Raw genomic sequence first — 57671 nt, 5'->3', positions numbered from 1 at the left:
CGCGAGCACCTCGGTCGCACGCCCGAGGTCGCGGGCGGCCTCGGCCACGCCGCCGACGCCCACGACGGCGACGTCGAACCCGTCGACGTCGCCCACGGGGAGGCCGGGGTCGGCGTCGACGACGACGACCTCGGCTCCGAGCACGGCGGCCCGGTCGCCCAGGGGGCGGAGCAGGTCGGAGGAGCCGGTGAGGACGAGCTTGGGCGCGTGGGCGAAGTACATGGTGAGGGACCTCTCGGGAGGGCGGCCGCTGGTGGGGCGGATGCGGGTCAGGGGGACCGGCGCGGAGCGGGTGCCGGCGGGGACGGGCCGTGTCGACCTCTCGGCCGGGCCTGTGAACTTCTTCATCACTGACTCTACGTATGATATTCCGATTCCACAAGGTGCGCCGCACCTGCTCGACGATCGGATCCGACGTGCCCCGCGCCTCCTCGACCTCCCGTTCCTCCCCCTCCGCCTCCCGCTCCGCGCGCGGCCGGAACGACGACCGGTCGACGGTCGACCGTCGAGCCGGCGGCCGACGACGACGCCGGCTGCCCCTGGCCGTGGGCGCCGGGCTGGCGGTCGCGGCCCTGGCGGGCTGTTCGCTGCCCGGCGGCGGGGCCGAGGCCCCGTTCGACCCCGTGCGCGTGCCGCCCGCGAGCGCGACCTGGAGCTACGGCGGCGAGACCGGGCCCGACCGGTGGGGCTCGCTGTCGAGCGCCTGGAGCACCTGCTCGACCGGCCTGCGCCAGTCGCCGGTCGACCTCGCCGGGGCCGTGCCGGGGGCGGGCCCGGCGACCGACGCGGCCGCCCCCTCCTTCTCGCTCGCCTGGGGCCCGGTCGAGCTCGACGTCGACGACGACGGCCACGGGGCGCACCTCGAGACGGAGGGGGTCGCCACGGCGACCCTCGACGGCCGGGCCCACGAGCTCGTGCAGCTCCACGCACACGCGCCGTCGGAGCACGTCGTCGACGGCCGCCCGGCGTCCGGCGAGGTCCACTTCGTGCACCGGGCGGCCGACGGGTCGCTCGCCGTGGTCGGGCTGCTCGTGCAGGTCGGCGACCACTCCCCCGCCTGGGAGCCGGTCGTCGCGGCGGTGGTCGCCGAGGCGCCGCGGCCACGGGCGGCCGGACCCTCCGACGACCTCGCCTCGCGCGCCTCGGCGACCACGGAGACCGGGGCCCGCATCGACCCCCGCGGCGGCGCGCCCCGCCCCGGCGACGACCTCGACGACGATCGGGACGACGACCTCCGCACGGACGACCTCGACGCCCCCCGCGTCGACCTGGCGACCCTGCTGCCCGGCACGCTCGACCACGTGCGCTACGACGGCAGCCTCACGACGCCGCCGTGCACGGAGGGCGTGAGCTGGGCGGTGCTCAGCTCACCCGTCACGATGAGCGCCGAGCAGCTGGCCGTGCTGGCCGGCGGGGGCGACACGGCCCGCCCCGTGCAGGAGCTCGGCGACCGCCTGCTGACCGGCACGGCGCCCGTGCTCTGACACCGCGCCTCCCGCGAGGCGGCAGGATGGACGGGTGACGCGACTCCACGACCCCGCAGCCCACACGTTCGCCTCCGACAACTACGCCGGCGCGCACCCCGAGGTGCTGCAGGCGATCGTCGACGCCGCGGGCGGGCACGTCGGCTCGTACGGGGCCGACCCGTACACGCGCCGGCTCGGCGAGGTCGTCGTCGAGCAGTTCGGCGAGGGCGCGACCATCGACCCCGTGCTCACGGGCACCGGGGCGAACGTCGCGGCGCTGCAGGCGCTCGTGCCGCGCTGGGGCGCCGTCGTCTGCGCCGCCTCCGCGCACGTGTACACCGACGAGGGCGGCGCGCCCGAGCGCCTGGGCGGCCTCAAGCTGCTGACCGTGCCGACGCCCGACGGCAAGCTCACGCCCGAGCTCGTCGACCGGCAGGCCCACGGCTGGGGCGACCAGCAGCGCTCGCAGCCCCTGGCCGTCACGATCACGCAGAGCACCGAGCTCGGCACCGTCTACACGCCTGACGAGCTCCGGGCCCTCACCGACCACGCGCACTCCCTCGGCATGCGCGTGCACCTCGACGGGGCGCGCCTCGCGAACGCCGCCGCCTCGCTCGGCGTGCCGTTGCGGGCGGTCACCCGTGACGTCGGCGTCGACTCCGTCTCGCTCGGCGGCACGAAGAACGGCCTCGTGCTGGGCGAGTCGATCGTCACCTTCGCCGAGGAGTCGCGGGTCGGCCTGGCCTACCTGCGCAAGACGGACGCGCAGCTGCTGTCGAAGATGCGCTTCGTCTCGGCGCAGTTCCTCGCGATGTTCGAGGACGACCTCTGGCTGCGGTCGGCGAGCGGGGCCAACGCGCGCGCAGCGCAGCTCGCGGCCGGCCTCGCCGACGTGCCGGGCGTCACCGTGACGCAGAGCGTCGACGCCAACGCCGTCTTCGCCGTCCTGCCGGCGGCCGTCGTCGAGCCGCTGCGCGAGGCGCACCACTTCTACGACTGGGACCGCACGACGGGCGAGGTGCGGCTGATGTGCTCGTTCGACACGACCGAGGAGCACGTCGAGGCGTTCCTCGCCGACGCCCGGCGCCTGACGGCCTAGCGAGCCGGTGCACGCTCGGCACGAAATACTGGGGCGGCGCACGACGTTGTGGGGCGCGGGGCCCGACGACGCGCCTCCTCCCCTCAGCCCCTCCGAGAAAGCCGGCGCCATGTCGATCACCGAGTCCGCCCTGCCCACCACCACCCGCTCCGCCGACACGAGCGTGCCGATCGTCGCCGAGCTCGACGCGCGCTGGAGCCCCCGCTCGTTCGACCCCGAGGCGACCGTCACCGACGCGCAGCTCGACGCCCTGCTCGAGGCCGCCCGCTGGTCGCCGTCGGCGAACAACTTCCAGCCCCGCCGCTTCATCGTCGCCCGCCGCGGCAGCCACCACTTCGACACGATCGTGCACGCGCTCGTCGGCTTCAACGCCGCCTGGGCCGTCAACGCGTCGGCCCTGATCGTCGGCATCGCCGAGACGTCCACCGTCGAGGGCGACCTGCGCTCGTACGCCGAGTACGACCTGGGCGCGGCCGTCGCGCACCTCGTCGTGCAGGCGCAGGCCGAGGGCCTGCACACCCACCAGATGGCCGGCGTCGAGTGGGAACAGATCGTCGCCGCGTTCGACCTGGCCGAGAACCTCAAGCCGATGACCATCACCGCCGTCGGCGTCGTCGACACGGCCGACAAGCTGGCCGAGGCCCTCGCCGAGCGCGAGACCGCGCCCCGCACGCGCCTGCCGCTCAGCGAGCTGGTCATCGCCCGCAGCTAGCCGCCCGGTCGAGGTCGCCATCGAGCGGTCATGATCTGCTCCCCCGTCGCGGCGGGAGCAGCAGGTCGTGACCACTCGGGGCCGTCGGCGGGGTCAGCCCACCGTGACCCGCAGGCCGCCCTCGGCCCGGGGCTCGACGGCCAGCGTCCAGCCGTGCGCCGCCGCGACCGACGCCACGATCGCGAGCCCGAGGCCGCTGTGCCGCTCGTCGCCCGCGCCCGCGCCTGCGCCCTGGCCGCCGCCGCCGACCCGGCCGCCGACCCGGGCCGGCCCCGCACCGCGCACGAAGGCGCGCGTGAGCGTCGCCGCCTCCGCCTCGCCCACCACCGGCCCCGTGTTCTCGACGACGAGCACGGCCCCCGGCCCGCCGTGCACGCGCACCCAGCCGCCGGGCTCGTTGTACTCGACCGCGTTCGTGACCAGGTTGCGCACGAGCTGCCCGACGAGCACCTCGTCGCCCCGCACCCGTCCGAACGTGCCGCGGGCCACGATCACCTCCACCGAGGAGGCGCGGGCCCGGTCGAGCAGGCCGGTCACCACCTCGTCGACCACGTCGCCCACCGCGACCTCGCGCCCGGCGTCGGCGAGCCCGCGATCGGCCGTCGCGAGCGCGAGCAGGCTCTCGAGCAGCGCCTCGCTGCGGCGGTTCGCGTCGAGCAGCTGCCGCTTCGTCCGCTCGAGCTCGGCGGGCGTCGGGTCGTCGAGGCCGATCTGGATCGCGGCCCGCTGCACGGCGAGGGGCGTGCGCAGCTCGTGCGAGGCGTCGGCGACGAAGCGCCGCTGGGCCTCGAACGACGCCTCGAGGCGGTCGAGCAGGCCGTCGATGGTGTCGGCGACCCGGGCGACCTCGTCGCGCGGGCCGGCGAGCGCCACCCGCTCGTGGAGCGTGCTCGCCGTGATGCGCCGGGTCGTCTCGACGACCGCGTCGAGCGGCCGGAGCAGGCGGCGGCTGACGAACCAGCCGACGACCCCGGCCACCACGGCGGCGAGCGCGACGCCGAGGGCGGCGGCCGGCCACTGCTGGGTGACGACGACGTCACGGATCGTCGCCGCGACCGGTCGCCCATCGGCGCCCTGGACGAGCTGCGTCGCCGCGCAGCGTCCTTCGTCGCAGGCCGCGTCGCCGAGGGCGAGCGGCGTGGCCGGCGGCCCGAACGACTCCGCGACCGCCGTCAGGCCGACCGTGATGCCGGCCGTGGTCGTCGCCGACACCAGCACCACGACGAGGGCGGCGAGCAGCGCCGACACCACGCCGAACGTGACGGCGGTGCGCAGGCCGATGCCCCAGTGACGGGGAGCGAGGGCGGCGAGCCGACCCGCGACTCCTGACCGGCCCGTCACAGGACGTAGCCCCGGCCGGGCAGCGTGCGGACGGGGTCGGGGTCGCCGAGCTTCTTCCGCAGCTTGCTCATCGTGACGCGGACGGCGTTGGTGAAGGGGTCGACGTGGGCGTCCCACGCCTTCTCGAGCAGCTCTTCTGCGCTGACGACGCGGCCGTCGGCGCGGAGCAGCACCTCGAGCACCATGAGCTCCTTCGTCGAGAGGCCGAGGTCGAGGCCGCCCCGGGTGGCGTGGTGCCGCGACGTGTCGAGCACGATGTCGCCCGACCGGAGCACGGGCGGCGCAGCCGGGGCGGATCGGCGGCCGAGCGCGCGGACCCGGGCGACGAGCTCGGGGTACTCGAAGGGCTTCGCGAGGTAGTCGTCGGCGCCGAGCTCGAGCCCGCGCACGCGGTCGTCGAGGCCGCCGGAGGCGGTGAGCATGAGGATGCGCGTGGGGCTGCCGCGCTCGGCGACGCCCCGCGCGACGGCGTCGCCGTGCATGCCGGGCAGGTCGCGGTCGAGCACGACGACGTCGTAGTCGTTGACGGCGAGCAGCTCGTCGGCGTCGTCGCCCCGGTAGGCCACGTCGACCGCCATCATCTGGCGGGCGAGGCCCGCAGCCACGAGGTCGGCCAGGGCCACCTCGTCGTCGACGACCAGCACGCGCACGGCATCGCCCTCTCTCTCGGTCGAGCCGCCCTCCCCGCGGGTCGGGCAGATCATGACGACATGTCACATGCATCCTACACATAGTGGTGTTTCGCGGACGTAACTCCGGACGGCACGCTCCGGAGACGGCCCGGCAGGTGGAGTGGTCACCGTTCGTTCACCCCCGACGAGAGGACCTCGCCATGACCACCTCCCCCACCACCTCGACCACGACGACGGCCGACCGCCGGTCGACGGCGACCCCGACGAGCCGGCGCGACCGGAGCGGCCGCCGACGCCGCGCCTCCTCGGCGGCCCTCCTCGGAGCGGCCCTGCTGCTGGTCGCTCCCGTGCTCGCGGCGTGCAGCACGGCGGCCGACGACCCGACGGCCGGCGCCTCGTCCGGAGCGCAGGGCAGCACGAGCAGCGCCAGCGCTCAGCTCGGGTCGTGCCTCCGCGACGCGGGCTTCGACGTCGACGACCCCGACCTCAGCCGCGGCATGGTGATCGCCCCGCCGGCGGGGGTCGACATCGACGCGTACGTGACCGCCTTCACCGACTGCCGCGCCGAGCTGCCGGCCGACCAGGGCGGCCAGCCCGCCCCCTCGGCCGACGACCTCGCCGCGCTGCAGGAGGCCAACCTCGAGGTGGCCCGCTGCGTGCGGGAGAAGGGCTTCACCGACTTCGCCGACCCCGTCGACGGGGTCTTCCCGTCGGGCACGTCGATGAGCACCGACCCCTCGGCGCGCGGGGCCCAGGACGAGGCCTTCCTCGCCTGCTCGGAGGAGCACGGCCCCAACAGCGCCGGGGCCGGCCGATGACCGGGGGGAGTCGCGGGGCAGGGCACCCGGGGCGCGCCGGCCGACGCCGGGTCGGCGGCCCGGGCGCGGGCACGCGACGCCCTCCCCTCGCCGCGACGGCCCTCGTGGCCGGGGCGGTCGCCGGGGCCCTCCTGCTCAGCGGGTGCGGCCTCACCGGCTCGGCCGACGGAGCCGGCGACGACGCGGCGGGCAGCAGCGCCTCCCCGACCGCCGGGCTGCCCACCGCGCCCGTCGTGCGCGGCGACCTCGTGGACTCCCGCACGATCGCCGGCACGCTGGGGCACGGCTCGCCGACACCCCTCGTGGCGCCGGGCGAGGGGACGATCACGCGGCTGCCCTCCTACGGCGAGGTGATCGGGCTCGACGGCGTGCTCTGGGCGGTCGACGAGTCGCCCGTGCAGTCGATGCACGGCACCGTGCCGCTCTGGCGCACGCTCGAGCAGGGCACGGAGGGCGCCGACGTCGCCCAGCTCAACGACGCCCTGCTCGCGCTCGGCTACGACGTGGCCGACGACGACGTGTTCGGGCGGCGCACGGCCCGAGCCGTCCGCGCCTGGCAGGAGGACCGCGACCGCGAGGTCACCGGCGCCCTCGGCCCGGCGGACATCGCGTTCGTGCCGGGCGACGTCCGGGTCGCCGAGGTCGTCGGCCGCGTCGGCGACCCGGCCGGCGAGGTCGCCTGGAGCTGGACCTCCACGACCCTCGTCGTCACGGCCGAGGTCTCGCCGGTCGACGAGGGCCGATTCGCCGTCGGCGCACCGGTCGAGGTGGGGCTGCCGGGCGGCGCGCGCGTGCCCGGCACCGTGCGCTCGGTGGAGGGGCCGGGGGGAGGCGCGGGCTCCGGCGGCGGGGCCGGCGGCGGCTCCGGGGCCGGCGGGTCGGGTGCCGGCTCCGGGTCGGGCTCGGGCTCCGGCGCCGGCGCCGGTGCCGACCGCGTGACCGTCGTCGTCGGGCTCGACGCCGAGCTGCCCGAGGGGGCCGCGACCGCCGGCTCGGTCGACCTCGTGGTCGAGGGCGAGCGGCGGGTCGACGTCCTCTCGGTGCCCGTGACCTCGCTGCTGGCGGCGGGCGACGGCGGCTACGTCGTCGAGGTGCGGTCGGCCGACGGCTCGGTCGATCGCGTGGCCGTGACCGTGGGCGCCTTCGCCCAGGGGCGCGTCGAGGTCTCGGGCGAGGGGCTCGCCGAGGGCGACGAGGTCGTGGTGCCCTCGTGAGCGGGGCGACCGTGAGCGGGGCGCCCGAGAGCGCGTCGAGCGAGAGCGGGGCGCCCGTGCTCGAGCTGCGCGCCGTGACGCGCACCTACGGCGACACGACCGCGCTCGGCGGGGTCGACCTCGTCGTGCGGCGCGGCGAGCTCCTCGCCGTCGTCGGCCCGAGCGGCTCGGGCAAGTCGACGATGCTCAACGTGATGGGCACGCTCGACCGGCCGAGCTCCGGCTCGGTGCGGATCGCGGGCCACGAGGTGGCCGAGATGACCGACGACGCCGTGTCGCGCCTCCGGGCCGAGCACGTGGGCTTCGTCTTCCAGCACTTCCACCTCGCGGCCGGGGCCACGGCGACGGAGAACGTCGCGGACGGCCTGCTCTACGCGGGCGTGCCGCGACGGCAGCGTCGCGAGCGCGCCCGGGAGGCCCTGGCCCGCGTCGGGCTCGGGCACCGCCTCGACCACCGGCCGCACGAGCTCTCGGGCGGCGAGAAGCAGCGCGTGGCCATCGCCCGCGCGGTCGTCGGCGACCCGACGCTGCTGCTGGCCGACGAGCCGACCGGCGCGCTCGACTCCGTCTCCGGCGCCGCGGTCGTCACGCTGCTCCGCGAGCTCAACGCGGCGGGGACGACCGTGGTCGTCATCACCCACGACCGCGAGCTGGCGGCGGCGCTGCCGCGCCGGGTCGCGATGCGCGACGGCCTCGTCGACGCCGAGGTCGCCTCGTGAGGGGGGCGGCGGCCCCGGGAGCGGGGCCGGAGCGCGACTCCCGCACGGCCCCCGGTCCGCGACCGGGCCGCAGCGCGCGCCCGGCCCGGGCCCCTCGCCCGGCCCGCGCCCGGCCCGGGCACGTCTCGGCCCGCGACCTGCTGGGCCTCGGCGTCTTCGGGCTGCGCACCCGGCCCACGCGAGTCGTGCTGTCGGCCCTCGGCATCGCGATCGGCATCGCCGCGATGATCGCCGTCGTCGGCATCTCGTCGTCGAGCCAGGCGGCCCTCGACCGGGTGCTCGACGGCCTCGGCACGAACCTGCTCGTCGCCGCACCGGGCACGGACGCCCGCGGCGAGACGGCTCCGCTGCCCGAGACGGCCCTCTCGGCGCTCGACCGACGGGGCGACGTCGAGGGCGTCGCCGGCGTCGGGCGCGTCGACGACCAGAAGGTGTACCGGACCGACCGGGTGCCGGCCGCCGCCTCCGGCGGGATCTCGCTCGACGTCGCCCTCGGCGACCTCCGCGGGGTGCTGCACGCCGACCTCGCGTCGGGCCGGTGGTTCGGCGACGCGGCGAGCGAGCTGCCGCAGGTCGTGCTCGGCGCCACCGCCGCCGCGACCCTCGGGGTGACCGACGTCGCGCCCGAGACCCGGGTCTGGATCGGCGGCCGCTGGGTCGCCGTCGTCGGCGTGCTCGACCCGCTGCCGCTCGCGCCCCAGCTCGACGCGTCGGCCTTCGTGCCGAGCGGCTCGGCCGCGGCGGAGTTCGGCTTCGACGGGCACCCGACGCAGGTGTTCGCCCGGGCCGACCCGGCCCGCGTCGGTGCCGTCCGCGACCTGCTCGCCGCGTCGATCTCGCCCGAGGACCCGGCGTCCGTCGACGTGGGCCGCCCCTCGGACGCCCTCGCGGCGCAGCAGGCGACGGAGGAGTCGTTCACCGGCCTGCTGCTCGGCATCGGCGGCGTCGCGCTGCTCGTCGGCGGCATCGGGGTCGCGAACACGATGGTCATCACCGTGCTCGAGCGGCGCGCCGAGATCGGCGTGCGCCGCGCCCTGGGGGCCCGGCGGCGGCACGTGCGCGACCAGTTCCTGGTCGAGTCGCTGCTGCTGTCGGGCCTGGGAGGCGCGGTCGGGGTCGCCCTCGGGGTCGCCGTCACGGCCGGGTTCGGCCTCGTGCAGGGCTGGCCGGTCGTCGTGCCGGCCTGGGCCGTGGCCGGCGGGCTCGTCGCGACCGTCGCGATCGGGGGCGTGAGCGGGTGGTGGCCCGCGTCGCGCGCGGCGCGCATCCCGCCGACGTCGGCGCTCGCCGCCGCCTGAGGCCAGGCAGATCAGATGGGTCAGGGGAATGTCACATGTGACGTGTACCCTCGCGGGGCGGGTCGCCGTGACGGCGGCCCGCCCCGCCACGAACGACCCCAGACCGGAGACCCCCATGGCCGTCAAGACCCTTCCCGCCGCCCTCGCCACCGCCGCCGCCCTCCTGCTGGCCGTCACGGCGTGCACCACGACCAACGCGTCGACCGACGACCCCAGCGGCGCGGCCACGACCCCCGAGGCGCCGCCCACCGCCGTCGGCCAGCCCGACAACGAGTGCGTCGACGGCATCGCCTACATGCAGTTCACGGAGGAGACCACCGAGCTGAGCCTGCCCGACGGCTGCGGCACGGTGTTCGTGCTCGGCGACGGCGGCACCGCCGACCTCGGCCCCGTCGGTGACCTGGGGGTGATGGGCGACGGCTCGACGATCCGCGTCGAGAGCGTCGGGCGCCTCGACCTGACCGGGAACGACAACACGATCGAGCACGGCGGCGAGGCGCCGGAGATCCTCGGCGAAGAGGCGGAGAACGGCACGGGCAACTCGGTCGTCGCCCGCTAGCGGCACCTCGAGCGTTCTGCTCACAGGCGTTGTCAGAACGGTCCGTATCAATGTTACATTTCGTGTCGTCGCTCCCGACCCGGGGGCGCGAGACGAGAGGCACCACGGCATGATCACGACCCTCCGACGCGCCGCCACGGCGATGCTCGCGGCCCTCACGCTGGCGGCCGGCGCACTCGCCGTCCCGGCCGCCGCCCCGGCGTCCGCGGCCGAGCCCGCGGCGGCCGACCCGACCCTGTCCATCACGATCGCGGAGCTGACGCGCATCGACCTCGGGCGGCCGCGCATCCCCGTGCAGCAGCCGACGCCGGTCGAGGTCGGCGTCCGCTTCGGGCACGCGGGCGGCGGCGACGCGGCCGGCGCCCTGACCTTCACCGCGCCGGCGGGCACGACCTTCGCGCCCGGCCAGGCCCGGCTGCCCGCCCAGCAGCGCCTCGAGGGCCGGGCGGGCTGGGAGCCCGTGCCCACCGGGTGGGACCTCGTCGAGGGGGCGCGCTCGGCCGACGGCCGGAGCTACGCCTACCGCTTCCCGGGCGACGCGGGCGCGATCCCCGTCGGGCTCGCGCTCAAGTGGGCGCCGGTGCTCGTGGCCGAGGGCTCGGCGCTGGGCGACCGCGAGATCGGCTTCTCGTTCCGCAGCACGGGCGTGAGCTACGCGTACGCGCTCGACGCCGCCGCCCCGATCACCGTCGTCGACGACGGGCCCGACTTCGGCACCGTCACCCCCGTCACCGTGGCGAGCACCGACCTCGTCCGGGGCCGGAGCACCGACGTGTCGTTCGTCGTCGCCAACTCCGAGCCGCGCACCAGCTACGAGGTGAGCGTGCGCCTCACGGCCCCCGCGGGCACCACCTTCCCCGTCGACGCGACGGTCGAGACGACCTGGCGGCCGGGCAGCTCGGGCGACTGGCGGCCGGCCCCGCAGATGAGCCTGCAGGCCGTGGCGATCAGCGACGCGGGCCGCACGCTCGTCGGCACCCGCGCCTCCGGCCCGCACGGGGGCGGCGAGCAGTACCGCTACACCGTGCCGGTGGCGACGCCGGCCGACGCGGCCGACGGCGCCGACCTCGCGCTCGGCTACCGCTACCGGGGCACCTCGGGCCAGGGGGCGTTCCAGGCGACGGGCACGGCACCGGTGCGCATCGTCGACGACGCCTCCTCGGCGCCGATCACGCTCACCACGCCCGACGCCGTCGGCATCGCGGCCGGCTACGAGCTCGGCCGCCCCTTCACCTTCCGCGGCACCGGGCGACCCGGCGCCCCGGTGACCATCGAGAACAGCAAGGGCCTGCGCCTGGGCACCGCCGAGGTCGGGCCGGGCGGCTCCTGGGAGTGGACGCGGACCCTGATGGGCAGCTACGTCTGGAGCATGGTCTTCTACCAGGACCTCGGCGAGCCCCGGCAGTCGGAGTGGCGGCTGACGGGCTTCGGTCCGGCGGTGCCGCCCCCCGCGCCCGTCGTGCCCGTCGTCGTGACGCAGCCCGCCGACCCCCGGGTCGGGTACGTCGTCGGGGCGCCCTACACGTTCACGGGCACGAGCCGTCCACGGGCGACGGTCGAGGTGCGGAACCTCCGGGGGCTGCGACTCGGCAGCGTGCAGGCGACGGCGGGCGGCACCTGGAGCTGGACCCGCACGAACATGGGCACGACCGTCTGGGCGCTCCGGTTCGTCGCCGACGCGGGACTGCCCGCCGAGCAGTCGGCCGAGGTGCGCGACTTCGGGCCGCAGACGGGCACCGTCACCGTGACGAACCCCACGCAGGCCGAGCTCCTGCAGGGGTACGTGCCGGCGCAGCCGTTCACGTTCCGCGGCACGGCGACGCCGCTGTCGACGATCACGGTGCGCAACCGCAACGGCCTCCGGCTCGGCGAGGCGGAGGCCACCTCGGCCGGCACCTGGTCGTGGACGAGGACGAACATGGGCTACACCGTCTGGTACCTGACGTTCATCCGCGACGAGGGTCGCCCCGGGTCGGAGTCGGCGACCGTGGACGCGTTCGCTCCGCGCGCCTGACCGGGCGAGCGGCAGGGCGGCGCGGCGTCGGCGCGGCGGCGGCGGCGGCGGGACCAGCTGACAGGTGACCACGGAGTCTCCGCCGAGCGGAGGGCAGACTGGGGGCATGCGCACCTGGGTCAAGATCTGCGGTCTCTCCACCCCCGAGACGGTCGACGCCGCCGTCGAGGCGAGGGCCGACGCGGTCGGCTTCGTGCTGGCCGAGGGCAGCCCCCGCACCGTCGACGCCGCGACCGTCCGCGAGCTGGCGGCCCGGGTGCCGGAGCACGTCGAGGCGGTCGGGGTGTTCCGGGGCCAGGGCGTCGAGCGGGTGATCGAGCTGGCCCGCGCCTCCGGCCTCTCCACCGTCCAGCTGCACGGCGACGAGTCGCCGGCCGACGTCGCGGCCGCGCACGCCGCCGGGCTCCGGGTGGTGCGGGCGGTCGACGTCGCGACCTACGCGGCCGAGCCCGAGGAGGCGCGGGTCGCCTTCCGAGAAGACCTGCTGCTGATCGACGCGGTCACCCCCGGTGCCGGCGCCGTCTTCGACGGCCAGCCGCTGCTCGACGCCCCGCCCCACCGCGAGTGGCTGCTCGCCGGAGGGCTCGATCCCGAGAACGTCGCAGCCCGGGTGGCCGAGCTGCGGCCCGCGGGCGTGGACGTCAGCTCGGGGGTGGAGTCGTCGAGCGGGGTGAAGAGCGTCGCGCTGATCCGGCAGTTCGTGGCGGCGGCACGCTCCGCTGACACTGCGTAGCGGGCCGCCCGCGCACACCGCGAGCGGCCCCGTGCGCGGCTCGACGGGCGAGTTCGCCGCGGCCGGGCGGCCACGCCCGCCCGAGAAGGTCGCACTCGCCCGCCCACCAGCGGCGGCTGCCCGCTAGGGCAGGTCGTCGAGCGACTCGGCGGTCGGTTCGCCGACCTCCGAGCGCGACACGCTGAGCGACTCGGCGCCCGGCTCGACGTCGACGAGCACGGTGTCGCCGTCGACGATCCGTCCGCCGATCAGGGCCATCGCGAGCTGGTCGTCGATCTGACGCTGCATCAGGCGGCGGAGCGGCCGGGCGCCGTAGATCGGATCGAAGCCGCGCTCGGCGAGCCAGGCCCGCGCGTCGGGCGTGACGGCGAGCTGCAGCCGACGATCGGTCAGGCGTCGACCGAGGCGGTCGACGTACAGCGACACGATCTGCCCCAGGTCGCCCGCGGTCAGCGTCGAGAACACGACGATGTCGTCGAGCCGGTTGACGAACTCGGGCTTGAAGGCCTGCCGCACGAGGCCCTGCACGAGCTCCTCCTTCTCGGGGTCGCTGAGGCGAGGGTCGGTGATCACCTGCGAGCCGAGGTTCGACGTGAGCACGAGGATCGTGTTGCGGAAGTCCACGGTGCGGCCCTGGCCGTCGGTGAGGCGCCCGTCGTCGAGCACCTGCAGCAGCACGTCGAACACCTCGGGGTGGGCCTTCTCGACCTCGTCCATGAGCACGACGCTGTACGGCCGACGTCGCACCGCCTCCGTCAGCTGGCCGCCCGCCTCGTACCCGACGTAGCCGGGAGGGGCGCCGACGAGCCGCGAGACGCTGTGCTTCTCGCCGTACTCGCTCATGTCGATGCGCACGAGGGCCTTCTCGTCGTCGAAGAGGAAGTCGGCGAGCGCCTTCGCGAGCTCGGTCTTGCCGACGCCGGTCGGGCCGAGGAAGAGGAAGGAGCCGGTCGGCCGGTCGGGGTCGCTGATGCCGGCACGCGTGCGGCGCACCGCCTCGGAGACGGCCTGGACAGCCGCGCGCTGGCCGATGATGCGGCGACCGAGCTCGCTCTCGAGGTGCAGCAGCTTCTCGGTCTCGCCGCTGAGGAGGCGCCCCACCGGGATGCCGGTCCACGCTGCGACGACCTCGGCGATGTCGGCGTCGGTGACGCTGTCGTTGACGAGCCGCTCGCCCGACTCCTCGAACGACTCGGCGTCGGCGAGGCGCTTCTCGATGTCGGGGATGGTCTCGTAGTTGATCTTGGACGCGTCGGCGTAGCGCCCCTCGCGCATGGCTCGGTCGAGGTCGATGCGGGCCTCGTTGAGGTCGCTGCGGAGCGTGCCGACGCCCTGCAGCGCGGCCTTCTCGGCCTGCCAGCGGGCGTTCAGCGCGTCGTAGCGGGCCTTCTGCTCGGTGATCTGCTCGCGCAGGGCGGCGAGGCGGGCGCGCGAGGCGTCGTCCTTCTCCTTCGCGAGCGCGAGCTCCTCGACCTGGAGGCGCACGAGGCCGCGGTAGAGCTGGTCGAGCTCGACGGGTGACGAGTCGATCTCCATCTTGAGGCGCGAGCCAGCCTCGTCGACCAGGTCGATCGCCTTGTCGGGCAGCTGACGGGAGGGGATGTAGCGAGCCGAGAGGGAGGCGGCCGCCACGAGGGCACCGTCGGTGATCGTGACGCCGTGGTGCGCCTCGTAGCGCTCCTTGAGGCCGCGGAGGATGGCGACCGTGTCCTCGACGCTGGGCTCGCCGACGTAGACCTGCTGGAAGCGGCGCTCGAGCGCGGCGTCCTTCTCGATGTACTGGCGGTACTCGTCCAGGGTCGTCGCGCCGATCATGCGCAGCTCACCACGGGCGAGCATCGGCTTGAGCATGTTCGCCGCCGCGACGCTGCCGTCGCCGCCGCCCGCGCCCATCAGGGTGTGCAGCTCGTCGATGAAGGTGATCACCTGGCCGTCGCTCTCGGCGATCTCCTTCAGCACGGCCTTGAGCCGCTCCTCGAACTCGCCGCGGTACTTCGCGCCGGCGACGAGGGCGGCGAGGTCGAGGCTGACCAGCCGCTTGTCCTTCAGGCTGTCGGAGACGTCGCCCGCGACGATGCGCTGGGCGAGCCCCTCGACGACGGCGGTCTTGCCGACGCCGGGCTCGCCGATCAAGACGGGGTTGTTCTTGGTACGCCGCGTCAGCACCTGGCTGACGCGGCGGATCTCGCTGTCGCGACCGATGACCGGGTCCAGCTTGCCGCTCCGGGCGATCGCGGTCAGGTCGACGCCGTACTGGTCGAGCGCCGACTTCTGCTTCTCGTCGGAAGCCGGAGCGCCCTGCATGTTCGCCATGGGTGGTGCCTCTCTCAGAACGTCTCGGTCGGGCGCGCTGCCCGAACTTGAGTTGAACCGACTCAAGTCTACGCACGGACGGTGGGTGCGCAAGCTCCCTGCACAAGCTCGAGGGCACCAGGCGACTCTCGACATGTCACATCTCTCATTGACTCGGGTCGGCATCTGCGCCAGGGTCGTCTCGTCCCCCACAGCCCCACTCCGAGGAACGACGTCGATGACCAGACTCCCCCGCCCCCTCCGCTCCGCCGCCCTCGGCGGAGCCCTCGCCCTCGGCCTCGTCGCGGCCCCGCTGACGTCCGCCGGCGCGTCGCCGACACCCGACCCGTCGGCGACGCCGAGCGTGACCCCGACACCGTCGGCCGTCGCGCCGACGACGGCCCCGTCGACCGCCCCCACTCCGACGGTCGTCCCCGACGCGACGATCGCCGAGGGCGGGCTGTCGCCGGTGCTGCTCGACCCCGTCCAGCTCGACGCGGGCACGACCGCCGCCGTCCCGATCGCCCTCCGCGTCGACGCGGCGCGACCCTCCCTCGTGGGGACGGTGACCCTCGAGGCCCCGGCCGGCTCGACCTTCGTGGCCGCCGGCACGGCGGCGGGGTGGTGGCGGCCGGGCGGCGACGAGACGTGGCGGCGCGACGCGAGCCTCGACCTGCGGGGCGGGAGCGTCGGCGACGGCGCGACCCGCGCCTCCTTCGCGCTCGACACGAGCGGCTTCGCGGCGGGCCACGCCGACGGCGACGAGCTGCGCTTCGACCTGGCGGTGGCGACCCCTCTCGACGCCGAGCCCGACGACTCGGAGCTGACCTGGTCGGCCGTCGGGGCGGGAGGCACCGGAGGCGTGTTCGAGGTGCAGGGAGCGACCTACACCGTGACGGAACCCGCTCCCTCGGCCGCTCCCGTGCTGACCGCCCCGGCCCGCGTCGCCGACGGCTACACCGCGGACGCGCCGTACACGTTCCGGGGCACCGGCCGGCCACTGGCCCCCCTGACCGTCCTCAACACGAAGGGACTGCCGCTGGGCAGCACGTCGGTGCTGCCCGACGGCACCTGGTCGTGGACGCGACCGAACATGGGCACGTACGAGTGGAGCCTCGTCTTCGTGCAGGACGCGGGCACGCCCCGCGAGCGCGAGACGCGGCTGCTCGGCTTCGTGCCGGCGCAGGGCCCACAGATCGCCGTGACGACGCCCGACGCGACGCAGCTGGCCCGGGGCTACGTGCCCCACGCCCCGTTCACCTTCCGCGGCACCGGTCGCCCTGGGGCGCTCGTCGGCGTGACGAACCTCAGCGGCTTCCGCCTGGGGGAGGCGCGGGTCGGCCCCGAGGGCACCTGGTCGTGGACGCGCCCCGACATGGGCTCGTACCTCTGGTCGATGGCGTTCGTGCAGGACGAGGGCACCTACCGCCCGTCGTCGACTGTGATGCGCGGCTTCGCCCCCGCCGTCGACGCTCCGCGACTGACGACGCCGTCGGCGTCGGAGGTCGCCGCGGGCTACCCCGTGTACACGGCGTACACGTTCGGCGGCACCGGCAAGCCCGGCGCGCTCATCGACGTGCTCAACACGAAGGGCCTGCAGCTCGGTCGAGCACGGGTGACCCCGGACGGCAGCTGGTCGTGGCGGATCGGCACCCTGCAGGCGTTCACCTGGTCGATCGACTTCGTGCAGGAGCGCGGCACGAGCGACGAACTCGTCGCTCCGCTGAGGGGGTTCGCGCCGCGCGGGTGAGGCCCTCCGGCGACACCTAGCCTTCACCCTCGGCCCTCACCTGGTCGCGTCTCCCGCTTCGCCCGCCACTTTGGACATGTCGAGTGAGGTGCGTAACATATCAGGATCGCGGCCAGCTCTGTCGGTGCCGCCCGACCAGGAAGAACTCACTACATGAAGAAGAAACTGATAGCCGCCGGGGCGGCCGGGCTCACCGTGGCCACGGTCGTCACCGGCCTGAGCTTCGGGGCGACGGCGTTCTCGGCGTCACCGGCGACGACCCCCTCGTTCCCGACCCAGGCGTCGGGCCCGTCCGCCAGCACGGAGGACGTCAGCGATCCCCGTGTGACCGATGAAGAGCTCGGGTCCGGGAGGGCGTCGGGACAGCCTTCCACCGCCACGCGGCTCTCCCCGGCGTCGACGACCTACAAGCTCATCCTCCGCAGCTCTGCGACGCGGTTCTACGCCTTCGTCCTTGACAGGAGCCTCCGGATGAACTTCGGGCAGTACTCGTCCCTGACAGCAGCCCAGGCCGCGGCGTCCGACCTGTCTGCGTCACAGAACAGCAACGGCACGTTCAGGCTCAGTTCCGCCGCGGGGTGCTTGTTCTTCGCCATCTCCTCGGATGATCCGGACGGAGAAGGCCCCGCGGGCGACACGCCCAACGGAACGCGCTTCCTCGCCCCCACGACCGGATCGTCGAATTGTGCCCAGTTCACGCTTCGCTCTGACGGCACCCTGCACGCCTCTGGCTTCGGCGCGAACGGCCCCCTGGGTCGGATCGGCGGGGGCACCTCCTACGGCATCAACCAAGCGGGCATCGGGCTCGGATCTCCCGGCTGGCAGGCCGTCGGCGACCTGACCCCCGTCACTCCCGTCACGCAGATCGCCGCGACCGTCACGTCCGTCGACCACCTCGACCGGACTGCCGTGATCTCCGGCACGGCCACGCCGGGAGCTCGCGTGGAGATCGGCGACTCGTGGGTCGACGCTGACGCCACGACAGGGGCGTTCGCGGTGACCGTCATCGGTCTGACGAACGGCACCAACCCCCTCACCGTCATCCAGAAGATCGGCGGCGTCCAGGCCGGGGACTCGTTCCCGATAACGGTGACCATCGTCGAGGGCGGCACGATCGTGCCGGTGCCTCAGCCCGGCGTCGAGCTGGTGCGCGGTGAGACCACCTCCGTGCCGTTCGTCGTGCAGCTGAACGAGGCGCGCAGCGCTGTCACGGGCACGACCACCGTGACCGCTCCTGCGGGCACCACCTTCGCCCCCGGTCAGACCACCATCGCCGCGTCGTGGCGCCCCGGCAGCACCGGAGCCTGGAACCCGGCAGCCAACGTCAACCTCACGGGTGGCGTCCTCAACGCGGACCGCACCCAGATGACCTTCGACCTCGGGCCGACTTCAGGGAGCCACTCCTCCGGTCAGCAGTGGCGTTACCTGTTCGACGTCGAGACGCCCCTGGTCGCGGCCGCCGGCTCGTCGTCGATGGGCTACGTCTTCGCCGGCTCTACGCCGGGCAACCCCTTCCGCGCCGTCGGCAGCACTCCCACCACCATCGAGGTCAACGAGCAGCCCACGGTCGCGAGCGTCGTCTCGGTCGACCCGATCGCCAAGACCGCCGTCGTCTCGGGCACCGCCACCCCCGGCGCCACCATCACCATCGGTGACCAGGAAGCCGTCGTCCAGGACGACGGCAACTGGAGCATGACCGTCGAGGGCCTGCAGGTCGGCTCGAACCAGCTCGTCGTGCAGCAGAGCATCGCCGGTGAGGACTACGGCGGCCCCGTCACGCTCGACGCGGTCGTCGCCGCCCTCACCACCAGCCTCGGCGCGAACGACGTCACCGTGACGTCGGAGGCCGACGGCTGGTTCACCGAGGGCACCGAGGGCACCGTCACGATCACCACCCAGACGGGCACCAGCCCCACCGGTGCCACCGTCCGCCCGGGCGAGTCGCTCTCCTGGACCACCACGCTGCCCGAGGGCTTCGAGGCGGGCGACCTGCCCGCCACCGAGACCGTCGACGGCTGGACCACCGAGCACGTCGTCGCCACCGACTCCGAGGGTCGCCAGACCGTCGAGGTCAAGGTCACCAACGCCTCGACCGAGAACCGCGAGTACGCCGCCGCCGGCGACATCACCTTCCCGGTCGTCTCGACGGGCAAGCCCGCCGCCGACGGCACGATCACCACGGTGTTCACGCCGCCGACCAGCTACACCTCGTCGGCTCCCGAAGCGTCGACGGTCGCCAAGGCGCCCCGGCCCCTGACGGCCACGGTCGCGCAGCGCAACGACATCGCCCAGACCGTCGTCGTCACCGGCAGCGGCACGCCCGGCCAGCAGGTCACTATCGGTGACGTCACCGAGACGATCCGGCCCGACGGCAGCTACGAGATCACCGCGCCCTTCACGGGCACCGGCGACCTCGAGGTCACCGTCAGCCAGGAGATCGGCGGCACCGTCCACGACGAGGCCACGGTCGAGTTCACCTCGGTCGAGGGCGGCACGCTCGTCGGCGTGCAGCAGACCCGCGTCAACCTGCCGCGCAACACGACCTCGATCATCCCGATCGTCGTCCAGAACAACGAGGCCCGCGAGGCCGCGACCGGCACCGTGACCTTCACCGCCCCGAAGGACACGATCTTCCAGGACGGCCTCACCGTCCTCGGCGAGCGCCGCACCGGCACCGCCGGCGGCTGGGAGAGCGACGCGTCGCTCGACCTGACCGGCGGCGTCATCAGCGAGAACGGCACGAAGATCACCTACCAGCTGCCCGCCCGAGCCATCCCGGCCGAGCAGCAGCTGCGCTACCTCGTCGAGGTGTTCACCTCGCGCACCGCGTCGGCCGGCAACCGCCAGCTCGACTACACCTACGAGGGCACCAGCTCCATCGGTGACTTCCGCGCCACCGGCAGCACCATCGGCCGCGTCGCCTCCATCGACCCCTCCGCCATCCGCGAGTAGTCGACCGGCGACATCAGCACCACAGCACCACAGCACCACAGCACCACCGATCCACCGATCCACCAGCACCAGGCGACCGCCCTGGTCACCGCCCCGCCTGCGCGGGTGCGGCGGGCGGGGCGGTTCGTCGCTCGCTGCCAGACGGGCGGGGCAGGATGAGCGCATGATCGACGTCGACCTCGCCCGCCGCCTCCGAGACGCCGGGCTCCGCTGGCGCCCCTCCCCCGGCGACCGCTTCGTCGTCGAGCGGCTCGTCGACAGCGACGAGGGTGACGGAGTCGGTGACGTCTTCACCCTCAGCGACATGACCATCGAGGCCCACGAGCACCCCACCGGCACCGTGCTCGGGTTCAACGGCACGACCGAGTGGGCCCTCGACTCCGTCGCCGCCGACGACGCCCTCTGGCTGCCCCGCGAAGACCAGCTCCGCGAGCTGCTCGGCAGCACCTTCGTCTCGCTCACGCGCGTGCTCGTCGACGGCGAGCCCCTCGCCTACCGCGTCACCGTCGCCCTCGACGGCGCTGCGGCCACCGGGCCCGACTCCGTGCACGTCGCCGCCGACCCCGAGACGGCCTACGCCCACGCGCTCCTCGCCTACGTCGACGCGTCGCTCCGCCTCGACGACTCTGAGGAGGCCGATGAGCCCAGCACCGACGGCCTCCGCGGCCCCGACGCCGAGCTCGACGGCGACGGCGACGCGGCGAACTGATCGCAGCACGGATCACCTCGGTGCCATCGAGGTGACTCTTCCTGGGCCCTCCGCCCCGAGCAGGGCCCAGGAAGAGTCACTTCAATCACTGCCGCCTCGCGTCAGTTGCCACTTCGGGGGGCTCACGGGCGTTCAGAGGCCACCCAAGACGGCAACTGACGAGAGAAGCAGGACGAGAAGAAGCAGGCTCAGCGGCGGGTGGACACCGTCACGGTGAACTTCGGCCCGCGCGAGACCTGACGCGTCGGCCCGACGGTGCGCTCGAGCGCGCTGCGGTAGCCGAGGTGCGAGTTCCAGACGCACCAGAGCTCCCCGCCCGGCTCGAGCAGACGCGCGGCCGCGGCGAAGAGCTTGTGCGCGAGGCCGGCGTGCACGGTGGCGCCGACGTGGAACGGCGGGTTGAGCAGCACCAGGCCGGCGGAGCCTGCGGGCAGGGAGGCTCCTGCGTCGTCACGCCGCGACTCCACCCGGTCACCGACGCCGGTCGCGTCGGCCGTCGCGCGCGCCGACGCCACGGCGGCCGCCGACTGGTCGGTCGCGACGACGTGTGCCTCGGGGTGCGCGAGCGCCCAGGAGGCGGCGAGCACGCCCGTTCCGCACCCGAGATCGACCACGTGCGACGCCTCGGGCGCCCCGACGGCCAGCGCCTCCAGCAGCCCTCGGGTGCCGACGTCGATCGACGCCCCCGCGAAGGCGGCGCCGTGCGCGACGACGACGAGGTCGCCCTCGCGGGAGGAGCGCGGCCAGCTCGGCGACGCGGCCGGCCGCGGGGCCGAGGCCGTCAGCACCCGCGACTTCTGCCGTGCGAGCCCCGCCCTGACCTCGCCGAAGTGGCGACGCAGCACGTCGTTCATCGCGGTCGTCATGTGCTTGACGCGACCGCCCGCGAAGACCTGCACCTCGGGGTGCGCGTGCGCGGCGACCAGCTCGGCGATCTCGTCGAGCGCGTCGAGGCCGCGGGGCAGCTGGAGCACGACGACCCGCGCCCCCTCGACGAGCGAGGCGTCGAGGGGCAGCGACCGCCAAGCGGCGTCGCTGCCGAGCGCGGCGGCGTTCGCGGCGAGGGCCAGCTCGCCCGAGAGGGCGTCCTGGTGCACGCGGAGCTCGTGCGGGCCGATCAGGGCGGCGGCTCCGAGGGTGAGGGCTCCGTAGCGGTCGCCGATGATCGTGACGTGCTCCGGGTGGGCGACCAGCGCCTCCTGCGCGGTGTCGAGGAGGAGGCGGTCGGTCGCGTCGTGCGCGACCAGCTCGGGGGCCTCGACGTCGGGCCACCGGCGGAGCTGCTCGAAGTCGATCACCGGACGAGGCTACCGGCCACGCCGAGTGGTCACGAACGGCTGCTCAGCGATGCGGGACGAGCAGTTCGTGACCACTCGCCACGCCGACGGGGGACTAGCGGGTGCGGCGGGTTCCCGTCCTCGTGGGCGGGTGAGCGCTGACCCGCCCAGAGGGACGGGGACCCGCCGCACCGCGCCCACCTCACGGGCACGGGCACGGGGCTACTGCAGGGGCCGCCAGACGACGACCGAGGTCTGCCGCGTGGGGCGCGTGCCGTGGCGGAGCGGCACGACGCCGCTCTCGCCCGCCGCGAACACGCGCGCCCCCGGCCGGGTGACCAGCTCGTCGGCCAGCGCCCGCTCGAGCTCACGGACCCGCGATTGCAGCGCCGTCACCTGGTTCTCGAGCTCGAGGATGCGCTTGACGCCCTCGAGCGAGACTCCCTCGCCGCCGAGCCTCGCGATCTCGCGCAGCTGCACGACGTCGCGCATCGAGTAGCGCCGCGACTTGCCGGCCGTGCGCTGCGGCACCACGAGCCCGAGACGGTCGTACTGCCGCAGCGTCTGGGCGTGCATGCCCGCGAGCTCGGCCGCCATCGCGATCGCGAAGACGGGCGAGTGCTCGTCGAGGGGCCACTGCCCCGCGTCCTGTCTCGCCATCGTCGTCCCCTCCTGCTCGTGGTGCTGGTGCCGGGCCTGCTGGTGCCGGGCCTGCTGCTGGTGCCGGTGCTGCTGGCCCTGCTGGTGCCGGGCCTGGTGCTGCCGAGGCTAGCCCCGGGCCCGCGCGATCAGGTCGTCGCGCGGGTTCTCGGCCGGCAGCGCCGCCGCCAGCGCCTCGACGGCCTCGCGGGCCGCGTCGCTGAGGTGGCTCGGCACGGCCACCTGCACGGTGGCTAGCAGGTCGCCGGTGCCGGTCTTCGTCGAGACGCCGCGCCCCTTGACGCGCAGCACGCGACCGGACGGCGTGCCGGGCGCGACGCGCAGCCGCACGGGCTCGCCGCCGAGCGTCGGCACCTCGATGGTCGCGCCGAGCGCGGCCTCCGTGAAGGTGACGGGCACGTCGAGGCGCAGGTTCGCACCGTCGAGCTCGAACACCGGGTGCGGGCGCACGGCGATGGTGAGCACCATGTCGCCGGGCTCGCCGCCGTCGGGGCTGGACTCCCCGCGACCGCGGAGCCGGATCTTCTGGCCGTCGTGCACGCCGGCGGGGATGCGCACCTTCATCGGCTTGCCGTTCGACGCCTGCAGCGAGATGGTCTCGCCGACGACGGCGGTCTGGAAGTCGAGCGTCGTCGTGGCCGTCATGTCGCGGCCCTTCTGCGGGCCGCCGAAGCCGCGGTAGCCGCCGCTCGTCTGGCCGAACCCGCCGCCGCTGCCGCCGAACATGCCGCCGAAGATGTCCTCGAAGCCGCCGCCACCGCCGCCGCCCTGACGGAACTGCGGGCGCTGGCCACCGCCTCCGGACATGCCGCCGAAGACGTCCTCGAAGCCGCCGCCACCGCCTCCGGGGCCGCCGCTGCCCGCGGTGAAGCGCGCGCCCGAGCCCATGGCCCTGACCTGGTCGTACTCCTTGCGCTGCTCCGGGTCGGAGAGCACCGAGTTCGCCTCGCTGATCTCCTTGAACTTCGCCTCGGCCGCGGCGTCGCCCGGGTTGCTGTCGGGGTGGTACTTCCGCGCCAGCTTCCGGTAGACCTTCTTGAGCTCGGCCGGGGTGACGTCCTTGGAGACGCCGAGGATCGCGTAGAAGTCCTTGTCGAACCAGTCCTGACTCGCCATCGGGCACCTCCTCTCTTGCGTGTGTCCGGTGGCACGGCCACCGGAGGAAAGAACGGGGGAGGCGGTGGGCCCCTCGTCGAGGAGCCCACCGCCCGTCGCGACTCGCGTCGCGGTCACGGCTCGCGCCGTGGAGGTGCAGGGCTACTGCGGGGTGTGGACGGCCACCTTGGCGGCCCGGATGACCCGGTCGCCGATCTTGTAGCCCGGCTCGATCACGTCGGCGACGGTGTTGACCGTCACGTCGGGGTTCGGCAGCTGCACGAGCGCGTCGTGCATCGTCGGGTCGAAGACCTCGCCCGCCGCGCCGACCTGCGTGAGGCCGAACTTGTCGAGCCCCCCGCGGATCTTCTGCGCGATGACCGTCATCGGGCCCTCGGCGAGGTCGCCGTGCTTCTCGGCGCGGACGAGGTCGTCGAGCGCGGGCAGCAGCGAGCGGATGACCTCGGCGACGACGGCCTCGCGGTTCGCCTCACGGTCGCGCTCGACGCGCTTGCGGAAGTTGACCAGCTCGGCCTGGGCCCGCAGCATGTCCTGCCGCATGTCGGCGACGAGGTCGGTGCTGGCCTGGTCGAGGATGGCCTCGTCGTCGGCGCTGAGGGGCTCGGCCCCGGCGGCGCCCTCGGCGGCCATCTGCTCGGCCGCGGCGGCCGCGCCCTCCGGCGCCTCGGCGCCCGCGGGCACCTCGACGTCGGGGGCCTCGGCCTCGACCAGGTCGTCGGCGCCGTCGACCGCGGCGGTGCCGCCGTCCTCCGACGGCACCCCCGCGCTGGCCTCGGGGCGGACGGGCTCCTCGTCGGGAGCGCGGTTCTGCTCGTCAGTCATCGGTCGACCTACTTCTTGTCGTTCTCGTCGTCGTCCACGACCTCGGCGTCGACGATGTCCTCGTCGTCACCGGAGGCCTGGCCGTCGGCGGGTGCGCCCTCGGCGCCGGCGGCGCCGGCGGCGGCCTCGTCGGCCTGGCCCTGCGAGTAGATCGCCTGGCCGAGCTTCGACTGGCTCTCGTTCAGCTTGTCGAACGCGGGCTTGATCGCCGAGTCGTCGTCGCCGGCGAGGGCGGTCTTCAGCGCGTCGACGTCGGCCTGGACCTCGGACTTGACGTCGGCGGGCAGCTTCTCGTCGTTCTCCTTGATCAGCTTCTCGATCGAGTAGACGAGCTGCTCGGCGTTGTTGCGGACCTCGTTGGCCTCGCGACGCGCCTTGTCTTCTGCAGCGTGCTCCTCCGCCTCGCGGACCATGCGCTCGATGTCGTCCTTCGACAGCGACGAGCCGCCGGAGATGACCATCGACTGCTCCTTGCCCGTCCCCTTGTCCTTCGCGGAGACGTGGACGATGCCGTTGGCGTCGATGTCGAAGGTGACCTCGATCTGCGGGACGCCGCGGGGGGCCGGCGCGATGCCGGTCAGCTCGAAGGTGCCGAGGTTCTTGTTGTCGCGGGTGAACTCACGCTCGCCCTGGAAGACCTGGATCGCGACGGACGGCTGATTGTCGTCGGCCGTGGTGAAGGTCTCGCTGCGCTTGGTCGGGATGGCCGTGTTGCGCTCGATGAGCTTGGTCATCGCGCCGCCCTTGGTCTCGATGCCGAGGCTCAGCGGGGTGACGTCGATCAGCAGGACGTCCTTGCGCTCGCCCTTCAGCACGCCGGCCTGGAGGGCCGCGCCGACGGCGACGACCTCGTCCGGGTTGACGCCCTTGTTGGGCTCCTGGCCGCCGGTCAGCTGCTTGACGACCTCGCTGACGGCGGGCATGCGGGTGGAGCCGCCGACGAGCACGACGTGCGCGATGTCGGAGACCGCGACCCCCGCCTCCTTGATGACGTCGTTGAAGGGCTTCTTGGTGCGCTCGAGGAGGTCGCTCGTCCACTGCTCGAACTGCGAGCGGGAGATGGTCTCGTCGAGGTTGAGGGGGCCGTCGGCGGTGAGCGTCAGGTAGGGCAGCTGGATGCTGGTCGAGGTGCTCGACGAGAGCTCCTTCTTGGCCTGCTCCGCCGCCTCCTTCAGGCGCTGCTTCGCGATCTTGTCGGTCGAGAGGTCGACGCCGTTCTGGCTCTTGAACTTCTCGATCAGGTGCTCGACGATCCGGTTGTCCCAGTCGTCGCCGCCTAGGCGGTTGTCGCCCGAGGTGCTGCGCACCTGGATGGTGGAGAAGTCGTCGTCCTTGCCCACCTCGAGGAGGGAGACGTCGAAGGTGCCGCCGCCGAGGTCGAAGACGAGGATGAGCTCGTCCTCCTTGCCCTTGTCGAGGCCGTAGGCGAGGGCCGCGGCGGTGGGCTCGTTGATGATGCGGAGCACGTTGAGGCCCGCGATCTCGCCGGCCTCCTTCGTCGCCTGGCGCTCGGAGTCGTTGAAGTACGCGGGCACGGTGATGACCGCGTCGGTGACGTCCTCACCGAGGTACTGCTCGGCGTCGCGCTTCAGCTTGCCGAGGATGCGAGCCGAGATCTCTTGAGGGGTGTACTTCTTGTCGTCGATCTCGACCGTCCAGTCGGTGCCGACGTGGCGCTTGACCGACGCGATGGTGCGGTCGACGTTGGTGACGTTCTGGCGCTTCGCGGTCTCGCCGACGAGCACTTCTCCGTCTTTCGTGAAGGCGACGACCGAGGGGGTCGTGCGGAGGCCCTCGGCGTTCGCGATGACGGTGGGCTCGCCGCCCTCGAGGACGCTGACGACCGAGTTGGTGGTTCCGAGGTCGATTCCTACTGCACGGGCCATGTGCTGTTCTCCTTCGTGGTGCGGGTCTTGCGGGGAAGTCAGGGGGCCGACCCTTGAGTCGGCCAGGCTCAACTTTACTCACGCTCGTCGCGAGGTCAAGCCAGCCAGCTGAGAGTTGAGCGTGCATGACTCAAGATGACGCCGGGACGGGGGACGAGGAGGCGCGGTGCCGGTCACGAGATCGCCGGACACCCGTGCCCACTAGGTTGACCCCCATGACCGCCGCGCCGCCGCTCGCCGCCACCCCCGCGATCCCCCGTCGCCGGGTCGTCTCGTGGGCCCTCTGGGACTGGGGCTCGGCCGCGTTCAACGCGGTCGTCACCTCGTTCGTCTTCAGCACCTACCTCGCGAGCGGCGCCTTCGTCGACCCGTCGATCGTGGCCGCCGCGGGCGACGACGCCCGGAACCCCGGCCTCGTGCTCGCGAAGGCCGACAACGCGACGGTGATCTCGACGGCGCTGACGATCGCGGGCGTGCTGATCGCGCTGCTCGCGCCGGTGCTCGGGCAGCGCAGCGACGGCTCGGGCAAGCGGAAGCTCTGGCTCGGCGTCAACACCGCGCTCGTGGTGGTCGCCATGGCGGCGATGGTCTTCGTGGCCCCGGCCCCCGCCTACCTCGTCGCCGGCGCCGCCCTGCTGGCCGCGGGCAACATCTTCTTCGAGTTCGCGAGCGTCAGCTACAACGCGATGCTCGTGCAGGTCTCCACGCGCGAGACGATCGGCAAGGTCTCCGGCTTCGGCTGGGGGCTCGGCTACGTCGGCGGCATCGTGCTGCTCGTCCTCCTGCTCGTCGCCTTCCTGCAGAGCTTCGGCGTGGACGGCCGCGGCGGGCTGTTCGGCGTCCCGACCGGCACCGAGGGAGGCGCGTGGGACGTCCGTCTCTCGATCGTCGTCGCCGCCTTCTGGTTCGCGGTCTTCGCGGTGCCCGTGCTGGTGGCCGTGCCCGAGCCCCCGGTCTCGACCCGCGACTCCGGCCCGCGCGTGGGGCTGATCGGCTCGTACCGGGTGCTCGGCGCGACGATCGCGAAGCTCTGGCGCACGAACCGGCAGGTGCTGATGTTCCTGGTCGCCAGCGCCGTGTTCCGCGACGGGCTCGCGGCGGTGTTCACCTTCGGTGCGATCATCGCGGCGCAGGTGTTCGGCTTCTCGCCGAGCGAGGTCATCTACTTCGCCGTGGGGGCGAACCTCGTCGCGGGCATCGGCACCTTCGTCGGCGGCTGGCTCGACGACCGGCTGGGAGCCAAGGCGATCATCGTCGGGTCGCTCGCTGGCCTCGTGCTCGCGGCGTTCGGGGTGCTCGCGATCGGGACGACCGCCCCCCTCTTCTGGGTGCTCGGGCTGGCGCTCGCGCTCTTCGTCGGGCCCATCCAGTCGTCGAGCCGCTCCTTCCTCGCGCGGGTCACGCCGCCCGGGCGCGAGGGCGAGATCTTCGGGCTGTACGCGACGACGGGGCGGGCCGTGAGCTTCCTCGCGCCGGGGCTCTTCACGCTGTTCGTGTCGGCCACGGGCGACACCCGGTACGGGATCATCGGCATCGCGCTCGTGCTGCTCGCCGGGCTGCTGCTGATGCTGCCGGTGAAGGCGGTGCAGCGCTCGATCGACTGACGCTGCGCATGCGCCTCGCGCTCACGACCTCGGATGTAAGATATCGGACGGCCGCCCCGATCGGTCTTCCCTTTCCCTCCATCCGGAAGAAGACATGAGCACGATCAGAACCGGCCTCACCACGGTGGGCCTCGCGGCCCTCGCGGTCGGCGCCTTCAACCCCGCCGGGGCACTCGCGGCCCCCGCCGCCGCGACCGACCCCGACCGGGCCTCGGCCGTGTCGCAGCCGGCGGCCTCCGCCTCCCCCACCGCCCCTCGCATCGCCTTCGTCGAACCAGGCGACGACGGTGAGCTCGCGGTCGCCGGCCTGGCGCCGGGCGCCCGGCTCGCCGGGATCGTCGTCGAGGGAGGTGGCCGCTACAGCGCCGCCGTCTGGGACGACCGCTTCGCCACGTCGGTCGAACTCGCCGACCTGGGCAAGCCGGCCACGCTGATCTCGTCCACGCCACAGGGCCGGGTCGAGGTCGAGTTCGTCCTCGACCTGCAGCACGCGGAGGGCGAGGACCGAGCCCCCGGCACGCCCGTCGTCCACGCGGTGAGCCAGTACGACGACGACCACCTCGTGATCGAGGGCACCGTGGCGCACGGGGCCGGCCTCTTCTCCAAGACCGAGGTGTGGGCCAGCAGATCGGGTATGTCGTGGGACTTCCCGTCCGAGAACGGCGCCTTCTCGCTCCTGGTGCCCGTCTCGCGTGCTGGCGAGACCCTCGACGTGACGGCCTACTACCGAGGCCACGCCAGCGAGTCGACGCCGGTCGAGCTCGTCCCCACGGAGCGCAACACGGCGTCTGACGCCCACCCGCTCGAGCTCGCCTCCCCCGCGCAGGGCGCGGTCGTCGCGGACCCGGCGCCGACCTTCACCGGCACGGGCATCCCCAACTCGCAGATCGTCGTGACCCGCGACGGCGAGACCGCCCGCAGCACGGCGACCCTCTGCGAGACGCGCGTCGCCGTCACCGGCGACTGGAACTGCACCTCGGCCGCGCTGCCCGCCGGCAGCTACGAGACGACCGTCACCGAGACTCCCACCTGGAAGTCGGCTCCGACGCAGCGTGCCGGGGCGGCGTTCTCCGTCGTCGCGGACCTGCTGCCCGGCGAGATGGCCGCCACTCCACAGCTGAGCTCCGTCCAGCTCGACAACACGGGCGAACTCGCCGTCCGGGTGATCGCCCACAACGCCAGTCGACTGAGCATGACCATCGACGGCGAGGAGGTCGAGACACTGGAGCGAAACACCCACGGCCGCTTCATCTTCCACGTCGACCCCGCACTGCTGGGGGAGACCGCCGTCTTCACCGGCCTCCGCCGCGGCGTGGAGAGCCCTCCGCTCGAGACGCCGCTGACGCTGCTCGAGGCACCGGCAGGCGCACCCCTCCAGGCCCCCCTCGTGCACGAGGTGGCGGAGCGCGACGACGACACGTTCACGATCTACGCCACGACGAGCTATTTCCCTGACGAGTTCCTCGTCCCGGGCATCATCGCGAAGGTGGACGACACGTTCGTCAGCTCGTCTGCGAACTCCTTGAACGGTGCCATGTTCATCCACCTGGACTCCGAGCACGCGGGCGAGGTGGTCGACCTCTACACGGTCCGCGGAGACGGCCTGCTGTCCCCCGTCACGACCGTCACGCTCGTTGAGACGGAGGGCAACACCGCCCCCGAGGTCTTCCCGCTCGACGTCGTGTCACCGAAGGAGGGCGAGACCGTCGGGGCCGACACCCGGACGTTCAGCGGTGAGGGCATCCCCGGCTCGCGCATCCTCCTCGCGGGAGACGACCTGACGAGGTCCGCGTCCCTGGGGAGCACCTCCGTCCTCGCCGATGGCACGTGGACGGCCGAGATCGCGGCGCCGCTGGCCACGGGAGAACAGACCGTGACCGTGACGGAGACCCCGTACTGGGAGAACCTCGACCCGATCGTGTCGACCCGATCGTTCGTGGTCGCGGAGGACGGCGGCGAGGAGACCCCCGCACCGGCCGCACCCGTGACGATCAGCACCCCGGCCGACGTCACCACCGGCTACACCGCGAACGAGGCCTTCACCTTCACCGGCACCGCCGAGCCCGGCAGCACCCTCACCGTCACCAACGCCAAGGGCCTCAGCCTCGGCACCGCCGTCGAGGTCAACTCCGACGGCGACTGGACCTGGACCCGCAGCAACATGGGCTCCTACACCTGGACCATGGACTTCACCACCGACGCCGGGACCGACCGCGCCCAGTCGACCCGCCTGACCGGGTTCGCACCCCGCCAGGCCCAGACCGCGCCCGTCACGATCGACACCCCCGCCGACGTCGCCACCGGCTACACCCCCGACACCGCGTTCACCTTCGGCGGCACCGCCGAGCCCGGCGCCGAGATCACCGTCACCAACGCCAAGGGCCTCAGCCTCGGCACCGCCGTCGAGACCAACTCCGACGGCGACTGGACCTGGACCCGCAGCAACATGGGCTCCTACACCTGGACCATGATCTTCACCGCCGACGCCGGGACCGACCGACAGCAGGCCGCGACCCTCGCCGGGTTCGCACCCCGCGCCTCCACCATCGCACCCGTCGTCGTCACCGGCCCCGCCGACACCACCACCGGCTACACCCCGAACGAGGCCTTCACGTTCACCGGCACCGCCGAGCCCGGCAGCACCCTCACCGTCACCAACGCCAGGGGCCTCAGCCTCGGCACCGCCGTCGAGGTCAACGACGACGGCGACTGGACCTGGACCCGCAGCAACATGGGCTCCTACACCTGGACCATCCTCTTCACCACCCACGCCGACACCGACGACCAGCAGCAGACCCGCCTCACCGGCTTCGCACCCCGAAGCTGACCCACCGGCACCACAACACAAAGCACCGACACCGCACCACCCGCACCACCACGAGGCCCCCCGCAGCACCAGCTGCAGGGGGCCTCGCCCGTCCTCCCGCACCGGTCGGGCCCCGGACGTCAGGGCGCCGACACAGCCCGCCCGTCGAGCCACGCACCGACCTCGTCGGCCCGGAGGGCGTCGCCGAGCGACCGCACCCCCTCCGGGTCGAGCGAGACGTAGGACTGGCCGTCGTCGGAGACTCCTCCGCCCGCGGTCGGCACCGTCGCGGTGCGGATGCCGGACGGCGACAGGTCGCGGAGCCCCCAGCCGATCTCGACGAGCCGCCGCGGCGTCAGGCCCGGGTCGACGGCGAGGTGCTCGGTGGCCACGCCGACGAAGCCGCTCACCGCCACCGGGTCGCTGAGCGTGCCCCGGTCGAGCAGCCCGCTCACGAGCCCGCGGACGAAGGCCTGCTGGTTGCGCGCCCGCTGGTGGTCGGCGTCGGCGAAGGGCGCCCGGGCCCGCACGAAGTCGAGCGCCCGGTCGCCGGCGAGGTGGTTCACGCCCGCGTCGAAGTCGTGGCCGCCGGCCGAGAACGAGCGCTCGGAGACGACGTCGACCCCGCCGAGCGCCTCGCTCATGCCGGCGAAGCCCTCGAAGCCGACCGTCGCGACGTGGTCGACCCGCACTCCGAGCAGGGCCTCGACCGTCTCGACGACCAGCGGCACCCCGCCCCAGGCGTGGGCGGCGTTGATCTTGGCGGAGCCGTGGCCGGGCACGTCGACCCACGAGTCGCGCAGCACGGAGAGCACCACCACCTCGCTGCGGTCGGCCGGGACGCGCACGAGCATCACGGTGTCGGTGCGGGAGGCGGGGGTCGCGACGCCCGGAGCGGCGTCGGTCGGCGACGTGCCGGCCGAGTCGGTGCCGAGCAGCAGGACGGTGAGGGCGCCGCTCTCGTCGACCGGCGGCCGTCCGAGCTCGGAGGGGAACGCCCGGTCGATGGTCGTCGCCCGGTCGTCGAAGGTCGATACCAGGTGCGCGGCGAACCCCGCGACCACGAGGGCGACGACGGTCGGCACGCCGACCAGCACGGCCGCGGCCGCGGCGAGCGCGGTGGCCCAGGGGCGGCGCGGCGGACGCGGAGCCCGACCGGTGCGCGGCACCCGGGGCGCGCGGGCTGCCCGGGGCGCGCGGGGTGCACGGGCGGCGCGGGGTGCACGGGGTGCGCGGGCGACGCGGGGCGCGCGGGGTGCACGGGCGGCGCCGGCGGCGCGGGCGGCGCGGGCAGCCCGCGCCGCCCGGCGCGACCCGCTCACCGGGTCACCTGCTCGGCCGCGTAGGCGTCGCCCAGCACGGTGGTGACGAACTCGGGGAAGGTCTGCTGCGACGCGTCGAACAGCTCGCCGTTGACGAGCACGGTCGGCGTGCCGCGGAGCGACTCGAGGTCGTCGGTCGGCAGCGGCCCCGCGAAGGCCCGGGCCGTGGCGGCGCCGACCCAGGGCACGAAGCGCCGCTCGTCGACGCACTCGGCGAGCGCGGCGGCGTCGCCGACCCCGTCGAGGCCCGTGACGAGGGCGGCGAGCTGCTCGTCGGTCAGGCCGCGGTCGCCGGGGGCCGGCTGGGCGAGGAAGAGCGTGTCGGAGGCGCGCCAGAACTGGTCGGGCGACAGGTCGGCCACGCACAGGGCCGCCCCCGCCGCGCGCGACGCGTAGCGGGCCCCGCGCGACGAGCCGTCGGTGATCGCGACGGGGTGCACGCGGACGGTCGCGGCCCCGGTCGTGACGAGCTGCTCGAGGTAGGCGGCGTTCTCGAGCTCGAACTCCTTGCAGGCGGGGCAGTGGTAGTCGACCCAGACCACGACGTCGGCGACGTCGCGGGCCGCCGGGGCCGGCTCGACCGAGGGCGCCTCCCCCGCGGGGCGCGGGGTGCTGCGCTCGACGAGCATGCCCGTGCCCACGCGCACCCCGTCGTCGGCGACGTTCGCCGGCACGGCCGTCGCGGGGGCCGGGCCGACCGCGGTCACGAGGGCCAGGGCCGCGGCGGTGACGAGCGCGACCCCGCCGGCGAGGACGCCGGTGCGCACGAGCAGCGTCCCGCCCCGCTCACGACGCTGCTCGCGGAGGCGCACCTCGCGCGCCTTGGCCCGGAGCGCCTCGCGCCGGGCGGCGTGGCTGCCTCGTCGGGCGCTCGGGCCCCGGGGAGTCGCGGTGCCGGCAGCGCGGTCGGGCTGCGGGCCCTTCCGAGGGTCGGGTCGGACGTCGGGAAGAGGGTCGGGGTGCGGGTTCTCGCCGGGCATGAGGGCCTTCCAGGAGCGGATCGATCCTCACATCGTATTTCACATGGTTCACGTCAGCAACCACCACGGCAGCACCTCGCACGGCAGCACCCCGCACGGCAGCACCCCGCAGGCGACCAGCGGCACGGCAGCGCCGCGGGCCCCGACGACGACGCGGGAGGCACGGGCCAGCCGACCCGCGCCTCCCGCGCTCCGTGCCGCTCCGTGCCGCACGGCGACGCCCCGGCACGAGGCGCCGCCGCGGTCTCAGTCGGCCGAGCTCCGCTCGAGGCCGTTGGCCCGTGCGATGCCGCCGTACCAGCGGGCGCTGGGCTTGGGGGTGCGCTCGAACGTGTCGCGGTCCCACGCGATCAGGCCGAAGGTGGGGCGGAAGCCGCTGGCCCACTCGTAGTTGTCGAGCGCGCTCCAGTGCTGGTAGCCCAGCACCTCGACGCCCTCCTCGATGGTGTCGTGGACGCCCTCGAGGGCACCCTGCGTGTACGCGATGCGCCGGGCGTCGTCGGCGGTCGCGATGCCGTTCTCCGTCACCATGACGGGCACGTGGCCGCTGAGCTCCCACGCGCTGCGGATGCCCTCGGCGGCGGCGGGCGGCCAGAACTCCCAGCCGGTGAGCGTCGTCTCGAGCCCCTCGGCGACCGGGCGCGGCCCCTCGGGCCCGACGAAGGTCTGCGTGTAGGCCTGCACGCCGACGAAGTCGTCGCCCGCCGCCATCTCGCTGTACCAGTCGTCGCGCACGTAGCCGTACTCGCGGGTCGCCTCGGCCGCGCCGGGCTCGTCGACCGCCTTGAACGCCTGGGTGGCGACCGTCCAGCCCGACTTCAGGCCGGAGACCTGCGAGAGCACCTCCCGCGAGCGCTTGTGCGACGCCAGCAGCGCGTCGGCCACCTGCAGGTCGGGGTTCGGCAGCCCGTAGGCGACGAGGTTCGAGGCGTCCTCGCCGCCGGCCAGCATGGCCGCGATGTTCGGCTCGTTGATCGTGCAGACGTACCGCACGCCCTCGCTCACCACGGGCAGCGCGAGCTCGGTGTAGCGGGCGAAGAGGTCGGCCGCGTCGGGAGCCCGCCAGAAGCCGTCGCGCTCGAACCAGCGCGGCACCGTGAAGTGCATCAGCGTGACGATCGGCTCGACGCCGAACTCGTGGCACGTCTCGACCATGCGGCGGTAGTGCGCGATCTGGGCCTTGCTGACGAACCCGCGCTCGGGCTCGATGCGCGCCCACTCGATGCTGAACCGGTAGCTGTTCAGCCCCAGCTCGGCGAGCAGCCGGATGTCGTCGCGGAACCGGTGGTAGCTGTCGGCCGCGTCGCCGCTCGGCTCGACGATCGTCGTGCCGGGCGTGTGCTCGTGCTGCCACCAGTTCGAGGCGACGTTGCCGCCCTCGATCTGGTGGGCGGCGGTCGCGGCGCCCCAGAGGAAGCCGTCGGGGAAGGTCAGCACAGGGTGGTTCCTTTCGAGGGGAGGTCAGGAGGCGCGGGTCAGCGACCCGAGGACGCGCGGCCCGAGGACGCGTGACCCGAGGACGCGCGCGCCGCCGCGGCCGCCGCGTGGGTCCGCCGCGGGTTCGGCACCGCGTCGAGCAGCTGGATCGTGTACGGGTCGGTCGGCCGCTGCAGCACCTCGGCGGTGTTCCCGCGCTCGACCACGGCGCCGTCGTGCAGCACCATGACGTCGTCGGTGATCAGCCGCGCGCTGAGCAGGTCGTGGGTGATGTAGAGCAACGAGACGCCCCACTGCTCGCGGAGGTCCTCGAGCAGCGCGAGCACGCCGGCCCGCAGCGACACGTCGAGCATCGAGACCGGCTCGTCGGCGATGATCACCTGCGGGTCGCTCGCGAGCGCCCGGGCGATGACGACGCGCTGCCGCTGCCCGCCGGAGAGCTGGTGCGGCAGCTTCGCCGCGAACTGCTCGACCGGCGTCAGGCCGACCGTCTCGAGCAGTTCGAGGACCCGGCTCCGCGCCTCCTGCCCCCTCAGCCCGGTGAAGTTCACGACGGGGCGCGTCAGCGTGTACTCGACGGTGTGCAGCGGGTTGAGGGCGGCGTACGGGTCCTGGAAGACCATCTGCACGTCGCTGCGGAAGCTGCGCAGCGCCCTGCCCCGCAGCGACGTCACGTCGGTGTCGCCGAACGTGACGCTGCCGCTGGTGGGCGCCTCGACGCCGGTGACGAGCTTCGCGATCGTGCTCTTGCCCGAGCCGCTCTGCCCGACCAGGGCCAGCGACCGACCCGGCTCGAGCGTGAACGACACGTCGCGGACGGCCCGCACGGGCTCGTCGCCACGGCGGGGAGGCGCGTAGGTCTTGCTGACGCCGCTCACGACGATCGCGCTCTGGGCGACCTTCGTGCTCCGTGTGCTGACGCTGGGCACGCTCGTGGTCGTGTCGACGCGGCGCTCGCCCCGGGCCCGGCGCAGCGAGCGGTCCTCGAAGCCGGGCAGCGAGACGGTCTCGGCGCGGGGGTCGGCGTAGTGCGAGAGCAGCATCCGCGTGTACTCGTGCTGCGGGGCGGCGAGCACGTCGGCGCTCGTGCCGTCCTCGACGATGCGGCCCTCGTGCATGACGAGCACGCGCTCGGTCGCCTCGAGCACGATGCCGAGGTCGTGGCTGATCAGCACGGCCGTGAAGCCCTCGCTCTGCTGCAGCGAGATGATCGTGTCCATCACCGCGTGCTGCACGAGCACGTCGAGGGCGGTGGTCGGCTCGTCGAACACCATCAGCTGCGGCTCGAGCGAGAGGGCCAGGGCGATCGAGACGCGCTGGCGCATGCCGCCCGACAGCTCGCCGGGGAAGCGCGCCAGCACGCCGGGGTCGAGCTCGACCTTGGCGATCAGCTCGGCGGCCCGGCTGTGCCACCGGTCGCGCGGCACGTGGCCGTGGGCCTTGAAGACGTCGACGAAGTGGGCGCGGATCGTCCGCACCGGGTTCAGCGCGTTCATGCCCGACTGCAGCACCATCGCGAAGCCGCCCTGCCGCTGCTGCCGCAGGGCCTCGGTGCCGAGGTCGCGCACGTCGGCGCCGTCGAACCAGATGCTGCCTCCGTTCGTGCGGGCCGGCGGCTTCTGCAGCCGCGTCAGCGCGTAGCCGAGCGTCGACTTGCCCGAGCCCGACTCGCCGACCAGGCCGACGAACTCGCCGCGTCGCAGCTGGAACGACACGTGGTCGACCGCCTGCACCGGCTCGGCACCGGCGCTCTCGTAGACGACGCTGAGGTCGCGGACGTCGAGGAGCACGTCGCCCGAGGTGGACGAGCCCGAGGACGGCCCGGAGGCGGTGGGCTGGTTCGTGAGGTCCCTGACGGTCATGCGCGCGCCTCCTTCTTCTCCCGCTTCGCGCCTTCGCGGAGCCGGGGGTTGCCGACGGCGTCGACGCCGAAGTTGATCAGGGTCAGGCTCATCGCCAGCAGTGCGATGCAGAGGCCCGGGGCGAACAGCAGGATCCACTGCCCGGTGAGCAGGGCGTTCGAGTTCTGCGCCCAGTAGAGGATCGTTCCCCAGCTGACGATCGACGAGTCGCCGAGCCCCAGGAACTCGAGGCCGGCCTCGGCGAGGATCGCGCTGGTCGCGGCTCCGAAGAACGAGCCCGTGATCAGCGACGTCATGTTGGGCAGGATCTCGCGGAACACGATGCGCCCCGAGCTCTCGCCCGAGAACCGCGCCGCGGTGACGAAGTCGCGCGAGCGCAGCGACTGGGTCTGGCTGCGCAGCACGCGCGCTCCCCAGGCCCAGCCGGTGATGACGATCACCGCGAGGATCACCGCGATGCCGCCGTTCTGCAGGTACGCCGCGATGACGATCATGAGGGGCAGGCCCGGGATCACGAGGAACAGGTTCACGATGAACCCGACGACGTCGCCGCCGAAGCCCTTCATGTAGCCCCAGCTCAGCCCGATCGCGACGGCGACCAGCGTCGACAGCACTCCGGCGACGACCCCGACGAACACGCTGATGCGGGCGCCGTGGATCAGCTGGCTGAGGACGTCCTCGCCGGCCGCCGTGGTGCCCATCCAGTGGGCCCAGCTGGCGTCGGCGTTGCGCTCGAAGCCGTTCTCGCTGCCGCCGTAGGGGGCGAGCAGCGGGGCGAAGACCGCGACGAGCACGAACGCTCCGAAGATGACGACGCCGATCTTCGCCTTGGGGTTCGACCAGATGGTCGCGGCCATGCGGCCGACGGTGAGCCAGCGACTGGGCGCCTTCTGCTCGGCGGGGCCGGTGGGAGGCGCGCCCTCGGGCAGGTGGACGGACACGGTGGAGGTCATCGGCGGGTCCTAGGGTCGAGCACGCCGTACAAGATGTCGACGAGGAAGTTGGCGACGAGCACGCTGACCGTGATCATCAGGAAGAGGGCCTGCATCAGCGGGTAGTCCTGGCCGATGACGGCGTTGAACAGCAGGTAGCCGATGCCGGGGTAGCCGAAGACCTGCTCGACCAGGATCGACCCGCCGACGACGCCGCCGAGGGCGAGGCCGAAGCCGGTCAGGTTGGGCAGGATCGCGTTGCGGGCGGCGTAGCGCACGGCCACGGTGCGGCCCTTGAGGCCGTTCGCCTCGGCGAAGGTGACGTAGTCGTCGCCGAGCGTCGAGATCATCGCGTTGCGCATGCCGAGGATCCAGCCGCCGAGGCTGGTCAGCAGGATCGTGATCGCCGGCAGCACGGCGTGCAGCAGCGCGTCGCCGACGAAGGCCGGCGTGAACCCGGGCGTCGTCGTCGCACCGTAGGCGCCCGTGGTCGGGAACCAGTGCAGCACGTAGCCGAGGAAGAAGAGCAGCAGCAGGGCCGTCCAGAAGTACGGGAAGGTGCTCATGAAGCTGCCCGACAGGGTGGGCAGCGAGTCGAGCCAGGTGCCGCGCTTCCACGCCGCCGCGACGCCGATCAGGGTGCCGAGCACGAACGCGATGATCGTGCACACGCCGACGAGGATCAGCGTGAACGGGAGCGCCTGGCCGACGAGGTGGCCGACCGTCTCGGGGAAGAACGTGTAGCTCGTCCCGAAGTCGAGGCGCACGACCTGGCCGAGGTAGGCGACGTACTGCTGCAGCACGTTACCGGTCGGGACGCCGAGCTGGGCCTCGATGGCCGCCCGGGTCGCGTCGGAGACCGGGCCGTTCTGCGAGAGCTTCGCGATCGCGGCGTCGGTGGGGCTGCCGGGCATGAGCCTCGGCAGGATGAAGTTGAGCGTGACCGCGGCCCACAGCGTGAGCACGAAGAGTCCGAGCTTCTGGGCGACGTACCTCACTGGTCGCTGCCTTCCTGGTCGACGCGCTTCAGCTTCGTGAAGATCAGCAGCGGTGCCTGGTCGTAGTTCTGGGGAGCCATGTACGGGTCGTCGGCGCTCGGCCAGCCGGTGAACTTGGCGTCGTTGAAGAGGCCCCAGAGACCGCCGTAGTACAGGCCGATCACGGGCATCTGGTCGTAGACGACGTTCTGCAGCTGGTGGCTGAGCCGCTGCTGGTCGGCCGGGTCGGTCGACGCGCGCCACTCCGCGAGCAGCTCGTCGACCGCGGGGTCGCTGAACCGCTCGAAGTTGTTGGCCGTGGTCTCGCCGACCGGCGTCGCGAAGTCGCTGTTCAGCAGGTTGTTGAACGCCTGGTAGACGTTGCCGTTGCCCATGCCGCCCATCGCCAGGTCGAACTCGCCGTTCGCGATGGCCGATTGGTAGCCGGCCGGCTGGGGAGCCTGCACCTGCACGTCGATGCCGATCAGTCCCAGCTGGCGCCGCACCTCCTGCACGGCCCTCAGCCAGTCGGTGTAGCCGTTGGCGGTGGTGATCGTGATGCGCAGCTGCTGCCCGTCGGGGCCGACGAGCTGGTCGCCCTGCAGCGCGTAGCCGGAGGCGGCGAAGGCCGCGAGGGCCGCGTCGCGGTCCTGCTCGATCACGCCGCCGTTCGGGATGCTCGGGTCGAGGTCGTCCTGCTGGTTCGGCAGGATCAGCCCGGTCTGGCCGGCCGGCTCGAGGTAGCCCTCGGTCGCGGTCTCGGCGATGCGGGCCCGGTCGAGCGCCAGGGCGATGCCGCGGCGCACGTTGACGTCGTCGAACGGGGCCTTGGTGAGGTTCGGGACGAGCCCGATCACGCCGCCCGGCGGGAACCAGAAGGTGTTGTCGGGGCTGGCCGCGCCCCAGGTGCCCTCGACGTCGCTGATGAACGAGTACGACCAGTCGTAGCCGCGCGTGACGGTGTCGAGCTGGTTGTTCGTCGCGGGCAGGATGAGGTGGCCGATCTCGATCTTCTCCGCCTGCCAGTAGGTCTCGTTCTTGTCCATCGAGTACTGCTGCGGCGAGTAGTTGCCGAGCGTGAAGGGGCCGGTGCCGACCGGGTCGGGGTTGCGGAACGTCGCCGGGTCGTCGACCTGCGACCAGAGGTGCTCGGGCACGATCGTCGTCTGGCCGATGATCTCCATCGCGGGCACGTCGTCGGTCTGCAGGTGGAAGACGACGTGGTCGCCCACGGTCTCGATCGTGTCGATGTGCTGCCAGGCGCCCTTGATGTCGAGCGACGGGGCCGCCTTGATGAGGTCGAACGTGTAGACCACGTCGGCCGGCGTCATCGGCGTGCCGTCGGACCACTCGACGCCGCTGCGGATCGTCATGTCGACCGTGCGGGCGTCGGGCAGCGTGGTCTCGCTCGCGAGCCACGGCGTGATCTCGCCGTCGAGCGGGTTGATCTCGAGCAGCGGCTCGTAGATCCAGGTGGAGGCGGTGCGCTTGTTCGTGAGGAACGGGTTGAAGTTCCGCTCGAACTGCGGGTTGCCCTTGTCGGCGTTGATCAGCATCGTGTCGGCGCCGATCGTCGGGTCGGGCTGGCTGCGGATCTGGATGCTGCAGCCGGCCAGCAGCGCGGTGGCCGCGAGGGCGGCGACCGCGGTGCGCACGAGCGTGCGGGGTCTTGACGTGAGCTTCATCGCCACGGGTCTCTCATTCGTCGTCGAGGTGAGCTCCGCCAGTGTAAGCGCATACATGACGCGGATGCAACGGGACTGGTCGGTCCCGGACCGGACGCACGGTGCCGAAGGTCGCGATCTGCTGCTCCCGGGCGTGCGGGGCAGCAGATCGTGACCACTCGGCGGGGCGGGAAGGGGGAGGCGGGACGGGGGGAGGTGGTTCGAGGTCGAGAGAGGGGGAGGCGCACAGCAGGCCGGCCACGCCATGATCGGTGGGTGCGCGGATGACGCGCACCGCGCCTCCCGCGGTCGTCGCCTCCTGGCCGCCGGGGCACCGGGCGTGCCGATCGCCCGTGGGAGCCCCCGTGATCACGTCGTCGCACCTGACCGCCCTGCGCTCCACGCTGCCGCTCGTCGAGGCGCGCGCCGCCGCGATCGCCGACGACTTCTACGCCCGGCTCTTCGCCGACCGGCCCGACCTGCTCCGCGACCAGTTCAACCGCGGCGACCAGGCCCAGGGGCGGCAGCAGCGCGAGCTCGCCCTGACGATCGTCACCATCGCCCGCGACGTGGTGGGGACGCAGGTGGGCAGCGGGTCGGCGGGCTCGGCGACGGGCCCGGCCGTGCCCGTCGCGCCGTGGGCCTCGCCGACGCCGAGCCCCTGGGGCGTGCGGGTCGCCGCCCGCGAGACCCTGTCGCGCCTCGCCCAGCGGCACGCGGCCATCGGCGTCACCCGCGACGAGCACGACGTCTTCGAGCGGCACCTCCGCGACGCCTTCGCGGCCGCCCTCGGCGACGACTGGTCGGGCGTCGTGGTCGACGCCTGGCTCGCGCTCTGGCGGCAGACCCGCGACGAGCTCGTCGCCGCGGTCGAGCGCACCTACCGCGCGGCCGACCTCGAGCCCGGGGAGGACTGGCGCGAGGCCCTCGTGACCGAGCGCCGCGTCGAGGCGGAGGACGTCGTCGCCCTCACCCTCGTCTCGGCCGACAGCGAGGCGCTGCCGACCTACCGCGCCGGGCAGTTCGCGTCGATCCAGGTGACGCTGCCCGACGGGGCACGGCAGATCCGGCAGTACAGCCTGCGCGGCGGCTCCGACGAGCAGTGGCGGGTCAGCGCCCGCGTGCTCGGCGGGGTGCCCGAGCTCGGCCTGCCGCCCGGCGAGGTCTCGAACCACCTGCTCCGGCACGTCGCGGTCGGCGACGTCGTCTCGGTCTCGCCGCCGATCGGGTCGCTGACGATCGACGAGCTCGACGACTCCCCCCTGGTCTTCGTCTCGGCCGGCATCGGCTGCACCCCCGTGCTCGGCATGCTCGACCACCTCGTGCGCACCGACCCCCGGCGCCAGGTGACGGTGCTGCACTTCGAGCGCACGCCCGAGCGGCACGCGCACCGCGCCGAGCTGGAGGCGCTGGTCGCGGCCATGCCGGCCGGTCGCCTCCGCGTCAGCTACACCCAGGGCAGCCTCAGCGCCGTCACGGCGCTCGCGGAGGCGTCGCTCGACGGACCGGGCGTCTACCTCGACCCGATCGACCTCGACACCGTCGACCTGACCCCGCAGCACCGCGTCTTCCTCTGCGGGCCGGTGCCGTTCATGGCGATCGCGCGGAACGCCCTCATCGCGCACGGGGTGCCGGCGTCGCGAGTGCACCACTTCGTCTTCGGGCCCGACGACGGGAGCGTGACCGGCGTCGACACCGGGCAGCGCGGGGCGCGGGGGCGGTAGCGGGGCGGCGCGGCGCTGCAGCGGCGCGGCGCAGGGGCGGTAGAGGCGGGGGCGGCGCGGCCGCGGCGCGGCGCGGGGTGCTCAGACGGCGGGGCAGCTCTCGCGGAGCAGCACCTCGACGGGCAGCGTGACGCGCTGCGGAGGTGCGCCGGGGTCGGTCAGCCGGGTCACGATGCTGCGCACCGCCACGCGCCCGAGGTCGCCCATCGGCTGGCGCACCGTCGTCAGCCGCGGCGTCGAGAAGCGCCCGGCCTCGATGCCGTCGAAGCCGGTGACGAGCACCTGCCCCGGCACCGCCACCCCGTGCTCGGCGAGCACGTCGAGCAGGCCGAGCGCCGTCTGGTCGTTGGCGCAGACCACCGCGCGCGGGAGCGGTGCGCCCGACGCGAGCAGCGACTCCCCCGCCCGTCGCCCCCCGTCGCGCGAGAAGTCGCCCCGCTCGACGCGGACGGCCACGGGCTCCGGCGCGGCCGCGACGGCCTCGTCGAAGCCGCGGTGGCGGTCGGCCTCGTCGGGCGAGTCGGTGGGCCCGGTGACGTAGGCGACGTCACGCGCCCGGTGCGCCTCGAGCACGAACGCGGTGAGCGCCCGCATGCCCGCGACGTTGTCGACGCTGACGTGGTCGAGCTGGTCGCCGGGGCGGGAGTCGGCGAGCACGACCACGGGGATCCGCCGCGAGACGTGCGCGAGGAGGTCGTCGGGCACGGTCTGTGCCAGGACGGCGAGGCCGTCGACCCGGCCGGCGATGTCGTTCAGCATCACCTCGCGGCTCGAGCCGCGGCCGGCCGCGACCATGAGGGCGAAGCCGCGGCGCCACGACTCGACCTCGGCCCCGCGCAGCACCTCGTCGAAGTAGAGGGTCGCCGGGCTGGGGGTGGACGACGTCGGGGCGTCGACGCGGAGGGCGCCCCGGCCCGCCGAGTCGTCGACGAGCGGGATCCGGCCGGGGTCGACCACGCGAGCCCAGTCGGGCTCGGGCTCGTCGATGCCGTCGTGCCCGGGCAGGAAGAGGCCCAGCACGCCGTGCCGACGCCCGGCGAGGCCGCGGGCGGCGCCGCTCGGCACGTAGCCGAGGCTGCGGACGGACTCCAGCACGCGGGTGCGGGTCTCGGGGCGGACGTCGTCCGGCCGCCGCAGCACCCGCGAGACCGTCGCGATCGACACGCCCGCGTGGGCGGCCACGTCGTAGACGGTCGGGGCCTTGGTCACGGAGTCCTTCCGACGGTGGCGGGCACCGGACCATCCTAGGTCGGGGGCCGGCTCTGGGGCCGGGCCCGCGCCTCCGCCCGTCCTGCTCGCTCGCTCGGCGAGGCGACGCCTCCCGGGGCCTGCCCCGCCGCCCGGCCCCGGGACGAGTCGTCTCGTCGGGCCCGGGCGGGAGGCGCGGCGTCAGACGGCGGGGAGCTGCAGCACCTGCCCCACCTCGATGCGGTCGGGGTCGGGCACCGTGTCGAGGTTGGCGCCGGCGAGGGTCACCCAGCCGCCGGGGATCGCCCGCTCGGTCGCGATGGAGTCGAGGCTCTGGCCCGCCGCCACCGTGTAGGTCTCACCGCTCGTCGGCACGGCCGCGATCGTCGGGGCGGGCGGTGCCGCGGGCACCGCGGGGGCGGCGGGGCGCGACGAGCTGCTACCCGACGACGAGCCCGACGACGGCGCAGCCGCCGCGGCCCTCGGTGCCGGTGCGGGCGCGGGTGCCGCGGCCTGCGGGGCGGCGCCGCTCGTGCCGCTGAGCCCGAGCTTCGCCGAGCAGGAGGGCCAGGCGCCCCAGCCCTGGGAGGCGAGCACGCGCTCGGCGACGGCGATCTGCTCGCCCTTGCTGGCGGAGGCGGCGCTGCCCGAGCCTCCGTAGGCGGACCAGGTGCTCGGGCTGAACTGCAGCCCGCCCGAGTAGCCGTTGCCGGTGTCGATGGACCAGTCGCCCCCGCTCTCGCAGGCGGCGATCGCGTCCCAGGTCGAGACGTCGGCGGCGCTCGCGGGCGCGGCGGCGAGGCCGACGCCGCCCCCGGTCAGGGCGACGAGGGCCGCCCCGCCGAGCAGGGCGCGGGCCCGGCCGACGCGACGCGGCGCGCGGGCGGCGGGGCCCGCCACGGCGGCGGGGTCGCCGGGCGAGGTCGAGGTGGTGCGGGAGGCGCGGGTGCTGCGGGTCGTGCGTGTCATGTCGTTGCTCCGGTCGAGGTCACCCCGGCACGGCACGCCGGAGCGCGACCGCCGCTGCCCGCCTCTGGTCAGATCAGGTCCGTCGGCGGCGTCCGCTCGCAGGGCAGCGGGGGTGACGAGCGGCGCCGTGTGGCCTGCGCCGCCCCGATCGGGCCGACGCACCACGTGCCCCTGAGCGGGACGGTCGCCCACGGTAGCCACGCCCGCGACGGGGTCCAACTCCGACGGGGCGGTCTGCCCCGGGGGCGCGGGCGGTTCTCCACAGGGCGATCCGCGCCTCCCCGGGGATCGCCCCGTGACCCTCCGAGGTCGCTGGGCGTCCGCCCCGACGAGGGCGCCGGCCCGGCCCGTTACGCGACGTGACGGGCTCCCCGGTGGCGGTCACCGCGCCTCCGTACTCTCGTCGCATGGCCACCGGCGACACGATCTCGAACCTGCTCGACGAGCGACGCACCTTCCCCGCCCCGGCGGCCCTCGCGGCGACGGCGAACGTGACGAGCGCCGAGCACGCGCGCGCCGCGGCCGACCCGGTCGCCTTCTGGGAGGAGCAGGCGCACCGCCTCGACTGGGAGACCCCGTGGCACACCGCCCACACCTGGCGCCCGGTCGAGGAGCTGCCCGACGGCGGCCTCACCGTGCCCGAGGCGACCTGGTTCGCCGGCGGCCGCCTCAACGTCGCCGTCAACTGCGTCGATCGGCACGTCGCGGCGGGCCGCGGCGAGAAGGTCGCCCTGCACGTCGAGGGCGAGCCCGGCGACCGCCGCGACGTCACCTACGCGCAGCTGCAGCGCGAGGTCGTGAAGGCCGCGAACGGGCTCCGCAGCCTCGGCGTCGGCAAGGGCGACCGCGTCGTCGTCTACCTCCCCGTGATCGCCGAGACGATCGTCGTCACGCTCGCGATCGCCCGGATCGGGGCGATCCACTCGCTCGTCTTCGGCGGGTTCTCGGGCGAGGCGCTGAAGTTCCGCGTCGAGGACACGGGGGCGAAGCTGCTCGTGACCACCGACGGGCAGTTCCGTCGGGGAGGCGCGGTGCCGGTCAAGGCCGCCGCCGACCACGCGGTGAGCGGCGAGAACCAGGTCGAGCACGTGCTCGTCGTGCGGCGCACGGGCGACCAGACCCCCGACGTGCCGTGGACGGAGGGCCGCGACCTGTGGTGGCACGACCTCGTCGACGCGCAGCCCGACACCGACGAGCCGGAGGCGTTCGACGCCGAGACCCCGCTCTTCATCATGTACACCAGCGGCACGACGGGGAAGCCGAAGGGCCTCGTGCACACGAGCGGCGGCTACCTCACCGCCGCGAGCTGGACCCACTGGGCCGTGTTCGACGCGAAGCCCGACGACGTGCACTGGTGCACGGCCGACCTCGCCTGGGTCACCGCCCACACCTACGAGATCTACGGCCCGCTGTCGAACGGGCTCACGCAGGTGATCTACGAGGGCACCCCCGACACCCCGCACCCCGGTCGGCACCTCGAGATCATCGAGCGCTACGGCGTGACCACCTACTACACGGCCCCGACGCTCGTGCGGACGCTGTCGTCGTGGTTCCCCGACGGCCTGCCCGACACGTGGGACCTCGGCACCCTGCGCCTCCTCGGCACCGTCGGCGAGGCGATCAACCCGGAGGCGTGGGTCTGGTTCCACGAGCAGCTCGGCCGGGGCGAGTGCCCGATCGTCGACACCTGGTGGCAGTCCGAGACCGGCGCGGCCGTGATGGCTCCGCTGCCGGGCGTCGACACGCTCAAGCCGGGGTCGTCGCTGCGGGCCCTGCCGGGCGTCGCGACCGCCGTGGTCGACGAGCACGGACAGCGCGTGCCGAACGGCTCGGGCGGCTACCTCGTCGTGCAGCAGGCGCCGCCGTCGCTGGCCCGCACGGTCTGGGGCGACCCCGAGCGGTACCGCGACAGCTACTGGACGCAGTTCCGCGAGCAGGGCTGGTTCGCGAGCGGCGACGGGGCCAAGTACGACGCCGACGGCGACATCTGGGTGCTCGGCCGCGTCGACGACGTCATCAACGTGTCGGGCCACCGGCTGTCGACGATCGAGGTCGAGTCGTCGCTCGTCGCCCACCCCCTCGTCGCGGAGGCCGCCGTCGTCGGGGTCGCCGACGAGCGCACCGGCCAGGCGATCGCCGCGTTCGTCGTGCCCGCGGCACGGCCCCAGGGAGGCGCGGTGCGCGACGCCGGCTCCGCCGACGAACCGCAGGTCTGGGCCCCGCTCTCGGGGTCGCTCTCCGCCGCGCTGCGGGCGCACGTCGCCGAACAGATCGGCCCGATCGCGAAGCCCGCGACCGTCGTCGTCGTGCCCGACCTGCCGAAGACCCGCTCGGGCAAGATCATGCGCCGGCTGCTCGGCGACATCGTCGACGGCCGGCCGCTCGGCGACACGACGAGCCTGCAGGACTCGACGGTGCCCGACCGCGTCGCGGCCGTCCGCGCGGAGGTGCTGCGCGCCTCCTGACCGCGCGTCGGGGGCTGGTGCCGCCGCGAACCACGAAGTCGCACGCGAACCAGGCCGCGGCGTGGTTCGCGTGCGACTTCGTGGTTCGCGGGCACGGCCTCAGGCCGAGCGACGACGTCTCAGCGTGAGCAGCAGCCCTCCCGCGGCGAGCAGCAGCACGCCGAGGCCCCCGGCCGCGAGGAGTCGCGGGTCGGCTCCCGTGAACGCCAGCGGGTCGTCCGCACGGTCGCGGGGCGTCGTCGCGGCGGGCGCCGCCGAGCCGGGACGCGGTCCCGTGCCCGAGGTGGGGCCGGCGCCGGGAGCGACCGGCACCGCGCCTCCCGCACCCGGATCCGTGGGCAGCTCGGGAGCGCCCGGCGTGCCGGGGTCGCCCGGGGCCCCCGGCGTGCCCGGGTCGGTGGGCGTGCCCGGGTCGACCGCCGCGGCGACGACCGTGAGGGTGCTCACGCCCGACCGCGACTGGGCACCGTACGGGTCGGTGACCGTGACGAACCAGCCGAGGCTGCCGAGCGGTGCGTCGGGCCAGGCGAGGGAGGCCTCGGTGCCGCTGGCGACGTCGGCGACGCTCCCGATCAGCTGAGGCGTCTGCACCTCGGCCGTGAAGGAGTTCGTGCGCAGCGTCTTGGTGCGCGGGTCGATGCCGGCCGTGGCGTAGGGCACCACGAACTCCTGGTGCACGGGCTCGAGCGAGGGGTCGTCGCTGTCGTAGTCGTCGAGCGACGGCGAGTACGTGCGCACCGTGATCTGCTCACCGACGTTGTCGAAGTGCATCAGGCGCAGGTAGCCGAGGCCGCCCTCGGGCAGGCCCTGGTAGTCGAAGAGCATCTGCGTCACGGTGCGCTCGGCCACGCCGTCGCCGTCGTCGTCGAACTGGTCGTAGCGTGTGAAGGCGTCGTGGTAGTGCCCCGACATCACCATCATGACGTTGGGGTTCGTCGCGACGACCTCGTCGTAGATGCGCTGCGGCACGGGGCCGAGGCCGCCGGTCGTGAGCATGTACTCGTGCAGGTTGATGATCGCCTTCCGCTCGGGGTACTGCGCGAGCACCTCGTTCATCCAGTCGATCTGGGCGTCGCCCGGCGCCCAGCCCATCGACAGCACCAGCAGGTCGACGCCGCCCGTGCTGACGAGGTCGTAGTGCCCGCGGTTGTCGAGGTGGCCGCCGCCGTACCAGGGGTTCGCCGCGTACCGCTGCTCGCCGAACCACTGCGAGTAGTACGTGTAGTCGTCGTTCTTCTGGTCGACGTCGTGGTTGCCGGCCAGCACGCCGTAGGGCAGGCCGGCGTCGTCGAGCCGGTCGTACTGGGCGTCGGCCCGCTGCCACTGCTCGGGCACGGTGCCGTCGTCGACGATGTCGCCGGTGTGGAAGAGGTACTGCAGGTTGAGGTCGTCGCGCTCCTCGAGCAGGTAGTCGTGGATCGCCACCTGGTGCTTGTAGTTCGCCGGATCGGTGTTGTAGTACTGCGTGTCCGACTCCCACGCGAGCGTGAAGTCGTAGGCCGAGCGGGGGGTGTCGGCGGCGTTGCGGGGCGTGACCGGGGTGTCGCGCGTCGAGCGGGGAGCCCCGGCGAAGCCCTCCGAGTGCTGCACGAGCACCGTCATCGAGCCGTCCGCCGCCACGTGGCCGGCCGAGGCGACCGTGGCGGTGAGGGCGAACTCGACGTCGTCGGGGTCGGTGGTGACCACACGGTCGACCTCCTCCCAGGCGCCGGTCGTGACGTCGCGCACGTACATCAGCACCTTGGCGCCGGTGTCGGCCGAGCCCGTCCAGGTCAGCCTCGTCTGGTGCTCCGGGCCGGCCTCGGCCGGCACCGCCACGTCGAAGACCTGGTAAGGCAGAGCCGTGTCGGAGCTGATCTCGGTGTCGACGCCGTCCACCCCGCCGATGGCCTCGACCTCGGCCGCGCTGAGGGCACGGGCGCCCGCCGCGGCGGCCGGGGTCTCGCCGTCGACCTGCGTCGCGACGTCGGTCGTGCCGACGCGGCTCGTGACGCCGCCGTTCGCCGCGTCGAGCTCCCAGCCGCGCGAGAAGTCGACGCGCAGGGCGTCGCCGCTCGGGTCGTCGACCCGGGCTCGCAGCTCCACCTCGCCCTCGGTCACCTCCGCGCCGTCGACCGGCAGCACAGGCTGGCCCGACGGCTGCTCGACCGGCGTCGTGAACGGCACGTCGGTGCGGGTGACGTTGCCGACGGCGTCGGTCGCCGTCAGCGAGAGCAGGTGCTCGCCGCCGGGGAGGTCGACCGAGGAGGCGCGGAACGGCAGCTGCACCGCCTCACCGTCCAGCGTGGTCACGAACGTCGCCACGCCCGAGCCGGTGTCGGTCGCCGTGCCGGTGAGGAGGAACTCGCCGCGGTACTCGACGCCCTGCTGCACGTCGGTCGCGACCGCGGGCGCGGTGTTGTCGACGAGGACCGTCCTCGAGAGCGAGCCGCCGCCTCCCGCCGTCGTGGCAGTGACGACGTGGGCGCCGTCGGCGACGCCCGTGGTGTCCCAGTCGTGCGAGAGGGCGCCGAACGCGTCGTCGGGCACGGTGAAGACCGCGTCGAACGAGTCGAGCTTGCCGGCGCTGTCGCCCATCTGCAGCACGCGGGCGGGGTCGTCGTAGCCGGCGGGGCGGAGCGTCCTGCCGTCGGGCAGCACGAGCCGGAGGCCCTGGATCGTGAAGTCGTCGTTGTTCTCCGGGCTGATCTCGGGCGCGGCCTTGGTGCCGGCCCAGACGCTCAGTGTCAGGGGCTCGCCGGGGCGCACGGCGTCGAGGGGCACCTTCGTGGTGATGGTCTCGGTGCCCTCGAAGATGCCGTCGTCGAAGATCGTCAGCACCTCGCTGCCGAGCAGCACCCCGTTGCGGAAGTACGTGTTGACCCCGCCCGCCTCGAAGGCGAAGTACGCCTCACGCTCGAGCGCGCGCTCGACGTCGACGACCGGAGCGCCGTCGATCTGGAGGGCCACGTCGGGCGGCGTCGCCGTGCCTGCGGCGGCGATCGGCACGGTGCCCCGGAGGCCCTGGCCCTCGGCGACGTTCAGCCGCACCGGTGCGTCGTCACGACCGCCGATCGTCACGGTGCGGACGGGCGTCGTGGTGGTGTTCGAGCCGTCGGTGACCTCGAGCGAGTACCGCAGCCAGCTCTTGCCGTACAGGTCGACGCCCGGCACCGACCAGGTGTAGGTGTCACGGGGCCCCGCGGTGGCGGCGGGGTCGGCCCGGGTGCCGACCAGGTCGACGACGACGGGCTCGGCGTCGACGTCGTTCTCGGCGGTGAGGCGGGCCGAGAGCACGCCGGAGTCGTCGGTGACGGTGAAGGTCACGTCGAACGGCTGCGTCGGGTCGTCGACGGAGGCGGCGGTGCCGTCGACGACGACCGGCGCGACCGTGTCGACGGGCGTCACGACGAGGCCGGCGGGCACCTGGTCGGCGGTGACCGTGCCGGGGCTCGCGGGGGCCTTGCGCAGCAGCACCTGCTTCGTCGGGTCGGCGGCGTCGGGCCCGTACTGGATCCCCTGGTCGGGGTCGACGTCGTCGCGCCCCGCCACGAGCCCGTAGTACCCGCGGTTGAGGGCGACGCCGCTGTTCGTGACGACCTCCATGCCGCGGGCCGAGCCGTTGGCCATGCCGGCCGAGGCGACGTCGAGCAGCTGGCCGACGCGCAGCGACGAGCCAAAGTGGGAGTTGAAGTCGGCGCGCGTGAGGGCAGCGTTCTGCCCGTTGCGGACCCACAGCACGAGGGTGTCGCCGGGGGCGATCGTCGCGGCCCGGGGCGTCGAGGGCCAGAGCACGGTCGACGAGTTCTGCGCCTCGTCGATCGGGTACAGGTAGCGCAGCGAGTAGTCGGACCAGTCGATCGGGCGGTCGGTGCCGTTGTAGAGCTCGACGAACTCGTAGCCGTCGGCGCTGCCGACGTTCGTGGAGTCGGGCAGCAGCTCGGTCACCTGCAGGGCGGCCGCGCGGAGGCTCGGGTCGGGCAGCGGCGTCGGGGCGGGAGCCGGGGTGGTCGGTCCGGGCGTGGGCTCGGGAGCGGGCGTGGGCGCCGGCGTGGGCTCGGGGGCCGGCGTGGCCGGGCCGCCGAGCTGCGCGGGGTCGACCGCGCCGGGCGTCGGGGCGGCCTTCGAGCCGACGAGCTGAGCGCCGGGCTGGGCGGCGTCGGCGGAGCGCGCGAACTGCGCGACGGTCCCCGCCGAGACGGAGCCGGTCGGGTAGAACGACCACGAGACGGCCGTGCCGACGGCGTCGACGACCCGGACGCCGCGGCCGCCGCCGTTCGCCATGCCGGCCTGCCCGGTGACGCGCACCACGGGGTACGACGTGGGCGCGCCTCCCGTGCCTGCCCACGCGGCCCGGAACTCGTCGACGGTGCGCGCCGTGCTGTCGACGGCGCCCGAGGCGTAGCTCAGCCACAGCACGACCGGCACGCCGGGGGGCAGCACCGTCCCCGCCGGAGCGACGAGGGGCACGTCGCGGGCACGGTCGTCGGAGTCGACGTACGTGTAGGCGAGCGAGACGCCGCCGTCGCCGAGCACCACGTCGGACGCGGTGGTGTTGACGACCTCGACGTACTCGAAGTCGTCGGCCCCGACGCCGTCGGGGGCGATCTCGGTGACGAGCACGTCGCCGACGGGAGGCGCGGCCTGGGCCGGCACCGCGCCCCCGGCGACGAGGGCCGCGGCGAGGGCGGCGGCGGACAGTGTGGCGAGGCGACGACGCATCTGTGGAGTTCCCCTGGATCGACTGGCAGTGCGCCATGACCCTAGGGAGGCCGATCGACGGGCGGGTGAACGACGGGTGTCGCCTCCGTGCGCGACCGTCGTCGCCGCGCCGTCGTCGCCGCGAACCACGAAGTCGCACGCGAACCACGCCGCGGCGTGGTTCGCCTGCGACGACGTGGTTCGTGAGCACGGCCGGGCGGCGAGACCGCCCGGCCGGGGGCTGGTGCCGCCCAGCCGGGGCTGCTTGGCTGGGGGCATGTCCATCTCCACCACGGCCGAGAAGGCCGACCTCCTCCGCTCGCTGCACGTGCCGGGCGACCCGCTGATCGTCACGAACGTCTGGGACAGCATCACCGCCCGCGTCGTGGCCGGCGCACCGGGCGTGAAGGCCCTGGCCACCGCCTCCCACTCGATCTCCGAGGCGCACGGCGTCGAGGACGGCGAGGGGCTCGACGTCGACGAGATGCTCGCCGCCGCCCGCATCATCGTCCGCTCGGTCGACCTGCCCGTCTCGGTCGACTTCGAGAAGGCCTACGCGACCGACGCCTCGGGCACCTTCGACAACGTGTTCCGCCTCATCGAGGAGGGCGCCGCCGGCCTCAACCTGGAAGACAGCATCGGCCAGGCCAAGGCCCCGCTCTACGACATCGACACCCAGGTCTCGAAGGTCGCCGCGGCCCGCCGCGCCGGCGACCGCGCGGGCGTGCCGATCGTCGTCAACGCCCGGGTCGACGCCCTGGCCGGCGACCCTGACAGCTTCGACGACGCGGTCACCCGCGCCAACGCCTACCTCGACGCGGGGGCCGACTGCGCCTTCGTGCTCGGCCTCGGCACGGAAGACCTCGTCAAGCGCGCCCTCGACGAGATCCACGGGAAGATCAGCGTGATCTCGGGGCCGACGTCGGTGCCGCTCGCCCGCCTCGCCGAGCTCGGCGTCTCGCGCGTGAGCTTCGGGCCGATGTCGATGGGCCTGACGCTGTCGCACCTCCGCGACGCGGCGACCCGCCTCACCGCCCGCGAGGAGTACCCGGCGGAGCTCGGCTTCTCGTTCTGAGCCGCGCCCAGACCGGGTGACGCCCGGGAGGGCTGATCCACTCCGGAGTGGATCAGCCCTCCCGGGCCCGACGCCGTCGCACCGCGAGCACCGCGACCGCGACCGCGACCGCTGCCACGCCCCCGAGCAGCACCAGCACGACCACACCGGCCGGCGACCCCGCCACCGAGCCGACGACCGCCCAGAGCACCGCGAACCCGACGGTGGCGTAGATCAGCGCCCACGCCGCGCACCCGGGCAGCATCGCGACGAGGTACACGGGCCACCGCATCCTCGACGCCCCCGCGGCCGCGTTCATCACGGTCTGCAGCCCCACGGTCAGGAAGCTCAGCGTGACCGCGGGAGGCCCCCACCGGGCCAGCACCCGCGACGCCCGCGCGACGCCCGGCCCGTCGACCCAGCGGCCCCACCTCGTCGAGGCGGCTCCCCGTCGCGCGCCCCGCGCCAACCAGTAGGTCGCCTGGGCCCGGCAGACGACGATCGCGAACAGCGCCGCCACGAGCCCGCCGAACGGCAGGCCGGCCAGGCGCTCGAGCACGGTGCCCCCTCGGGTGACGCGGTCAGGTCAGGTCAAGTCAGGTCAAGTCAGGTCGGGCCTGGTCGGTCCAGGTCACGTCGATGCTAGGTCGACCCGCCCGGGAGGCGCCCGGGACGGACGACGACCGAGGGCCCCTGCACGACAACTGTCGCTCAGAGGCCCTCGGTCACGAGAGATCGGGCACCGGCCATGCCGGCCCCGACGCCTCAGCTCCGGTCGCGCCGCTCGCGGCGCTCCTTGCCGTCGGGCAGGTCGTCGGCGTCGGCGTCGGGCCGGTCGTCGTCCGCGGGACGCTCGCGGCCCTCGCGACGCTCCCGCGCCTCCTGTTCGGCGATGGACGCGGCCGCGGCCTGCCGCAGGCGCATCCCGTCGAGCTCGTCCTGCGCCTCCTGGGCCCTCTTCTTGTCGCTCTGCTTCGTGTCGCGCGGCGGCAGGAGGATGTCCTTCTCCGCCTCCATGCCGGCCTGGAGCTCGCGGCCGCGCTCGATCTCGGCGTCGAACTCGGCGCCGAAGAGCAGGGCGTTGTTCGTGATCCAGAGCCAGAGCAGGAAGACGATGACGGCACCGAGCGAGCCGTACGTCTTGTTGTAGTTCGAGAAGTTGCTGACGTAGAACCCGAAGCCGACGCTGGCGATCATCCAGATGAGGATGGCGAGCAGCGAGCCCATGCTCATCCAGCGGAACTTCGGCTGCTTCACGTTGGGCGCGAAGTAGAAGAGCACCGCGACGACCACCACGACGATGACGAGCAGCACCGGCCACTTGACGATGCCCCAGACGAAGACCGCCGTCGAGCCGAGGCCGATCACGTCGCCCACGGCCTGCGCCACGTCGCCGCTCAGCACGAGGATGAGGCCGGCGACGACGATGAGCACGACGGTGAAGGCCGTGATCGCGAGGTTCGTCGGGCGCAGCTTCCAGATCGGGCGGCCCTCGTCGATCTCGTAGACCCGGTTCATCGCGCGGCCGAAGGCACCGACGTAGCCGGAGGCCGACCACAGGGCGCCGACGACGCCGACGACGAAGGTGATCCCCGCCGCGGGCGACATGGTCACCTCGCGGATCGGGTCGCGCAGCGTCTCGGCGACCGAGCCGCCGCCGAGCTGGGTGAGCAGCTCGAGCATGGTCTTCGTCGTGGCCTCGGCCTGGCCGAAGAGGCCGAGCACCGACACGATCGCGAGCAGCGCCGGGAAGATGGCCAGTACGGCGTAGTAGGTCAGGGCCGCCGCCAGGTCGGTGCACTGGTCGGAGGTGAACTCGCGGAGGGTCTTCTTGAGCACGTAGCCCCACGAGGGCTTGCGAAGGTCGTTCGGGCTGTCGGGCTTGCGCGCGTCGTCGGGGTCGGGAGCCTGCTGCTCGCGCTCGGTGCTGCTCTGCGCCATGGTGTTGTCCTTCGTTCTGGGGGACGCCCTGGGTGAGGGGTGCGTGCCCGCCAGCGCGACGGGGCAGCCGTCAGGCGGGGGGCTGGAGGTGGGGTGGGGAGGGAGAGAAGGTGCGGGAGTCGCGGCGCCGGTCAGCGCCGCGACTCCCGCACCCGGGGCCCTAGCGTCGGGCGATCCGCACGACGCCGGCCACGACCGAGGCGAGTCCGACGACCCCGGCGACGCCCGCGGCCACCACGGGCCGCGGGTCGTCGTGCCAGCGTCGGGAGACGCTGTCGCGGAGGCGGCGGGCGTGCGCCGGCACGCTCAGCTTGTCCTCGATCGCGTCGAGGGTGCGGGCGAACTCCTCGCGGGTGCGCGCCACGTCGAGCTCGAGCTCGGGGATGCTCGGGGCGGACTCGTCGGAGCCCGCACCGTCGCCGTCACCGGCGCGGCCGTCACGGCGGTCGCCGGAGTCGTCCCGGCTCACGAGCCGATGCCCTTCAGCGCGGCGACGTCCGCCTTGACGTTCTCGACGGCCTTCTCCGGCACGGGCGGCACGCCCTTCTTCAGCGCCTTGACGCCGAGCAGCGCGAGGACGGCCGTGACGACCAGCAGCACGCCGGCCACGATCAGCGCGGCGAGCCACGGGGCGACGACCGTCGCGAGGCCGAGGACGCCCGCGGTGATGAGCACGGCCAGCAGGAAGAAGCCGAACAGCGCGGCCCCGACCAGCAGGCCCGCGCCGACGCCGGCCTCCTTGAGCTTGGTGGCGAGCTCCTTCTTGGCGAGCGCGATCTCGCCGCGGATCAACCGCGAGATGAGGTCGGGCAGGCTGCCGAGGAGCGACCCGAGCGACCGCTTGGTGCTCTGGTCAGGTGCCTTGAGGTCACTCACCGGCGTTCACGCCCGGGAGCGGGCCCGAGCCGGGCTCGCCCTTGCCCTTGGCGCCACGACCGGCGTCCTTGACCGCGTCGGCAGCGTCCGAGGCCTTGGACTCGGCCTTGTCGGCCAGCGCGCCGACCTTGTCCGCGACGTCGGAGTCGCCCGACTTCGAGGCGACCGACTTGGCCTTGGCGGCCGCGTCGCCCGCGACCTCCTGGATCTTCTTGCCGACCACGGGGGCGTTCTCCTTGACGAAGCCCTCCGCCTGCTGGACGGTCTTCTGCACGTTCGGGTTCTCCCACAGGCTCTCGGCCTGCGACTTGATCTTGACGTACGCGCCACGGCCCGCGCGGGCGCCGAGGACGTAGCCGACTGCCGCTCCGGCGACGAAGAGGATCTTGCCCTTCATGAGTGCTCCTTGGGTCAGACCCGCTCACGGCGGGTGTCGAGATGTCTGGTGACCACGCTGGCACGTTCACGCCCGGGCCGACCAGATCCGCGACTCCTACCGCTCGTGGTCGAGCACCCGGGCCTCGGTCGCGACGCCCGCGGCGACGCCCCGGTCGGGCGCGAGCAGGCCGAGGGCGCGCCGGAGGGTCCAGCCCGGCAGCCCCGCCGCGGCGAGCGCCGCCTCCATCAGCCGGACGACGCACCAGCCGAACAGCGCGACGACGATGGCGTTGCGCGCCGCGAGCGCCAGCACGGCGGCGGGCTGCAGGTCGATCAGCTCGCGGTACATGACGGGGAAGACGAGGGTCGTGAGGCCGGCCGCCCACGCGGTCAGGCGGGCCGGCACGCGGAACAGGTCGGGGCGCTGCGCGAGGCCGACCGCGACCACCGGGGCGATCCAGAGCATGTACTGCGGCGAGCCGACCTTGTTGAACACGACGAAGGTCGTCGTCAGGGTCAGGGCGCCGAGCAGCACGAGCTGGACCTCGTCGCCCGAGGTCGAGCGGCGGGCCCCCGGCAGCCCGAACGCGGCGACGGCGAGCAGGGCGAGCAGCGCCAGCACCACGCCGAGCATGAGCTCGGTGCTGCTGTTGATCGCCCAGGTGTCGCCCGGGCCCATGACCTCCCGGGTCGCGAGGGCGACGTTCTGGTAGACCGACGCCCCCGGCACGCGAAGCATGGCCATCCACACCCACGGGGTCGAGAGCGGCGCCTCGAGCTGGAGGCCGCGGCTCGACTGGGTGCTGATGAACGTGTCGATCCGGCTCAGGCCGCCGCCGAGGGCGACGGCCGCGGCGACGCCCGCCGTCACCAGGAGGGCGGAGCGCACGACCGTCGAGCGGCGCCGCGAGGCGACCATGACCGCCGCGATGACGGCCGCCGGCCAGACCTTGATCCAGGTGGCGCCGGCGAGCAGCAGGCCCGCGACGCGGGGGCGCCGGGCGAGCAGCACCAGGGCCGTGAGCACCATGGGTGCGCTGAACCCCTCGAGGCGGAGGAAGGCCACCGGGCTGAGCAGGAAGAGCACGAGCAGCCACCACCAGGCGGCCGGGGTCTCGACGGTGCGGCGGCCCCGGTCGGTCAGCACCCAGAGCGAGACGCCGTTCAACAGCGTCAGCATCACCAGCCAGACGAACTGGTACATCGACTCGCCGAGCACGTTCGGCAGCACGATCGGCAGCAGGGCGCCCGCCGGGTAGACCCAGGTGAAGTCGAGCACCGGCCACGACCCCGAGCTGAGGGCGTCGGTGGCCCAGGTGCGGTACAGCGGCAGGTCGCCGCTCACGCCGCCGGAGAGCATGAGGGGCGTGAGGGCCAGGAAGAGCGCGGCGTGCAGGGCCGCGAACGTCCACCACAGCCCGTGCGGGTGCTGACGCACCCACCGCCGCCGGGACGCCAGCCGGCCGGCCAGGTCGCGGAGGGCGCGCGCGGGCCGCGGGCGCTCGGGGGTGCGGGAGGTCTGCGTGCTCACGGGCCGAAGATACGGCCAGGACCTTTCGCCCGGGTGAACTCGGGGCCACATCGGGCCGATCTCATCCGCGCGACGGAGCGGCCCTCCGCCGATCGGCCGCCCGGCCCCGCGGGTCGGCGACGCGGCCGGCCGGCCGAGCCCCCGGGAGTCGCGGGTCAGCCGAGCGCGACCCACCAGATCAGCAGCATGGTCACCACGAACCCCGACACGAAGTTGAGCGTCAGGAACCGCTTCCACCCCCGGTTGACCCCCTCCGCGTCGGCGTCGGCGACGTTCCACCACGGCGCGCAGCTGATCGCGTAGGCGACCGGGAGGAGCGCGGCGAACGGCCCCGGGGTGTCGGTGAAGGTCATCAGCAGCGCCGCGAGCAGGTACGCGACGACCGAGAGCCGCACCGTGGTGCGGGCGCCGAAGACCGTCGCGATCGAGGCGATGCCGCCCTCGCGGTCGGCGATGACGTCCTGCACGGCCCCGAAGGCGTGGCTGGCCGTGCCCCAGAGGAAGAACGCGGCGAGCAGGGCCCACAGCGCGGGCGTGACGTCGGCCCCGGCGAGCACGAGGCCGTAGACGGCGGGGCTCACGAAGTGCGTGCTCGAGGTGACCGAGTCGACGACCGGGCGCTCCTTGAAGCGCAGGCGCGGGGCCGAGTAGGCGACGACGGCGAAGACGCTGACCGCCAGCACGAGCCAGCTCAGCGGACTGCCGACGGCGACCAGGAAGACCAGGAAGGGCACGTTCGTGACGACCGCGGCGACCAGCGTGGGCCGGTGCATGCTGGGGTCGAGCAGCGCCCCCTCGACGCCGCCCTTGCGGGGGTTGCGCAGGTCGCTCTCGTAGTCGAAGACGTCGTTGATGCCGTACATCGCGAGGTTGTACGGCACGAGGAAGTAGAGGGTGCCGACGATCGCGACGAGCCACGGCACCGCGGTGACGTCGTAGCTCGTGCCGCCGTCGGGCGTGCTGCCGCTCGCGGCGCTCAGCAGGTAGGCGGCCGCGAACGGGAACGCGGTGTTGATCCAGCTGAGGGGTCGCGACGACCAGGCCAGGGCGCGCAGGGTGGCGATCACCGCGACTCCTCCGGTCCTGCGGCGGGCCGGGCCGGCCGCGCCGGCCCAGCCCGTCGGGCCGGTCGCTCGAGCGACGGCTCGCGGGCCGGTCGGCGGCCGCCGAGCAGCGTCCAGACGCTCGGCAGCAGCACGAGCGCCGCCACGG

At 73.8% G+C, this 57671-nt stretch carries 45 protein-coding genes (2 of these 45 running past the window's edge); 18 read left to right on the top strand and 27 right to left on the bottom strand.

Annotated elements, in window-relative coordinates:
• Positions 1-348 carry the 5' portion of a hypothetical protein gene (locus tag FHR77_RS14945; protein WP_167261606.1) on the bottom strand. It extends 237 nt beyond the left edge of the window, so 348 of the gene's 585 nt are visible here — the first part of the coding sequence; the start codon lies at positions 346-348; the stop codon falls past the left edge of the window.
• 14 nt (positions 349-362) lie between these two features.
• On the opposite strand from FHR77_RS14945, the gene FHR77_RS15675 reads away from it, so the two are divergent.
• The 3 genes from FHR77_RS15675 (at position 363) to FHR77_RS14930 (ending at position 3277) form a co-directional block, all read left to right on the top strand.
• Complete coding sequence (locus tag FHR77_RS15675; protein WP_208381075.1) at positions 363-1484, top strand: carbonic anhydrase; 1122 nt, start codon at positions 363-365, stop codon at positions 1482-1484.
• 34 nt (positions 1485-1518) lie between these two features.
• Positions 1519-2565, top strand: a complete 1047-nt coding sequence (locus tag FHR77_RS14935) for a beta-eliminating lyase-related protein (RefSeq protein WP_167261604.1) — start codon at positions 1519-1521, stop codon at positions 2563-2565.
• Between the two features lie 109 nt (positions 2566-2674).
• Positions 2675-3277: a nitroreductase family protein gene (locus FHR77_RS14930; RefSeq protein WP_167261602.1), complete on the top strand. Its 603-nt coding sequence runs from the start codon at positions 2675-2677 to the stop codon at positions 3275-3277.
• 93 nt (positions 3278-3370) lie between these two features.
• On the opposite strand, the gene FHR77_RS14925 is transcribed toward FHR77_RS14930, so the two are convergent.
• Together FHR77_RS14925 and FHR77_RS14920 are read right to left on the bottom strand one after the other, a co-directional pair.
• The gene (locus FHR77_RS14925; protein WP_167261600.1) at positions 3371-4618 is read right to left on the bottom strand and encodes an ATP-binding protein; all 1248 of its coding nucleotides are present in this window, start codon (positions 4616-4618) and stop codon (positions 3371-3373) included.
• Positions 4615-5268 carry a response regulator transcription factor gene (locus tag FHR77_RS14920; protein ID WP_056056153.1) on the bottom strand — a complete coding sequence of 218 codons (654 nt, stop codon included), beginning with the start codon at positions 5266-5268 and terminating at the stop codon, positions 4615-4617. Before FHR77_RS14920 ends, FHR77_RS14925 begins: the two co-directional genes overlap by 4 nt.
• A gap of 182 nt (positions 5269-5450) precedes the next feature.
• On the opposite strand from FHR77_RS14920, the gene FHR77_RS14915 reads away from it, so the two are divergent.
• From FHR77_RS14915 to FHR77_RS14885, 7 genes are all read left to right on the top strand, one after another.
• Positions 5451-6068 (top strand): hypothetical protein, encoded by a 618-nt coding sequence (locus tag FHR77_RS14915; RefSeq protein ID WP_167261598.1) that lies wholly within the window; start codon positions 5451-5453, stop codon positions 6066-6068.
• Positions 6065-7282, top strand: coding sequence for a peptidoglycan-binding protein (locus FHR77_RS14910; protein WP_167261596.1), 1218 nt, complete (start codon positions 6065-6067; stop codon positions 7280-7282). Before FHR77_RS14915 ends, FHR77_RS14910 begins: the two co-directional genes overlap by 4 nt.
• A gap of 11 nt (positions 7283-7293) precedes the next feature.
• A complete protein-coding gene (locus FHR77_RS14905) occupies positions 7294-8001 on the top strand; it encodes an ABC transporter ATP-binding protein (protein WP_341777407.1) in 708 nt (235 codons plus the stop codon).
• Positions 7998-9299 (top strand): FtsX-like permease family protein, encoded by a 1302-nt coding sequence (locus tag FHR77_RS14900; protein ID WP_167261594.1) that lies wholly within the window; start codon positions 7998-8000, stop codon positions 9297-9299. Before FHR77_RS14905 ends, FHR77_RS14900 begins: the two co-directional genes overlap by 4 nt.
• A gap of 115 nt (positions 9300-9414) precedes the next feature.
• Positions 9415-9858, top strand: coding sequence for a DUF3060 domain-containing protein (locus FHR77_RS14895; RefSeq protein ID WP_167261592.1), 444 nt, complete (start codon positions 9415-9417; stop codon positions 9856-9858).
• Between the two features lie 109 nt (positions 9859-9967).
• Positions 9968-11872 carry a hypothetical protein gene (locus tag FHR77_RS14890; RefSeq protein WP_167261591.1) on the top strand — a complete coding sequence of 635 codons (1905 nt, stop codon included), beginning with the start codon at positions 9968-9970 and terminating at the stop codon, positions 11870-11872.
• 106 nt (positions 11873-11978) lie between these two features.
• Complete coding sequence (locus tag FHR77_RS14885) at positions 11979-12605, top strand: phosphoribosylanthranilate isomerase (RefSeq protein ID WP_167261590.1); 627 nt, start codon at positions 11979-11981, stop codon at positions 12603-12605.
• A gap of 123 nt (positions 12606-12728) precedes the next feature.
• Here FHR77_RS14885 and FHR77_RS14880 read toward each other — a convergent pair whose 3' ends face one another.
• Positions 12729-14918, bottom strand: coding sequence for an ATP-dependent Clp protease ATP-binding subunit (locus FHR77_RS14880; protein WP_167261589.1), 2190 nt, complete (start codon positions 14916-14918; stop codon positions 12729-12731).
• Between the two features lie 217 nt (positions 14919-15135).
• On the opposite strand from FHR77_RS14880, the gene FHR77_RS14875 reads away from it, so the two are divergent.
• The 3 genes from FHR77_RS14875 to FHR77_RS14865 all read left to right on the top strand — a co-directional run bounded on the left by FHR77_RS14875 (position 15136) and on the right by FHR77_RS14865 (position 20308).
• Positions 15136-16647 carry a hypothetical protein gene (locus tag FHR77_RS14875; RefSeq protein WP_167261587.1) on the top strand — a complete coding sequence of 504 codons (1512 nt, stop codon included), beginning with the start codon at positions 15136-15138 and terminating at the stop codon, positions 16645-16647.
• 153 nt (positions 16648-16800) lie between these two features.
• Positions 16801-19599, top strand: a complete 2799-nt coding sequence (locus tag FHR77_RS14870) for a hypothetical protein (protein WP_167261585.1) — start codon at positions 16801-16803, stop codon at positions 19597-19599.
• A 163-nt stretch (positions 19600-19762) separates the two neighbouring features.
• Positions 19763-20308, top strand: a complete 546-nt coding sequence (locus FHR77_RS14865) for a pilus assembly protein CpaE (protein ID WP_341777406.1) — start codon at positions 19763-19765, stop codon at positions 20306-20308.
• 188 nt (positions 20309-20496) lie between these two features.
• Here the strand turns inward: FHR77_RS14865 and FHR77_RS14860 are convergent, their stop codons facing one another.
• The 5 genes from FHR77_RS14860 to dnaK form a co-directional block, all read right to left on the bottom strand.
• On the bottom strand, positions 20497-21606 hold the full coding sequence (locus FHR77_RS14860; protein WP_167261583.1) for a methyltransferase: 1110 nt from the start codon (positions 21604-21606) through the stop codon (positions 20497-20499).
• A 201-nt stretch (positions 21607-21807) separates the two neighbouring features.
• Positions 21808-22245: a heat shock protein transcriptional repressor HspR gene (locus FHR77_RS14855; protein WP_167261581.1), complete on the bottom strand. Its 438-nt coding sequence runs from the start codon at positions 22243-22245 to the stop codon at positions 21808-21810.
• A 108-nt stretch (positions 22246-22353) separates the two neighbouring features.
• Positions 22354-23361, bottom strand: a complete 1008-nt coding sequence (locus tag FHR77_RS14850) for a DnaJ C-terminal domain-containing protein (RefSeq protein WP_167261579.1) — start codon at positions 23359-23361, stop codon at positions 22354-22356.
• A 141-nt stretch (positions 23362-23502) separates the two neighbouring features.
• The gene (locus tag FHR77_RS14845) at positions 23503-24183 is read right to left on the bottom strand and encodes a nucleotide exchange factor GrpE (RefSeq protein WP_243861930.1); all 681 of its coding nucleotides are present in this window, start codon (positions 24181-24183) and stop codon (positions 23503-23505) included.
• 8 nt (positions 24184-24191) lie between these two features.
• Positions 24192-26069 (bottom strand): molecular chaperone DnaK, encoded by a 1878-nt coding sequence (gene dnaK, locus FHR77_RS14840; RefSeq protein ID WP_167261576.1) that lies wholly within the window; start codon positions 26067-26069, stop codon positions 24192-24194.
• 215 nt (positions 26070-26284) lie between these two features.
• Here dnaK and FHR77_RS14835 point away from each other — a divergent pair, with 215 nt between their 5' ends.
• Together FHR77_RS14835 and FHR77_RS14830 are read left to right on the top strand one after the other, a co-directional pair.
• Positions 26285-27673: an MFS transporter gene (locus FHR77_RS14835; RefSeq protein WP_167261574.1), complete on the top strand. Its 1389-nt coding sequence runs from the start codon at positions 26285-26287 to the stop codon at positions 27671-27673.
• A gap of 94 nt (positions 27674-27767) precedes the next feature.
• Positions 27768-30500, top strand: a complete 2733-nt coding sequence (locus FHR77_RS14830) for a hypothetical protein (protein WP_167261573.1) — start codon at positions 27768-27770, stop codon at positions 30498-30500.
• Positions 30501-30619: 119 nt separating this feature from the next.
• Here the strand turns inward: FHR77_RS14830 and FHR77_RS16240 are convergent, their stop codons facing one another.
• From FHR77_RS16240 to FHR77_RS14795, 7 genes are all read right to left on the bottom strand, one after another.
• On the bottom strand, positions 30620-31801 hold the full coding sequence (locus tag FHR77_RS16240; protein ID WP_167261571.1) for an LCP family glycopolymer transferase: 1182 nt from the start codon (positions 31799-31801) through the stop codon (positions 30620-30622).
• On the bottom strand, positions 31798-32781 hold the full coding sequence (locus FHR77_RS14820; RefSeq protein ID WP_167261569.1) for a DsbA family protein: 984 nt from the start codon (positions 32779-32781) through the stop codon (positions 31798-31800). The genes FHR77_RS16240 and FHR77_RS14820 overlap by 4 nt, the downstream gene beginning before the upstream one ends.
• Before the next feature lie 246 nt (positions 32782-33027).
• The gene (locus FHR77_RS14815; RefSeq protein WP_167261567.1) at positions 33028-34218 is read right to left on the bottom strand and encodes a family 1 glycosylhydrolase; all 1191 of its coding nucleotides are present in this window, start codon (positions 34216-34218) and stop codon (positions 33028-33030) included.
• A 38-nt stretch (positions 34219-34256) separates the two neighbouring features.
• Positions 34257-36080 carry an ABC transporter ATP-binding protein gene (locus FHR77_RS14810; protein ID WP_167261565.1) on the bottom strand — a complete coding sequence of 608 codons (1824 nt, stop codon included), beginning with the start codon at positions 36078-36080 and terminating at the stop codon, positions 34257-34259.
• Entirely contained in the window at positions 36077-37033 is a 957-nt protein-coding gene (locus FHR77_RS14805; RefSeq protein WP_167261563.1) for an ABC transporter permease, read from the bottom strand. Before FHR77_RS14805 ends, FHR77_RS14810 begins: the two co-directional genes overlap by 4 nt.
• Positions 37030-38010 (bottom strand): ABC transporter permease subunit, encoded by a 981-nt coding sequence (locus FHR77_RS14800; RefSeq protein ID WP_167261562.1) that lies wholly within the window; start codon positions 38008-38010, stop codon positions 37030-37032. The genes FHR77_RS14805 and FHR77_RS14800 overlap by 4 nt, the downstream gene beginning before the upstream one ends.
• On the bottom strand, positions 38007-39674 hold the full coding sequence (locus FHR77_RS14795) for an ABC transporter substrate-binding protein (protein WP_167261678.1): 1668 nt from the start codon (positions 39672-39674) through the stop codon (positions 38007-38009). Before FHR77_RS14795 ends, FHR77_RS14800 begins: the two co-directional genes overlap by 4 nt.
• Positions 39675-40018: 344 nt before the next feature.
• Here FHR77_RS14795 and FHR77_RS14790 point away from each other — a divergent pair, with 344 nt between their 5' ends.
• Positions 40019-41377 carry an FAD-binding oxidoreductase gene (locus tag FHR77_RS14790; protein WP_167261561.1) on the top strand — a complete coding sequence of 453 codons (1359 nt, stop codon included), beginning with the start codon at positions 40019-40021 and terminating at the stop codon, positions 41375-41377.
• A gap of 81 nt (positions 41378-41458) precedes the next feature.
• Here the strand turns inward: FHR77_RS14790 and FHR77_RS14785 are convergent, their stop codons facing one another.
• A complete protein-coding gene (locus tag FHR77_RS14785) occupies positions 41459-42586 on the bottom strand; it encodes a substrate-binding domain-containing protein (protein WP_167261559.1) in 1128 nt (375 codons plus the stop codon).
• 180 nt (positions 42587-42766) lie between these two features.
• A complete protein-coding gene (locus FHR77_RS14780) occupies positions 42767-43534 on the bottom strand; it encodes a LysM peptidoglycan-binding domain-containing protein (RefSeq protein WP_167261557.1) in 768 nt (255 codons plus the stop codon).
• Positions 43535-43941: 407 nt separating this feature from the next.
• Here FHR77_RS14780 and acs point away from each other — a divergent pair, with 407 nt between their 5' ends.
• Positions 43942-45999, top strand: coding sequence for an acetate--CoA ligase (gene acs, locus FHR77_RS14775; RefSeq protein ID WP_167261555.1), 2058 nt, complete (start codon positions 43942-43944; stop codon positions 45997-45999).
• A gap of 99 nt (positions 46000-46098) precedes the next feature.
• On the opposite strand, the gene FHR77_RS14770 is transcribed toward acs, so the two are convergent.
• Complete coding sequence (locus tag FHR77_RS14770; RefSeq protein ID WP_167261553.1) at positions 46099-50700, bottom strand: metallophosphoesterase; 4602 nt, start codon at positions 50698-50700, stop codon at positions 46099-46101.
• Between the two features lie 256 nt (positions 50701-50956).
• Here FHR77_RS14770 and FHR77_RS14765 point away from each other — a divergent pair, with 256 nt between their 5' ends.
• The gene (locus tag FHR77_RS14765; RefSeq protein ID WP_167261551.1) at positions 50957-51754 is read left to right on the top strand and encodes an isocitrate lyase/PEP mutase family protein; all 798 of its coding nucleotides are present in this window, start codon (positions 50957-50959) and stop codon (positions 51752-51754) included.
• A 52-nt stretch (positions 51755-51806) separates the two neighbouring features.
• Here FHR77_RS14765 and FHR77_RS14760 read toward each other — a convergent pair whose 3' ends face one another.
• From FHR77_RS14760 to FHR77_RS14725, 8 genes are all read right to left on the bottom strand, one after another.
• Positions 51807-52292, bottom strand: a complete 486-nt coding sequence (locus FHR77_RS14760; RefSeq protein WP_167261549.1) for a VTT domain-containing protein — start codon at positions 52290-52292, stop codon at positions 51807-51809.
• A 206-nt stretch (positions 52293-52498) separates the two neighbouring features.
• Positions 52499-53674, bottom strand: a complete 1176-nt coding sequence (locus tag FHR77_RS14755; protein WP_208381073.1) for a YihY/virulence factor BrkB family protein — start codon at positions 53672-53674, stop codon at positions 52499-52501.
• A gap of 160 nt (positions 53675-53834) precedes the next feature.
• Positions 53835-54143: a DUF3618 domain-containing protein gene (locus FHR77_RS16235; RefSeq protein ID WP_167261548.1), complete on the bottom strand. Its 309-nt coding sequence runs from the start codon at positions 54141-54143 to the stop codon at positions 53835-53837.
• Positions 54140-54550, bottom strand: coding sequence for a phage holin family protein (locus FHR77_RS14745; protein ID WP_167261546.1), 411 nt, complete (start codon positions 54548-54550; stop codon positions 54140-54142). The genes FHR77_RS16235 and FHR77_RS14745 overlap by 4 nt, the downstream gene beginning before the upstream one ends.
• On the bottom strand, positions 54543-54947 hold the full coding sequence (locus tag FHR77_RS15670; protein WP_056058699.1) for a hypothetical protein: 405 nt from the start codon (positions 54945-54947) through the stop codon (positions 54543-54545). Before FHR77_RS15670 ends, FHR77_RS14745 begins: the two co-directional genes overlap by 8 nt.
• Positions 54948-55043: 96 nt before the next feature.
• Complete coding sequence (locus FHR77_RS14735; RefSeq protein WP_167261544.1) at positions 55044-56459, bottom strand: glycosyltransferase 87 family protein; 1416 nt, start codon at positions 56457-56459, stop codon at positions 55044-55046.
• A gap of 155 nt (positions 56460-56614) precedes the next feature.
• Positions 56615-57526, bottom strand: coding sequence for a prenyltransferase (locus tag FHR77_RS14730; protein ID WP_167261542.1), 912 nt, complete (start codon positions 57524-57526; stop codon positions 56615-56617).
• Positions 57523-57671, bottom strand: the end of a protein-coding gene (locus tag FHR77_RS14725) for a lycopene cyclase domain-containing protein (RefSeq protein ID WP_167261540.1). Its footprint extends 280 nt past the window's final position; the window shows 149 of its 429 coding nt (coding positions 281-429); its start codon lies beyond the right edge, outside the window; it ends in the stop codon at positions 57523-57525. The genes FHR77_RS14730 and FHR77_RS14725 overlap by 4 nt, the downstream gene beginning before the upstream one ends.

The organism is Frigoribacterium endophyticum, assembly GCF_011759585.1.
Taxonomy (GTDB): domain Bacteria; phylum Actinomycetota; class Actinomycetes; order Actinomycetales; family Microbacteriaceae; genus Frigoribacterium; species Frigoribacterium endophyticum.
The sequence above is the reverse complement of the archived record's forward strand: the minus strand, read 5'-3'. Positions and strand labels throughout refer to the sequence as shown.

What these genes read in the sequence shown, in the direction of transcription:
- FHR77_RS14890 (WP_167261591.1), top strand. Translation starts at nt 9,968, where the DNA reads ATGATCACGACCCTCCGACGCGCCGCCACGGCGATGCTCGCGGCCCTC.
- FHR77_RS14880 (WP_167261589.1), bottom strand. Translation starts at nt 14,918, where the DNA reads ATGGCGAACATGCAGGGCGCTCCGGCTTCCGACGAGAAGCAGAAGTCG.
- FHR77_RS14915 (WP_167261598.1), top strand. Translation starts at nt 5,451, where the DNA reads ATGACCACCTCCCCCACCACCTCGACCACGACGACGGCCGACCGCCGG.
- FHR77_RS14895 (WP_167261592.1), top strand. Translation starts at nt 9,415, where the DNA reads ATGGCCGTCAAGACCCTTCCCGCCGCCCTCGCCACCGCCGCCGCCCTC.
- FHR77_RS14850 (WP_167261579.1), bottom strand. Translation starts at nt 23,361, where the DNA reads ATGGCGAGTCAGGACTGGTTCGACAAGGACTTCTACGCGATCCTCGGC.
- FHR77_RS14875 (WP_167261587.1), top strand. Translation starts at nt 15,136, where the DNA reads ATGACCAGACTCCCCCGCCCCCTCCGCTCCGCCGCCCTCGGCGGAGCC.
- FHR77_RS14755 (WP_208381073.1), bottom strand. Translation starts at nt 53,674, where the DNA reads ATGGCGCAGAGCAGCACCGAGCGCGAGCAGCAGGCTCCCGACCCCGAC.
- FHR77_RS14835 (WP_167261574.1), top strand. Translation starts at nt 26,285, where the DNA reads ATGACCGCCGCGCCGCCGCTCGCCGCCACCCCCGCGATCCCCCGTCGC.
- FHR77_RS15675 (WP_208381075.1), top strand. Translation starts at nt 363, where the DNA reads ATGATATTCCGATTCCACAAGGTGCGCCGCACCTGCTCGACGATCGGA.
- FHR77_RS14795 (WP_167261678.1), bottom strand. Translation starts at nt 39,674, where the DNA reads ATGAAGCTCACGTCAAGACCCCGCACGCTCGTGCGCACCGCGGTCGCC.
- FHR77_RS14845 (WP_243861930.1), bottom strand. Translation starts at nt 24,183, where the DNA reads ATGACTGACGAGCAGAACCGCGCTCCCGACGAGGAGCCCGTCCGCCCC.
- FHR77_RS14865 (WP_341777406.1), top strand. Translation starts at nt 19,763, where the DNA reads ATGATCGACGTCGACCTCGCCCGCCGCCTCCGAGACGCCGGGCTCCGC.
- FHR77_RS14885 (WP_167261590.1), top strand. Translation starts at nt 11,979, where the DNA reads ATGCGCACCTGGGTCAAGATCTGCGGTCTCTCCACCCCCGAGACGGTC.
- FHR77_RS14910 (WP_167261596.1), top strand. Translation starts at nt 6,065, where the DNA reads ATGACCGGGGGGAGTCGCGGGGCAGGGCACCCGGGGCGCGCCGGCCGA.
- FHR77_RS14805 (WP_167261563.1), bottom strand. Translation starts at nt 37,033, where the DNA reads ATGACCTCCACCGTGTCCGTCCACCTGCCCGAGGGCGCGCCTCCCACC.
- FHR77_RS14830 (WP_167261573.1), top strand. Translation starts at nt 27,768, where the DNA reads ATGAGCACGATCAGAACCGGCCTCACCACGGTGGGCCTCGCGGCCCTC.
- FHR77_RS14930 (WP_167261602.1), top strand. Translation starts at nt 2,675, where the DNA reads ATGTCGATCACCGAGTCCGCCCTGCCCACCACCACCCGCTCCGCCGAC.
- FHR77_RS14820 (WP_167261569.1), bottom strand. Translation starts at nt 32,781, where the DNA reads ATGCCCGGCGAGAACCCGCACCCCGACCCTCTTCCCGACGTCCGACCC.
- FHR77_RS14770 (WP_167261553.1), bottom strand. Translation starts at nt 50,700, where the DNA reads ATGCGTCGTCGCCTCGCCACACTGTCCGCCGCCGCCCTCGCCGCGGCC.
- acs (WP_167261555.1), top strand. Translation starts at nt 43,942, where the DNA reads ATGGCCACCGGCGACACGATCTCGAACCTGCTCGACGAGCGACGCACC.
- FHR77_RS14870 (WP_167261585.1), top strand. Translation starts at nt 16,801, where the DNA reads ATGAAGAAGAAACTGATAGCCGCCGGGGCGGCCGGGCTCACCGTGGCC.
- FHR77_RS14765 (WP_167261551.1), top strand. Translation starts at nt 50,957, where the DNA reads ATGTCCATCTCCACCACGGCCGAGAAGGCCGACCTCCTCCGCTCGCTG.
- FHR77_RS14810 (WP_167261565.1), bottom strand. Translation starts at nt 36,080, where the DNA reads ATGACCGTCAGGGACCTCACGAACCAGCCCACCGCCTCCGGGCCGTCC.
- FHR77_RS14780 (WP_167261557.1), bottom strand. Translation starts at nt 43,534, where the DNA reads ATGACACGCACGACCCGCAGCACCCGCGCCTCCCGCACCACCTCGACC.
- FHR77_RS15670 (WP_056058699.1), bottom strand. Translation starts at nt 54,947, where the DNA reads ATGAAGGGCAAGATCCTCTTCGTCGCCGGAGCGGCAGTCGGCTACGTC.
- FHR77_RS14855 (WP_167261581.1), bottom strand. Translation starts at nt 22,245, where the DNA reads ATGGCGAGACAGGACGCGGGGCAGTGGCCCCTCGACGAGCACTCGCCC.
- dnaK (WP_167261576.1), bottom strand. Translation starts at nt 26,069, where the DNA reads ATGGCCCGTGCAGTAGGAATCGACCTCGGAACCACCAACTCGGTCGTC.